At 36.7% G+C, this 57,671-nt stretch carries 52 protein-coding genes and 1 riboswitch (1 of these 53 only partly in view); of the genes, 40 read left to right on the forward strand and 12 right to left on the reverse strand.

Annotation, left to right across the window (positions count from 1 at the left end; translation table 11 throughout):
* Nucleotides 1-351 precede the first annotated feature (351 nt).
* Nucleotides 352-480: a hypothetical protein gene (locus J7604_RS07235; protein WP_293893335.1), complete on the reverse strand. Its 129-nt coding sequence runs from the start codon at nt 478-480 to the stop codon at nt 352-354.
* A 133-nt stretch (nt 481-613) separates the two neighbouring features.
* On the opposite strand from J7604_RS07235, the gene J7604_RS07240 reads away from it, so the two are divergent.
* The 4 genes from J7604_RS07240 to J7604_RS07255 all read left to right on the forward strand — a co-directional run bounded on the left by J7604_RS07240 (nt 614) and on the right by J7604_RS07255 (nt 4,583).
* Nucleotides 614-1,474, forward strand: a complete 861-nt coding sequence (locus tag J7604_RS07240; protein ID WP_293893338.1) for a hypothetical protein — start codon at nt 614-616, stop codon at nt 1,472-1,474.
* Between the two features lie 200 nt (nt 1,475-1,674).
* Nucleotides 1,675-2,967 carry a T9SS type A sorting domain-containing protein gene (locus J7604_RS07245; RefSeq protein ID WP_293893341.1) on the forward strand — a complete coding sequence of 431 codons (1,293 nt, stop codon included), beginning with the start codon at nt 1,675-1,677 and terminating at the stop codon, nt 2,965-2,967.
* Between the two features lie 150 nt (nt 2,968-3,117).
* The gene (locus J7604_RS07250) at nt 3,118-3,348 is read left to right on the forward strand and encodes a hypothetical protein (protein ID WP_293893344.1); all 231 of its coding nucleotides are present in this window, start codon (nt 3,118-3,120) and stop codon (nt 3,346-3,348) included.
* Nucleotides 3,349-3,686: 338 nt separating this feature from the next.
* Nucleotides 3,687-4,583 (forward strand): slipin family protein, encoded by an 897-nt coding sequence (locus J7604_RS07255; protein ID WP_293893347.1) that lies wholly within the window; start codon nt 3,687-3,689, stop codon nt 4,581-4,583.
* A gap of 191 nt (nt 4,584-4,774) precedes the next feature.
* Here J7604_RS07255 and J7604_RS07260 read toward each other — a convergent pair whose 3' ends face one another.
* From J7604_RS07260 to J7604_RS07275, 4 genes are all read right to left on the reverse strand, one after another.
* Nucleotides 4,775-5,986 (reverse strand): M57 family metalloprotease, encoded by a 1,212-nt coding sequence (locus J7604_RS07260; protein ID WP_293893350.1) that lies wholly within the window; start codon nt 5,984-5,986, stop codon nt 4,775-4,777.
* Nucleotides 5,987-6,641: 655 nt separating this feature from the next.
* Nucleotides 6,642-7,130 (reverse strand): hypothetical protein, encoded by a 489-nt coding sequence (locus tag J7604_RS07265; protein ID WP_293893353.1) that lies wholly within the window; start codon nt 7,128-7,130, stop codon nt 6,642-6,644.
* 33 nt (nt 7,131-7,163) lie between these two features.
* Nucleotides 7,164-7,790: a hypothetical protein gene (locus tag J7604_RS07270; protein ID WP_293893356.1), complete on the reverse strand. Its 627-nt coding sequence runs from the start codon at nt 7,788-7,790 to the stop codon at nt 7,164-7,166.
* A gap of 71 nt (nt 7,791-7,861) precedes the next feature.
* On the reverse strand, nt 7,862-8,833 hold the full coding sequence (locus J7604_RS07275) for a hypothetical protein (RefSeq protein ID WP_293893359.1): 972 nt from the start codon (nt 8,831-8,833) through the stop codon (nt 7,862-7,864).
* Nucleotides 8,834-9,115: 282 nt separating this feature from the next.
* Here J7604_RS07275 and prmC point away from each other — a divergent pair, with 282 nt between their 5' ends.
* From prmC to J7604_RS07365, 18 genes are all read left to right on the forward strand, one after another.
* Complete coding sequence (prmC, locus tag J7604_RS07280) at nt 9,116-9,967, forward strand: peptide chain release factor N(5)-glutamine methyltransferase (RefSeq protein WP_293893362.1); 852 nt, start codon at nt 9,116-9,118, stop codon at nt 9,965-9,967.
* Between the two features lie 88 nt (nt 9,968-10,055).
* Nucleotides 10,056-10,147: riboswitch (TPP riboswitch) on the forward strand.
* Nucleotides 10,148-10,198: 51 nt separating this feature from the next.
* Nucleotides 10,199-10,399 (forward strand): sulfur carrier protein ThiS, encoded by a 201-nt coding sequence (gene thiS / locus J7604_RS07285; RefSeq protein WP_293893365.1) that lies wholly within the window; start codon nt 10,199-10,201, stop codon nt 10,397-10,399.
* Between the two features lie 25 nt (nt 10,400-10,424).
* Nucleotides 10,425-12,284, forward strand: a complete 1,860-nt coding sequence (gene thiC / locus J7604_RS07290) for a phosphomethylpyrimidine synthase ThiC (protein ID WP_293893368.1) — start codon at nt 10,425-10,427, stop codon at nt 12,282-12,284.
* A 14-nt stretch (nt 12,285-12,298) separates the two neighbouring features.
* On the forward strand, nt 12,299-12,937 hold the full coding sequence (locus tag J7604_RS07295; protein WP_293893371.1) for a thiamine phosphate synthase: 639 nt from the start codon (nt 12,299-12,301) through the stop codon (nt 12,935-12,937).
* Between the two features lie 2 nt (nt 12,938-12,939).
* On the forward strand, nt 12,940-13,695 hold the full coding sequence (locus tag J7604_RS07300) for a hydroxymethylpyrimidine/phosphomethylpyrimidine kinase (protein ID WP_293893374.1): 756 nt from the start codon (nt 12,940-12,942) through the stop codon (nt 13,693-13,695).
* Between the two features lie 5 nt (nt 13,696-13,700).
* Nucleotides 13,701-14,342, forward strand: a complete 642-nt coding sequence (locus J7604_RS07305; RefSeq protein WP_293893377.1) for a thiamine phosphate synthase — start codon at nt 13,701-13,703, stop codon at nt 14,340-14,342.
* Between the two features lie 8 nt (nt 14,343-14,350).
* Nucleotides 14,351-15,124 (forward strand): thiazole synthase, encoded by a 774-nt coding sequence (locus J7604_RS07310; protein WP_293893380.1) that lies wholly within the window; start codon nt 14,351-14,353, stop codon nt 15,122-15,124.
* A gap of 2 nt (nt 15,125-15,126) precedes the next feature.
* Nucleotides 15,127-16,251 carry a 2-iminoacetate synthase ThiH gene (gene thiH, locus J7604_RS07315; RefSeq protein ID WP_293893383.1) on the forward strand — a complete coding sequence of 375 codons (1,125 nt, stop codon included), beginning with the start codon at nt 15,127-15,129 and terminating at the stop codon, nt 16,249-16,251.
* A 188-nt stretch (nt 16,252-16,439) separates the two neighbouring features.
* Entirely contained in the window at nt 16,440-16,775 is a 336-nt protein-coding gene (locus J7604_RS07320) for a hypothetical protein (RefSeq protein WP_293893386.1), read from the forward strand.
* 52 nt (nt 16,776-16,827) lie between these two features.
* Nucleotides 16,828-17,943: a molybdopterin-synthase adenylyltransferase MoeB gene (gene moeB / locus J7604_RS07325; protein WP_293893389.1), complete on the forward strand. Its 1,116-nt coding sequence runs from the start codon at nt 16,828-16,830 to the stop codon at nt 17,941-17,943.
* 157 nt (nt 17,944-18,100) lie between these two features.
* Nucleotides 18,101-19,573 (forward strand): IMP dehydrogenase, encoded by a 1,473-nt coding sequence (gene guaB, locus J7604_RS07330; RefSeq protein WP_293893393.1) that lies wholly within the window; start codon nt 18,101-18,103, stop codon nt 19,571-19,573.
* A gap of 134 nt (nt 19,574-19,707) precedes the next feature.
* Nucleotides 19,708-21,759 carry a GAF domain-containing SpoIIE family protein phosphatase gene (locus tag J7604_RS07335; protein ID WP_293893396.1) on the forward strand — a complete coding sequence of 684 codons (2,052 nt, stop codon included), beginning with the start codon at nt 19,708-19,710 and terminating at the stop codon, nt 21,757-21,759.
* 37 nt (nt 21,760-21,796) lie between these two features.
* On the forward strand, nt 21,797-22,138 hold the full coding sequence (locus J7604_RS07340) for an STAS domain-containing protein (protein ID WP_028979816.1): 342 nt from the start codon (nt 21,797-21,799) through the stop codon (nt 22,136-22,138).
* Nucleotides 22,128-22,544: an ATP-binding protein gene (locus J7604_RS07345; RefSeq protein WP_293893403.1), complete on the forward strand. Its 417-nt coding sequence runs from the start codon at nt 22,128-22,130 to the stop codon at nt 22,542-22,544. Before J7604_RS07340 ends, J7604_RS07345 begins: the two co-directional genes overlap by 11 nt.
* Before the next feature lie 220 nt (nt 22,545-22,764).
* Nucleotides 22,765-25,065, forward strand: coding sequence for a peptidylprolyl isomerase (locus J7604_RS07350; protein ID WP_293893406.1), 2,301 nt, complete (start codon nt 22,765-22,767; stop codon nt 25,063-25,065).
* A complete protein-coding gene (locus J7604_RS07355; protein WP_293893409.1) occupies nt 25,062-25,931 on the forward strand; it encodes a peptidylprolyl isomerase in 870 nt (289 codons plus the stop codon). Before J7604_RS07350 ends, J7604_RS07355 begins: the two co-directional genes overlap by 4 nt.
* A complete protein-coding gene (locus J7604_RS07360) occupies nt 25,912-27,270 on the forward strand; it encodes a peptidylprolyl isomerase (RefSeq protein ID WP_293893412.1) in 1,359 nt (452 codons plus the stop codon). Before J7604_RS07355 ends, J7604_RS07360 begins: the two co-directional genes overlap by 20 nt.
* Before the next feature lie 10 nt (nt 27,271-27,280).
* Nucleotides 27,281-28,246, forward strand: coding sequence for a MoxR family ATPase (locus J7604_RS07365; RefSeq protein ID WP_293893415.1), 966 nt, complete (start codon nt 27,281-27,283; stop codon nt 28,244-28,246).
* A 68-nt stretch (nt 28,247-28,314) separates the two neighbouring features.
* Here J7604_RS07365 and J7604_RS07370 read toward each other — a convergent pair whose 3' ends face one another.
* The 3 genes from J7604_RS07370 to ribD are packed head-to-tail and all read right to left on the reverse strand — an operon-like array spanning nt 28,315 to nt 34,179.
* A complete protein-coding gene (locus tag J7604_RS07370) occupies nt 28,315-29,202 on the reverse strand; it encodes a hypothetical protein (protein WP_293893418.1) in 888 nt (295 codons plus the stop codon).
* A complete protein-coding gene (locus J7604_RS07375) occupies nt 29,195-33,163 on the reverse strand; it encodes an ATP-binding protein (RefSeq protein ID WP_293893421.1) in 3,969 nt (1,322 codons plus the stop codon). Before J7604_RS07375 ends, J7604_RS07370 begins: the two co-directional genes overlap by 8 nt.
* Before the next feature lie 11 nt (nt 33,164-33,174).
* A complete protein-coding gene (ribD, locus tag J7604_RS07380; RefSeq protein ID WP_293893424.1) occupies nt 33,175-34,179 on the reverse strand; it encodes a bifunctional diaminohydroxyphosphoribosylaminopyrimidine deaminase/5-amino-6-(5-phosphoribosylamino)uracil reductase RibD in 1,005 nt (334 codons plus the stop codon).
* A 320-nt stretch (nt 34,180-34,499) separates the two neighbouring features.
* On the opposite strand from ribD, the gene J7604_RS07385 reads away from it, so the two are divergent.
* The 4 genes from J7604_RS07385 (at nt 34,500) to J7604_RS07400 (ending at nt 40,015) form a co-directional block, all read left to right on the forward strand.
* Nucleotides 34,500-35,630, forward strand: a complete 1,131-nt coding sequence (locus J7604_RS07385; RefSeq protein ID WP_293893427.1) for an SPFH domain-containing protein — start codon at nt 34,500-34,502, stop codon at nt 35,628-35,630.
* 82 nt (nt 35,631-35,712) lie between these two features.
* Nucleotides 35,713-36,876, forward strand: a complete 1,164-nt coding sequence (locus tag J7604_RS07390; protein WP_293893430.1) for a hypothetical protein — start codon at nt 35,713-35,715, stop codon at nt 36,874-36,876.
* Between the two features lie 270 nt (nt 36,877-37,146).
* Nucleotides 37,147-38,790, forward strand: a complete 1,644-nt coding sequence (locus tag J7604_RS07395) for an ABC-F family ATP-binding cassette domain-containing protein (RefSeq protein WP_293893433.1) — start codon at nt 37,147-37,149, stop codon at nt 38,788-38,790.
* A gap of 199 nt (nt 38,791-38,989) precedes the next feature.
* Nucleotides 38,990-40,015, forward strand: coding sequence for a phenylalanine--tRNA ligase subunit alpha (locus tag J7604_RS07400; RefSeq protein ID WP_293893436.1), 1,026 nt, complete (start codon nt 38,990-38,992; stop codon nt 40,013-40,015).
* 541 nt (nt 40,016-40,556) lie between these two features.
* On the opposite strand, the gene J7604_RS07405 is transcribed toward J7604_RS07400, so the two are convergent.
* Entirely contained in the window at nt 40,557-40,886 is a 330-nt protein-coding gene (locus tag J7604_RS07405; protein WP_293893439.1) for a multidrug efflux SMR transporter, read from the reverse strand.
* 532 nt (nt 40,887-41,418) lie between these two features.
* On the opposite strand from J7604_RS07405, the gene J7604_RS07410 reads away from it, so the two are divergent.
* On the forward strand, nt 41,419-41,889 hold the full coding sequence (locus J7604_RS07410; RefSeq protein ID WP_293893442.1) for a hypothetical protein: 471 nt from the start codon (nt 41,419-41,421) through the stop codon (nt 41,887-41,889).
* Between the two features lie 83 nt (nt 41,890-41,972).
* On the opposite strand, the gene J7604_RS07415 is transcribed toward J7604_RS07410, so the two are convergent.
* Both J7604_RS07415 and J7604_RS07420 read right to left on the reverse strand, forming a co-directional pair.
* On the reverse strand, nt 41,973-42,707 hold the full coding sequence (locus J7604_RS07415) for a ZIP family metal transporter (RefSeq protein WP_293893445.1): 735 nt from the start codon (nt 42,705-42,707) through the stop codon (nt 41,973-41,975).
* Nucleotides 42,708-42,716: 9 nt separating this feature from the next.
* Nucleotides 42,717-43,457: a bifunctional 2-polyprenyl-6-hydroxyphenol methylase/3-demethylubiquinol 3-O-methyltransferase UbiG gene (locus J7604_RS07420; protein ID WP_293893448.1), complete on the reverse strand. Its 741-nt coding sequence runs from the start codon at nt 43,455-43,457 to the stop codon at nt 42,717-42,719.
* Between the two features lie 240 nt (nt 43,458-43,697).
* Here J7604_RS07420 and ruvB point away from each other — a divergent pair, with 240 nt between their 5' ends.
* The 6 genes from ruvB (at nt 43,698) to J7604_RS07450 (ending at nt 50,553) form a co-directional block, all read left to right on the forward strand.
* Nucleotides 43,698-44,735, forward strand: coding sequence for a Holliday junction branch migration DNA helicase RuvB (ruvB, locus tag J7604_RS07425; protein WP_293893450.1), 1,038 nt, complete (start codon nt 43,698-43,700; stop codon nt 44,733-44,735).
* A 5-nt stretch (nt 44,736-44,740) separates the two neighbouring features.
* Nucleotides 44,741-45,655 carry a tRNA epoxyqueuosine(34) reductase QueG gene (gene queG, locus J7604_RS07430; RefSeq protein ID WP_293893453.1) on the forward strand — a complete coding sequence of 305 codons (915 nt, stop codon included), beginning with the start codon at nt 44,741-44,743 and terminating at the stop codon, nt 45,653-45,655.
* A gap of 430 nt (nt 45,656-46,085) precedes the next feature.
* Nucleotides 46,086-47,468, forward strand: coding sequence for a BatD family protein (locus tag J7604_RS07435; protein ID WP_293893456.1), 1,383 nt, complete (start codon nt 46,086-46,088; stop codon nt 47,466-47,468).
* Nucleotides 47,465-48,541 carry a chorismate synthase gene (gene aroC / locus J7604_RS07440; protein WP_293893459.1) on the forward strand — a complete coding sequence of 359 codons (1,077 nt, stop codon included), beginning with the start codon at nt 47,465-47,467 and terminating at the stop codon, nt 48,539-48,541. Before J7604_RS07435 ends, aroC begins: the two co-directional genes overlap by 4 nt.
* On the forward strand, nt 48,541-49,839 hold the full coding sequence (locus tag J7604_RS07445; protein WP_293893462.1) for a dicarboxylate/amino acid:cation symporter: 1,299 nt from the start codon (nt 48,541-48,543) through the stop codon (nt 49,837-49,839). Before aroC ends, J7604_RS07445 begins: the two co-directional genes overlap by 1 nt.
* A gap of 135 nt (nt 49,840-49,974) precedes the next feature.
* A complete protein-coding gene (locus J7604_RS07450) occupies nt 49,975-50,553 on the forward strand; it encodes a NifU family protein (protein ID WP_293893465.1) in 579 nt (192 codons plus the stop codon).
* Nucleotides 50,554-50,748: 195 nt separating this feature from the next.
* Here J7604_RS07450 and dusB read toward each other — a convergent pair whose 3' ends face one another.
* Entirely contained in the window at nt 50,749-51,747 is a 999-nt protein-coding gene (gene dusB / locus J7604_RS07455) for a tRNA dihydrouridine synthase DusB (protein WP_293893468.1), read from the reverse strand.
* A 95-nt stretch (nt 51,748-51,842) separates the two neighbouring features.
* Here dusB and J7604_RS07460 point away from each other — a divergent pair, with 95 nt between their 5' ends.
* The 7 genes from J7604_RS07460 to J7604_RS07490 all read left to right on the forward strand — a co-directional run.
* Nucleotides 51,843-52,778: a CPBP family intramembrane glutamic endopeptidase gene (locus J7604_RS07460; RefSeq protein WP_293893471.1), complete on the forward strand. Its 936-nt coding sequence runs from the start codon at nt 51,843-51,845 to the stop codon at nt 52,776-52,778.
* Nucleotides 52,779-52,855: 77 nt separating this feature from the next.
* Entirely contained in the window at nt 52,856-53,692 is an 837-nt protein-coding gene (locus tag J7604_RS07465) for a phosphatidate cytidylyltransferase (protein ID WP_293893474.1), read from the forward strand.
* Between the two features lie 54 nt (nt 53,693-53,746).
* Nucleotides 53,747-55,024: a Glu/Leu/Phe/Val dehydrogenase gene (locus tag J7604_RS07470; RefSeq protein ID WP_293893477.1), complete on the forward strand. Its 1,278-nt coding sequence runs from the start codon at nt 53,747-53,749 to the stop codon at nt 55,022-55,024.
* A gap of 37 nt (nt 55,025-55,061) precedes the next feature.
* Nucleotides 55,062-55,721 (forward strand): phosphatidylserine decarboxylase family protein, encoded by a 660-nt coding sequence (locus tag J7604_RS07475; RefSeq protein WP_293893480.1) that lies wholly within the window; start codon nt 55,062-55,064, stop codon nt 55,719-55,721.
* Nucleotides 55,722-55,830: 109 nt separating this feature from the next.
* Complete coding sequence (locus J7604_RS07480) at nt 55,831-56,163, forward strand: hypothetical protein (RefSeq protein ID WP_293893483.1); 333 nt, start codon at nt 55,831-55,833, stop codon at nt 56,161-56,163.
* Nucleotides 56,164-56,265: 102 nt separating this feature from the next.
* Nucleotides 56,266-56,844 carry a D-sedoheptulose 7-phosphate isomerase gene (lpcA, locus tag J7604_RS07485; protein ID WP_293893486.1) on the forward strand — a complete coding sequence of 193 codons (579 nt, stop codon included), beginning with the start codon at nt 56,266-56,268 and terminating at the stop codon, nt 56,842-56,844.
* Between the two features lie 33 nt (nt 56,845-56,877).
* Nucleotides 56,878-57,671, forward strand: the 5' portion of a protein-coding gene (locus tag J7604_RS07490) for a YifB family Mg chelatase-like AAA ATPase (RefSeq protein WP_293893489.1). Its footprint extends 757 nt past the window's final position; the window shows 794 of its 1,551 coding nt (coding positions 1-794); it begins with the start codon at nt 56,878-56,880; its stop codon lies beyond the right edge, outside the window.

Here is a 57,671-nt window from a genome sequence, read left to right on the forward strand (position 1 = left end):
CAGGATTTCAAAGTGGTACTATACTTTGTTATTCTTTCTAGTTTCTTTTGCTATCCAATATTTTTTGGTGGTTAAATTTCTTCCTGATTTTTTAACATATTCATCAGGATTTAAGAACCCAGATCAGTTGTTCTGGTACTCGCATGAATATTTGTGTCGCTTGTATTCTGTTCTAGGTAATGAAGGACGTGCGATGTATTTTAAGATGTTATCTTTAGACTTTTTTTATATGCTGTTCACTAGTCTTGCTCTGATGAGTTTAATGTATAATTTAACGATAAATAGCAAATGGAAAAGGTTATGTTTCTTGCCAATGATAGCTGCATTTTTTGATTTCACTGAGAATATATGTCAGATGTTTCTATTAAGATCTTTTCCTGTCAGTAATAGCATGCTTGTACTAATTTCTTCCTCATCATCTTTGATGAAGATGATGCTGATGATGCTATGTTTGTTCTTGATAATGATTTTGTCAATCAAATTCTTTTATTTAAGAATTATAGGACGTCTCTATAAGAATATGAATGGATTGAGGTAATCGATAAACATATATTTGCAATCATTGTTTAAGTGTTGTAGAATACACGCCTTTCTTGCAAATAGGTTTAAGTAAATGAAATGGATCTTTCTATTTATTTCAGTGATTGCCCTTTCAAGATTAGGTATTGCGCAAACTAATACCTATTCGAGTCCGGAATCTATTCAAAGTACAATACCATCAAAAATTAATGCTGAAGCACCAAATCCTTTTAAAGGATTTGGTAGTCCTTGGAAACACTCTTGTGCATTAAACATCGATAATTATTATTCTCCCAAAATTCAAGGAGCCACCGAAGTGGGAAATATATTGTTGCTCCGTGGTGTTTTTGCAACTAAGAGGCATATGGTTCGTGCTACTTTGCCATTTGTTTCCATCGCAACCCCTAATGGCTATAGATCCGGAATTGGAAATTTTAATATTTTCGATATTATTCATTTAACCAATGATAGTTCAAATATACATTTTGGATTGGGACCTTTAGATAGTGCACCGAGTGCGACGAGTTCAGTGCTTGGAGTTGATCAGTGGCAATTTGGTGGAAGTGCTCTCATTGCTCATGTTAATCAGTCTGGCATTATTACAGGTGGACTAGCTACTTATCGAACTGCCTTATTTGGTATTGATCATGGACTGAATGGTGGTGGGTATCTGACGCTCCAGCCTGCATTGCTATTGAATATGGGAAATGGATTATATGGAAGGAGTATGGGAGCTACCTGTATCTTTGATTTTAACAATAAGAAAACATTAATTCCAATTGGAATTGGAATCGGACAGTTTTTTAAAGCTGGAAATGCAATAGTTAATATTTTTATTGAGCCAGGATTTACTGTGTATAGCGAAGGCGAAAATTTACCTGCTTACCAAGTTCTTATTGGCATGTATTTTTTCTGGTTAAAGGATAAAAAGCAAAGCAATGCAATGCCTGATTAAAAATACTTTTCCTCCAATGCTGATTAATTTTATTTGTACCTTCTTTTAAAGTTTTAATAATACTTATCTTAAGATACTGTACTACATTTTAGAAGTATAGCTTAAAGATTTATGCTTAAAGTTTTTGGTTAGTACTTCTTTAAAATTTATAAAATAATGTATTTTGCCTTTTTATAAGTGGATATACTAAGACCTGAAAAATGAAATTTTTCTTTACTATTGGTATCTTTAGCATAGTTACCTTTCAAAATTTTTTATATGGACAAACTTTTAGGCCATTCCCTAATAATCCCGTGATATCCTTTAAGCAGCCTAATCCCGGAGTCTGGAATGATCCTTGTGTATTGAAAGTGAATAATGAGTACTGGATGTACCTTACCTCTCCCAATGGAAAGACAGGACCTTTTGATGGTAATGTTTTACCTTATCTGATGGAGTCCCCAGATGGAGTAATCTGGACGCTTAATGATTCGGTTCCTTTACTTTTAAATAATACAGATCAGGAAGCATGGGATAGTAAAGGTGTTGAGACGCCTTCTGTGATTTATTTCAATTCTTTATATCACATGTATTATACAGCAGTCCCTGAGAATGGTCAAACGGGGCAAGCAGCTATCGGTCATGCTACCTCTGGTGACGGAAGGTTATGGACAAAAGATAAAATAATTCTGGAACCTTCAGGAGTTGCAGCCGATTGGAAAAGTTATTCTGTAGCGGAGCCAGGAGCAGTTGTTTATAATGGTATGATTTATCTTTATTTTACAGGTGTAGGGGCTAGGCAGGACACGACTTATCCTGCAGGGCAATCGGTCATTGGCCTTTGTATTTCAGAGGATGGGTTCTTATTTGGTCCAGCTAAGAAGGTGCTTACTCAGGGTGGTTTGTTTCCTGCCTCAGAGTCCTATTATGGATATTCAACTCCTGCAGCGCTTATAATTGATGAGGCTGTACATCTATATTATGACGTTGTACTTGAAAATCCGCAGTGGCACCAGACAGCGCTGCATCATGCTTATTCAACTAATGGAATAGATTCCTTCATTGAAGATCCTTTAGATATTTTTGAGAAATCGGATTTTACGTGGACTTCAAGAGAAATAAGATCTCCATCAGTTTTATTAGATAGCTCTGTCATAAAGATGTGGTTTGCAGGAGATGATATTTTTAATAGTGGAAAATTCGGTATTGGTTATGCTTCCTCAAATGTTCCTGTCACCGGTATAGGAATGCTTCATGGTTTGAAGAAAGCCAGTCATACCATTTGCCCAAATCCAACTGTCAATTTGGCCATTATAGTAGCGTCAGTGAATTTTAATCTAGCCTCCTTTCAATTGTATGATAATTTTGGAAGACTTGTAAGAGAAGAAAAGAATATTTCTGGTCAGTTATTTGTTCTGCAACGAGACCACCTCCCAAGTGGTATCTATTTGATCCGAGTAGTGGAGGAAGGAAACGCAATAATTCAAGACAGAATAATATTCAGAGATGAATGATATTCTCCTGTAGAGACACCATGCATGGCGTCTCAAATTTTTAATCGCCAACAAAAGAAATTCCGAATTTGATTTATATCAAATGAAATGTGATCTTTTTAAACCACCATTGTAATAAGATCAGATTATGAGAAAAATAAGTATTCCAATTTGATAGCAAATGTCCTCACCGGTTTAGCCTTTATAGCTCATACATTTGTCGGAGATATGGAAATAAGCAGCATTCAGCCTGCTGTTACTATAACAAACTGGAATGAAAAACAAGAGATATGGACAATGGCCAGATGTGGATGGCATTGGATTTCTTTTGACTTGCTATGTGCTACAGTTACACTTGCCCTGGTTAACTTCACAAACTTTTTTAAAAATAAGAAAAACTAATTTACAACTATTGCCTTTCTATTTTTGGGGATATGCCATAGTATGATTGTTTGTTATTATAATCTCAAATTATTTTCCTAATAATTTTCTCAAGCTAGGACAATGGATGTTATTATCAGTAATAAGCGGACTTATTTACTATGGACAAAAAGCAAAATAGTTAGATAGAGAAGATCAAATAAAACATAGGAATCATTGCTTTTAAGATTCAAGGCATCATTCTTCAAAGGGTATATTTATTTTTAATTGAATAGTCTTGGTAAACGGAACATTTTAAATTACTTACAGTTTCCCTATAGATAAATTCGTCTGAAGATTTGATTTAAAATGAAACTGAAATGAGCTCATCAAACGCTGTCCCTACGCTAATTTTCTTTGTCATGCTTATCATTGGCATTTTATTGGGATATATTTCTTTCGGAATGTCTCCTTCATTTATTTCGGTGAGCTTATTTTCATTTATACTTGCTTTAGTTATTTCGTCCTCTATAAAAATTGCCAATCCCTGGGAAAAGGCTCTTGTGCTGCATCTTGGTAAATTTCGCAGATTAAAAGGTCCAGGGATGTTCTTTATTGTACCCATTATTGAAACCATCCCTTATTGGATCGATACCAGAGTAATTGCAACTTCCTTTAAGGCGGAGAAAACACTCACAAAAGATTCTGTTCCTGTTAGTGTAGACGCAGTTTTATTCTGGAAAGTTTTAGATCCTGTCAAGGCTTCTTTAGAGGTTTCAGATTATCATAGTGCTATCAATTGGGCATCACAAACAGCCCTGCGTGATGTTATCGGTAAAACATTGCTTTCGGAGATGCTCGAAGGGAGGGACAAGATCAGTAATGTTTTACAGAATATCATAGATGAACGCACAGAACCCTGGGGTGTCAGAGTGAATTCAGTAGAAGTGAAGGATGTATTGATTCCGCCGGGATTAGAAGATGCCATGTCAATGCAGGCACAGGCTGAAAGAGAAAGACAGGCCAGAGTTATTCTTGGAGATTCGGAAAGACAAGTGGCAGAAAAGTTTGGAGAAGCAGCAAAAACTTATGCAAACGATCCTGTTGCATTGCATTTAAGAGCGATGAATATGCTTTATGAAGGATTAAAAAAGAATTCCACTTTTGTTATTGTGCCAAGTTCTGCAATAGATTCTATGCAGTTAGGGGCAAAGGAAGGAATAACAGGATTTTCAAATGGAATAAATAACAAGAATCCCAAAGTACAGGCACAATGAGGTTGAACTAAGGCGGCTTCGCATAAAAGTCTTATTGTTCCCTGGGATAGAAAAAGAAGAAAAAAATGATGCCATCCTTAAATGGATGGCATCATTAGTACCTTATATACTAGGAAAAATATCAAATTTCCCCATAAAAGTCTGTCTAATAATTAAGGACAGGCTTTTGTATTAATATACTATAGTTCAAATTATCTTGGGAAAGCATAAAATGCGATTCCTTCGTAATTCCAGTAACTTTGTCCATCAAGCCCTCTCGTCGTCATCAAATAGTGGTCAGCTCCTTGTAGACTATAATAACCGTAGACAGGTATAGTGCCCGGAGCCTGGTAATTATATGCATAAAAAGCCACGCCCTGATTTTCCCAGTAATTAGCGAGATTCATATTTCCATTAGTTGTGTAATAATGGTCTGCTCCCTGATTGCTGTAGTAAACGTAAATGGGTACAGTTCCAGGAAGCTGGGAATTGTGGGCATAGAATGTAATACCTTCAAAATTCCAATAACTGTTTGTGGTCATACCTCCCATGCCGAAATAGTGATCAGCACCCTGATTGCTGTAATACACTAACACTGGACGTCTGTCTGAGTTTTTCGGATAAAGAGCATTAAGGCCAAAGACATCGTAAGAGTTGAATGTCCTGTTTCCGCCAGGTGTGCAAGATAACATGAAAGAATTCGGGTCTGCAACCGCCGGAGTGTTTGGAACTTTAATTGCACCCTCAATAGAAGGTCCTTCGTTGTAGTATGCACCACCACAGCTATAGCTTCTGTCCATATAATCTGTATGTCTCATTCCGATAGTATGACCAAGTTCATGCTGGATAACGGTAGCTACATAGTCTATGTTGGACCCTGTTCCAAACTGATAAGTATTCAGATTTATTAAGTTATATGGATTACCTGATGCTGTAGGAAAACCCGCATATCCCAATATTCCGGATACATCATAGAATCCATTAATTGTAATTTCTGCTCCGCTTGTTACCCTCTCAAACCTAAGGCCCAAAAAAATTCCATTATACCTTGAAATTGCTTTATCTGTTGCCTGAACGAAATTAGATCCTAAAGAAGAAGAAACAGCTATTGTAATTACTCTTGGTAATCCTGTAATGATATTTGTTGTGCGGTATTGATCTGTTTTGCTTGTTCTGAGAGCTGAAGAATTAGCAATGTCAGCTTCTGTAAGAAAAATATCTCCTTCCACGATGTAGCCATTGTCTCGTTTTATAACAGAGCTGGTATTGTAGCCTGCAGATTTTAAAGATGCAATTATTTCATCCGGTACTTGAGATTTTTTCTGATCAGCTTTAGAAAGATCTCCTTCATTTTTTTTGCAAGAGAACAAACCTGTTGTTAAGCATAGCATTAACGCTATATAGGTGATTCGTTTTTTTATCATAAAAATTTAGTTTGAAAATGTTTATATTAAAATAGAATGAGTGCTTTAAATCCTCTGATAGGTAATGATAGCTAGTATGGTTTCTATTCTATCATATTTTTCATGATGATTCGAAATCCGATTTTTTCAATTTTACTATTGTGTCTTAACAGAGGTTATTGTCGATAGGTAACTCAAACTTAAAATCTCACGTCGCAGTCCATTTGCGATATGACAAATAAAATTTTAATCCTTCTTTAGATTGATAATTGAATGCAAAAGTGAGTAAGTCCTTTGTAGAAAAAAATAGCCAATTTTAGTCATTTTTGGGTAAATGGCTAAGTATTAGAGTATCGCAGGGGAGATGATGGTTTAGGTGATAGAAACATTTATACATCGTAAATATACCTTCAAGGTTCTAAACCTTGAAGGTGGTGGGAATTTCTTATGCTACTTTCAGCTCTTCAGTTACGTTTCAAGAAACTGTATAAGGAAGAAAAGATCCCTTGTCTTTTTCTCAAATAGCCCTATTAGGATGAAGTAAGGGCTTGAGTGAGTTGTCTGCGGGATTAGTTGAAGGGGTGAAGTGAAGATTTCATAGAGACAACCATGCATGGCGTCTTCAAGGTATATTGAAATGTGTATTATAATTACCAAATTACATTGGTATAATGATTTAGGAAAATGAAAGGTAATCTTTAATGATTTTTTCAAACTTAATAAACTCTTCGAAAGGGAAATCATTTCGTCTGATTGTAATGTAATTTTTATCTTTCATTAATAAGAATGACTTTTTTAATTGTAGATAAGCGATGGTTAAAAAACTGTTTAGTGGTATCTCAAATTCTACAGTTGGGGTGAACTCTTTTATCTTTTCTCCTAGTGTCTCTTTAAACCCTAATACTTCAACCTGCAGGGTGTGCTGCCGGTCTTTTATTTTTCTTAGTTCAAATTTTTCCCCTCCTGGTTCATCATACCAAAAGAATGAAGCACTTTCCTGACCTTGTATTAGCTTGGATAATGCTTTAATAAAATCATAATAAGGGTTTCCAAATACATGAGTGATAGTTATTTGATATGAATCGTGTCCAATGAAAATTCTGCAAATACTCCATCCATGAGGATTCATTGTTAAGATAAAATCAATATCGTCAGTTTTTTGCATTTTATTAGAACTTATCTTTCTGTTATCAATTTTTTATTTCAACCGCTCTTTAATCTTTTTCTTTGCTTTAATATATCTATCCCGATTTCGCCATGGTGAATATACGGTAGGTGCTTTTCTTGCAATCAAAAAATCAATTATTTCTTCTCTTCCTAACTCATCGAAGCTTTTTCTCTCAAAACAATAACCTAACTTCAAATCTTTAAACTCTTTGTACTCTTGTCGAATATAATGATTCAAGCATTCTTCATTGGTTAGATACTTTTCTAATCCAAAACCTATCTTTATATTCAAGAATCTATCACTTGATCTTTTATCTCTTCTTGATTTTATTAAATAGATCATATCATAATAAACTGCATCATCACAAGCACACTTCCTTTTAGCCCCTCCTTCGTTTTTATAGAAAAGGCCATATATCAATCTTTCTGCCAATTCAGTGGTCAATGACGCATCTTTTTGCTTTGGATATAATTTAAAGTATAGTTCTTTAAATTCCTTGGGTAGGGGCGATTCTCGTTTAATTTCTGAAGTATAAATTACTAATTCATCTTCTGTCAGATATTTTTTCCACCCATTGATCAGCCAATAATAGCCACCAGCGATCATGAGTATAAAAACAAATAATATACTCAGTAAAATTTTATAGAGTTTTTTCATTTTAAAAGATGTGAATCTTTTGCTAGAGGGATATATATGGTCTTAGATTTTTAGCTTGTGAAGTAAAGTAATTAATCAAATGAATATATTTTATTTTCACGTTGAAGTTCTTTCAAAAAGTCTTGCCTCTCTTCACTATCCTTCATTCCAGATTGCTTTATCATTTCGTATTGTTTCCTAATGACTTTTATACACTCCGTCTCAACCGGATAATTATCGGCCAGTTCGTAGAGATTTTTAAAATATTCAACTAGCTTTCCTTCATCCATAAATGGATATGTATTATCCATACCATTTAATAAAAAATACAAATAATATCTTTCGTTGTTCTTTCCCTCTTTTGAGAACAAAAATTCAGGGTTGGTATTATTGAATTTTTCCCACCAAAGTAATCTTTCTAAAAAATCTTTTTCCGTAAGCAAGATTGAAGCATCATTCTCAAACCAATTTTTGTTTTCATAATTTACTTGGTCTAGATATTCAATCATTCTGTGAGAAAGAATATGATAAAACTCTCTTTTTATAAAATCTCGATCTTGTTCAATTTCTATGATTCCCTCTGGATAGTTAAAGTTAAATCCATTTCGTCTTAGTTCATTATAGTATGTTTTTGCCCTTTTTTCAGGAGCCTTTTGTCGGGAAATTGTTACAAAAGGTGTATAATCAGTTGTATCATGTTCTAATACACTATTTAACGAATCGGTAACTAAATCATAATATTTATTAAAAATAAAAAATAGTGAATCAGCTTTGATAGTATCACACTTAGTAATAATCAGGCTTAATTCTTTTTTAGCTAATCCAATACTCATAGGCTTATGACAGTCCAATCCATTTAGATAGTTTGCATAATTTATGAACAGGCTGTCAGAGTTAAATCCTTTTAAATCAATTTTGCCACATTCTTTTGGAATAATATAAGCAACCATCGCAGTTATTTTTTCTTTGTTTAGTTTTTGATGATTATCCTTTTCCTCATTGGTAGAAGAGCAAGCCCCCAGAACAAGTAATGTGAAAATGATTTGTAGGTGAATTTTATTCATATTTTTAAAGCGGTTCTATTATTTTCCAGATCTTGTTAATCACTTCTGTAGGCTTTTGTATCTGAAGATAATTCTTCTACTAATTTACCAAATTTGGGAGGTTAATGAAAATTTCAAATTGAGTCAAATAGCACTTTTTAATTGTTAAATCGCGAAATGAAATTAAAAATATAGCGTTAGAGATAATGAATTGGACAAGAGAAATGCCATGCATGTCGTCTCTACGAGTAATTTACATAATCAGATTTTTCCCCTAACTTGCCTCCTCAAACCAAAATACCCGTGCAACTACTTCCGTCCGACCTCCATAAAAAAATCTCTGCTGCAATCAACGTCTATGATAAAAGCGAAGCCGAAAGTATAGCCTACATTCTTATGGAGCACTTCTGGACTATCAATAAAACAGATGTACTGCTCAATCAAAAAACAACTGAAGTTAACGAAGAAGAACTCTCGTCATTAATCAAAAGAATAAACACAGCAGAGCCAGTCCAATACATCACAGGCGAGACCTGGTTTTACGACAGAAAATTTAAGGTCAATAAACATGTATTGATCCCAAGGTTTGAAACAGAAGAACTTGTTCATCTTATTATCAACGAACATAAAAAGAAACAACAGCTCAGAATACTTGATGCTTGCACTGGAAGTGGATGCATAGCCATCAGTCTTAATGCTGAACTAAATTCAGAACAAACATTTGCAGTTGATATCAGTACCGAAGCTTTGCAAACAGCTAAGTCAAATGCTGAATTAAATAATACTCCAGTCACCTTTATTCAGGACAATCTTCTAAATCCTGATTTAGGTATGCTTCCTGATAATCTGGATATTTTTGTCAGCAATCCACCTTATGTAAAAGAAAGCGAAAAAGCACTCATGCATTCCAATGTACTTGATTATGAACCTCACCTTGCGCTCTTCGTCGAAGATGATAATCCTCTGATATTTTATAAAGCTCTTACCAAGCTTGCTAATAACCTTTTAAAACCAGGCGGTAAAATCTATTTTGAAATCAATGAACAACTTGGAAAAGAAACAGCAGAAGTGCTAAGATCTTTTGATTTTCAGAATATTCGGGTTGTTAAAGACCTGAATGGAAAAGATCGGATCGTTGCTGGAGATAAAAAATAAATAATTAAACAAAATACAGTGTCAAGGACTTATGCATTAGAATAAGTTTAATTTGGATAGGAATTAAAATTAACTTATTTTTACTTTCAAGCGACTTTAGGGGTGCCGGAAAAGGCTGAGATTATACCCTTGGAACCTGATTCAGTTAGTACTGACGAAGGGAAAAGTTAAAGACCTCTCTCTTTATCTCCAATCTCCTGAAATCGTTGCATACAACTAAATTCCAAATAAATGGAAGTGATTGTCAACAACGAAAGAACACCAATATCATCAGACAAGCTTAGTTCCTTACTGGACCAGCTCAATATCAAAGAGTCCAAAGGCGTAGCTGTAGCCATCAATGACAGGGTCTTACCTAAGAAACACTGGGCAAGCCAAACTCTCAAAGATCAAGACAAAGTAACAATCATCAGAGCCACGCAAGGAGGCTGATTCTTTATATTTTAACCATTTTAATATGAGAAAAGACAAAATTCCATCAGCAGAAAGCATCACAAGAGATCCATATACCGGATCACGTAAAATCTATGTGAAAGGTACTTTCCATGATATAAAGGTGGCAATGAGAGAGATCTCTCTGACTGATACTGTTTTCAAATTCAATAATAATAAAACAGAGAAAAACCCTGCGGTTACAGTCTACGACACCAGTGGTCCTTATACAGACCCTGAAGTTGAGATCAATGTAAAAAAAGGACTTCCAAGACTTCGTGAAGAATGGATTCTTAAAAGAGGAGATGTGGAAGAACTTTCGGAAATCTCTTCTGAATATGGAAAACAAAGATTCTATAATACTGACCTTGATCATCTTCGTTTTGAACATATTAAGAAGCCACTAAAAGCTAAGAAAGGACAGAATGTAAGCCAACTGCACTATGCTAAAAAAGGTATAGTTACACCAGAAATGGAATACATTGCTATCCGTGAGAATCAAAGAATACAGGAAATTCAGAACCCTGGTTGTCAGCATGCAGGTCACAGCTTCGGAGCAAATACTCCTAAAGGTTTTATCACACCGGAGTTTGTGAGAGACGAGATCGCTGCGGGAAGAGCTATTATCCCAAATAATATCAATCACCCAGAAAGTGAGCCGATGATCATCGGAAGAAATTTCCTGGTGAAAATTAATGCAAACATTGGTAACTCTGCCGTTACTTCAAGTATAGAAGAGGAAGTTGAAAAGGCTGTATGGGCTTGCAGATGGGGCGCAGATACTATCATGGACCTTTCTACTGGAAAGAACATTCATGAAACAAGAGAGTGGATCATCAGAAACTCTCCTGTACCTATCGGAACTGTACCAATCTATCAGGCACTTGAAAAAGTAAATGGTAAAGCTGAAGACCTAACCTGGGAAATCTTCAGAGATACTTTGATCGAACAAGCTGAACAGGGAGTGGATTATTTCACTATTCATGCCGGTGTACTTTTAAGATATGTTCCGCTTACTGCGAAAAGGGTAACAGGTATTGTATCAAGAGGTGGTTCTATCATGGCTAAATGGTGCCTTGCTCATCACAAAGAAAACTTCTTATATACACACTTCGAAGAGATCTGCGAAATCATGAAAGCTTATGATGTTGCATTTTCTCTTGGTGATGGTCTTCGTCCTGGTTCTATTGCTGATGCTAACGACGCTGCTCAGTTCGGAGAGCTTGAAACTCTTGGTGAACTGACTAAGATCGCATGGAAGCATGATGTACAGGTAATGATCGAAGGTCCTGGTCACGTACCAATGCACCTTATCAAAGAAAATATGGACAAGCAGTTGAAAGAGTGTCATGAAGCTCCTTTTTATACGCTTGGTCCATTAACTACTGACATTGCACCAGGTTATGACCACATCACTTCAGCCATCGGTGCTGCAATGATAGGATGGTTTGGCTGCGCAATGCTTTGTTATGTAACTCCTAAAGAACACCTTGGTCTTCCAAACAAGAAAGACGTTAAAGATGGTGTTATTACCTATAAAATTGCGGCCCACGCTGCCGACCTTGCCAAAGGACATCCGGGAGCTCAATACCGCGACAATGCTTTGAGCAAAGCGAGATTTGAATTCAGATGGGAAGATCAGTTCAACCTTTCTCTGGATCCGGATACTGCTAGAGAATATCACGACGAGACATTGCCTGCTGAAGGAGCTAAAGTGGCACACTTCTGCTCTATGTGCGGACCGAACTTCTGCTCTATGAAAATTACTCAGGATGTTCGTGATTTTGCTGAGAAACAAGGGCTGTCAGAACAAGAAGCTCTTGAAGTAGGAATGAAAGAGAAATCTTCTGAGTTCACGAAAACAGGAGGCGAAATCTATATATAGATTTCCCTGAATGCATGCAACTCATTGTCATAACGAATGAACAACTTTTAAAAAGAGAGCATGATTTACTTCATGCACTCTTTGAAGAAGGTCTGGAAGTATTGCATATCAGAAAGCCTTATTATACTCTTCATGAACTGGAGTCTTATGTAGAAGGTATAAATCCTTCTTATTACAATAGAATCTCCGTCCATCGTATGCCTGAAATTATAGAAAGATTTCCTTTGCGAGGTTATCATTTCAGTTACGATGCATTCAAAAAAGACAATAGGGATTTAAAACTGATTAATAAATTCAGACAAAGCAATCGTTTGGTAAGTTGTTCGTGTCATTCTGTAGAAGATCTTAAAGCAGCTAAGGAGATAACCGATTATCAGTTTATCAGTCCGCTGTTTGATAGTATTTCAAAGTCAGGATACAAAGCAGGTATTAACCTCAATGAGTTAAGTAAATTTCTTTCAGAAAATAATACCACTATATATGGATTGGGAGGAATTGATGAACATACCATTCCAAACTTGCAAAATACAGGCTTGAAAGGAGTAGTTGTATTAGGAATGATCTGGAAGCAGTTTGCAGAAGATTCAGATATAAAGAAAGCAGTTCAAAGATTTACATTGCTTAGAGAAACGTTGGCCATAAGGGCTCAGTAAGAATGAACAGAATAAGAACAAAAGTTCTTTCCATTGCAGGATTTGATCCAAGTGCAGGTGCAGGGGTCCTTGCTGATATCAAAACTTTTGAAACACATAAAGTTTATGGTCTGGGCGTAGTATCATCATTGACTGTTCAGAATGACAAAGAATTTCTTGCCAACCAATGGATTCCTATTGATAATTTACTCCAACAAATAGAAGTGTTGTTGAAAGAATACAAAGTGGAGTTTGTTAAGATCGGATTGATAGAAAGTTATGATATTCTTTTGCAACTTGTTGAAGTATTAAAAGGCTATAATCCAAAAGTCAAAATCGTGTGGGATCCCGTGATAAAAGCAAGTGCGGGTTTTACATTCCATGCTGATCAGAATCAGGAGAAAATTAGTAAAGTGTGTTCTGCTCTATATATGATCACACCTAACTGGAATGAAATTCAGTTTCTTGTTCCTGATAAAGATCCGATAGAGGCAGGTAAATATCTAAGTAGTTTTTGCAATGTTTACCTCAAGGGAGGTCATAATAGTAAAAATGAAGCAAGGGATTATCTGTTTTCAATGGATGGAAAAGTTTATCCTTTTAAACCGAAAACGATAGTTCCATATCCCAAGCATGGTTCCGGTTGTGTCCTTTCATCGGCTATCACAGCTAATCTGGCCAAAGGATATCCTTTGCTCAAAGCAAGTCTCAGAGCCAAAGACTATGTTACAAAATTTCTGGCAAGTAATCAGACTTTGCTGGGAAATCATAAAGGTTAAAGAAAATGCAGATTTCAAGAATACATTATATAACACAAGATAATATCCCTGGCTTCACTCATGCACAGCTTGCCGAAGAGGCTTGCAAAGGCGGTGCAGACTGGATTCAGTTAAGGGTGAAAGGCAAGGGTACAGCAGAGTGGAGAAAGATTGCAGAAGAGACTCTAGCTGTTTGTCAGCAATACAATGCAAAACTTATCATCAACGACAATGTGAGGATTGCAAAAGAAATAGGTGCAGACGGTGTTCATTTGGGTAATGATGATATGCATCCTGAAGAAGCAAGAGAAAAGCTGGGAGAGGAGTTTATCATAGGAGGTACAGCTAATACATTCTTTCATCTTGAATCCAAATGCCAGTTCGTGGATTACATTGGTCTTGGTCCTTTCCGTTTCACAAGTACAAAGGAAAAGCTTAGTCCTGTGCTTGGAGCTGAAGGATATAAGCAAATCCTGAGTTCCTGCAAAAATGCAGGGATAGACGTTCCCATCATTGCTATCGGCGGAATTAAGGAAGATGATCTTGATGGAATATTTCAAACAGGAATTTATGGCGTTGCCATAGCTTCTATAGTCAATGCTGCAGAAAACAAAGCTGCAGCAATGAGAAATTTTATTCAGCATTTAGAAAAAGTGTCGCTTCAATAACTAATCATATGAAACCACTGGTAATTGCAGGCAAAACATTCAATTCAAGACTTTTTACCGGTACTGGCAAGTTCTCTTCCGGTCAGTTAATGCAAGATGCCTTACTGGCATCGGGTTCTGAACTTGTAACAGTTGCATTAAAGCGTATTGATCTGAAAAATCAGGAAGATGAAATTCTTCCATACTTGAACCATAGTCAGTTTAATTTATTACCCAATACTTCAGGCGTAAGAAATGCTAAGGAAGCCATCTTTGCGGCACAACTTGCAAGAGAAGCTTTGGAAACCAACTGGCTCAAATTGGAAATTCATCCCGATCCTAAATACCTTCTCCCTGATCCTATAGAAACTTTAAAGGCTGCAGAAGAGCTGGTAAAGCAAGGATTTATCGTGTTACCTTATATAAATGCGGATCCAGTGCTTTGTAAGAGACTGGAAGAAGTTGGTACTGCAGCTGTAATGCCATTAGGTTCTCCAATTGGCTCTAACAGTGGTTTGCAGACAAAAGCCATGCTTGAAATAATCATTGAGCAAAGCAAAGTTCCGGTGGTAATAGATGCTGGTATAGGTGCTCCGAGTCACGCGGCTGAAGCTCTTGAGATGGGAGCGGATGCGGTTCTTATCAATACAGCGATGGCGGTTTCAGCTGATCCTGTGAAAATTTCGATTGCTTTTAAAATGGCAGTTGAAGCAGGACGAATGGCTTTTGAAGCTAAGATGGGCAAATCAGGTAAAGAAGCAGTGGCAAGCAGCCCGCTTACAGCATTTCTTGACGAACTATAATTATGAACAGCTTCCTCAACGTTTTCGAAAAACATTCATGGGAAGAAGTGAAGGCAAGCATCTATTCTAAAACAGAAGCAGATGTACGCATTGCTTTGAATAAAAAGAAACGTGATCTTGAAGATTTTAAAGCACTAATATCTCCGTCTGCAGCTCCTTTCCTTGAAGAGATGGCAAAGCTCAGCAGAGAATTGACACTAAAAAGATTTGGGAATACGATCCAGATGTTCGTGCCAATGTATCTTTCAAACGAATGTCAGAATATCTGCACCTATTGTGGCTTCAGCCTTGATAACCCAATGAGGAGGACGACGCTGTCAGAGAAGCAGATAGATAAAGAAATAGAAGTCATCAAGTCATATGGTTATGATCATATTCTGCTTGTAACAGGCGAAGCAAATAAAACTGTTGGTGTTGATTATTTCGAAAAAGCAATCAAACAGATCAGGCCTCATTTTGCAAACATCTCTATGGAGGTGCAGCCTCTGGATCAGGACGAATATGAGAAGCTTCTTCCTCTTGGTATTCATGGAGTACTGGTTTATCAGGAAACTTATCATGAGGAGAATTATAAATTCCATCATCCTAAAGGAAAAAAATCCAACTTCGAATACAGACTTGATACTCCCGATCGATTAGGAAGAGCGGGAGTCCATAAAATTGGGCTTGGTGTGCTTATTGGTCTTGAAGACTGGAGGACGGATTCATTCTTCAATGCCCTTCATCTCGACTATCTTGAAAAGACTTACTGGAAAACCAAATACAGTGTTTCTTTCCCTCGTCTTCGTCCATATGCAGGCAAAGAGCCGAAGGTAGATATGTCGGATAGAGAGCTTGTTCAATTGATTTGCGCTTATCGAATTTTTAATGAAGAATTGGAGTTGACTATATCAACCAGAGAAAGCGAGAAGTTTAGAAATAACATTATCAAGCTTGGTATCACCACCGTGAGTGCAGGCTCTAAAACAGATCCGGGTGGATATGCTTCTAATACTGATGCTTTGGAACAATTCGAAATTTCAGATGAAAGAACACCGCAGGAAGTTGCTTCTATGATTAAAAATCTTGGCTATGAGGTGGTCTGGAAGGATTGGGATCAGGCTTATGAAGTTGTAAGTGATAAGTAGTAAGTTTTAAGAAAGCTGAAAGCGTAAAGCACAAAGCTTAAAGTACTTCCCTTGAAATTTACAACACACTCAAGTCCTTTTCTTTCAGGCGATGGATTTGGTATGAGGTTTTAAGTTATAAGACAGGTTGAAACCTTGAGGCCTAAGATTGAAATCAGATCTTTTCTGTTTTTTTTAAACCATCTAAAATGAAAAGGATAGCACCAATAATAATTTTCATATTATTAATCTCATGCCAGCAAAGGCAAGATTTAGTATTTTCTGCATCTGATGAATTACATATTTTGGATTTATATAAATCCGGAAGTGAATTTGAAATGCTCTATAACGGGGTTAACTGGGCTGAGGGAACTTTTAAATTAAGGAATGATACAATTTTTGTAAAATATAATTCAAAAGATGATAATAAAGTCTTAGCCAGAAGGATTGTGATTGACCGAAAAGCAAATAGAGTGAAATCAATTGATGGTGTCAATTTTTGTGCGCGTATCGGTATTGATAAATTAAAAAAACCAGATTATTAATTATGTTATGTCCGTCTTACGGGCTAAACAACAATAAATAAATTTAACATCTATGTTCAGCAGCGAAGAACTAAGAAGATATAACAGGCACATAATACTGCCTGAGTTTGGAATGGAAGGCCAGCAAAAGCTGAAAGCTGCAAAAGTAGCCGTCATCGGCGCTGGAGGACTGGGCTGTCCTGTACTGATGTACCTCGCGGCTGCTGGTGTTGGAACTTTGGGTATTATTGATGGCGATATCATTGAAGAAAGTAATCTCCAACGTCAGGTCTTATATAGCCAGGAAGATGTTGGAAAGTCAAAAGCCGCAACTGCAGCCTCCAAATTAAAGAAATCAAATCCATTTATTAATGTCATTGAGATTCAGGAAAGGCTCACATCTGATAATGCACTGACAATTCTTAAAGATTACGATATCATTGTTGACGGAACAGATAATTTTTCAACAAGGTATCTTTCCAATGATGTCTCTGTCATTTTGAACAAACCGCTTGTATCTGCTTCAATTTTTAAATTTGAAGGACAACTCTCGGTGTATAATTATAAAGGCGGGCCATCTTATCGTTGCCTGTTTTCTGAGCCTCCGGCGCCAGGAGAAATGCCATCCTGCTCAGAGGTAGGAGTAATAGGAGTATTGCCTGGAGTAATAGGTTCCTTACAAGCCAATGAAGTAATTAAAGTCATCACAGGAATAGGAGAGCCATTATCGGGTAAATTATTAATATTTGATCTGCTTAGCTTAAGGTCGTCGACTATTTCATTTCAGAGAAACGAAGAAAACTTTGCTATCACAAGTCTTGGTAATTATGATTTTAACTGTGAATTACCAGAGCTTGAATTTGAACCTGGTTATAAAGAGTTGACCGTGCAGGAGTTGAAAACAAAACTGGATAAAAAAGAGCAAGTCTTTTTGCTTGACGTCAGGGAAGAATATGAATATGAAATCTGTAATCTTGGTGGTAAGCTTATTCCTGTGAGCAGAATTCAGCAGCAGGTGGATCAAATCCCTGAGAATATACCTGTAGTTGTATATTGTCATTTGGGAATGAGAAGTGCTATGGTTGTTAAGTTTTTAACAGAGGAGTTCGGATTTAAAAATTTATATAACCTGGAAGGAGGAATTCACGCATGGTCCAAACAAATTGATTCAAATGTGCCGGTGTATTGAACTATTCTTAAAAAGATAGAATTGATACTTACATATTTCCGGCTTAAATGAACTTCTAAAGAGAAAAAGTCCAATTTATTTATTATTAAATAGCTTTTTATATTGAAAAAATTAAATTAATTTTGGCCGGCAAATAGATACTTTAAATTTATTTGCGATGTCTCTAGATTCTTCTAAATTCCTTTTTGAGGCCTTAACATACGACGACGTATTGTTATTACCTGCGTTCTCGGAAATCCTTCCACGCGAAACAAGTACTGCATCTCAACTTACCAAGAATATACAAATCAATATTCCGTTGGTGTCTTCTGCAATGGATACAGTAACGGAATATGAAATGGCCATTGCCATGGCTCACCTGGGAGGTATCGGATTTATTCATAAAAATATGTCCATAGAAAAACAGGCCGATCAAGTAAAAAGAGTAAAGCGTTCAGAAAGCGGTATGATCCTGGATCCTATCACTTTGAGTGAAGATGCTACTCTTGGAGAGGCACTTCAGATCATGGAAGAGTTTAAAATCGGAGGTATTCCGGTTATAAAGGGAGATGGAGTTCTTGCAGGGATTTTAACCAACAGAGATTTAAGATTCGAGAAGACAAGAACTAAAAAGGTCAGTGAGATCATGACCAAAGAAAATCTGATCACTGCAACTGAAGGAACAGATCTTATAAAAGCAGAAGAGATTCTTCAGGAATTCAAGATCGAAAAACTTCCGGTTGTAGATAAAAACTATAAGCTGATCGGACTTATTACGTATAAAGATATACTTAAGAAAAAAGGAAGACCAGAGGCTTGCAAGGATCAATTGGGAAGATTAAGATGCGGTGCTGCGGTTGGTGTTACTCCTGATCTTATAGACAGAATAAGAGCTCTTGTAAAAGCAGGAGTAGATCTTATAAGTCTTGATACTGCACACGGTCACTCAATATATGTGATACAAGCGGTAGAAAAAATAAAAACAGAGTTCCCTGGTCTTGAAGTAGTTGCAGGTAACGTAGCGACAGGGGAAGCAGCCCTTCGTCTGGCACAGGCAGGAGCAGACGCGGTTAAAGTTGGTATAGGTCCGGGTAGTATTTGTACTACACGTATCATTGCAGGTGTTGGGATGCCTCAGCTTTCTGCGGTTTATGAATCTGCAAAAGCAGTTGAAAAGTTGAATGTTCCAATCATTGCTGATGGCGGAGTGAGATTCTCCGGAGATATTGCAAAAGCGATTGCAGGTGGTGCAAGCAGTGTGATGGTTGGTTCTTTACTGGCAGGAACTGAAGAAGCTCCGGGTGAAGTAATCATTTACGAAGGAAGAAAATTCAAATCGTACAGAGGTATGGGATCTCTTGAAGCTATGGAAGATGGCTCAAAAGACAGATATTTTCAGGATGCTGAAGATTCAGTGAAGAAGCTTGTTCCTGAAGGCATCGTCGGAAGGGTTCCATATAAAGGTCTGGTGTCGGAAGTGATTTACCAAATGATTGGTGGTCTTAAAGCTGGTATGGGATATTGCGGAGCAAAAGATATTGATGCACTTAAGAAAGCTAAATTCGTAAAAATTACAGCTGCTGGCGTTAAAGAAAGCCATCCGCATGATGTTCACATTACTAGAGAAGCTCCGAACTATAGTTCCAGATAAAAAAATAAAAGATTATAAACCTTTTAGCTAATTTCACCTTTTGAGTCGGTGTTTAACGACTCAAAAGGTGATTTGCCTTAAAAGAAATTGAATTAAAAGAAATTTTTTTAAACTCAAAGGATCGCTGATTTCGAATGTCTGTTAAAGGATATTTTCAACTTTATCTGATAATTTCAATTGTCAGTTGGTTAGCCTTGGTAGTCGGGGATCTACTGACGTTATATTCACTGAGTCATGTCTTTGATTTTTATCTGACAGACTTTTGGAGAAATGCACTTCTTACGTCTTTTTTTCTATTTACTTTCCTTCTGTTTAAAATTAATATCGGTCAGAAAAAGAGCTCTAATTTTATAGAGATGCTCTGGCAGGTATTCATATTCGGAGCAACAACCATTCTTATAAGTCTTTTGGTCAAGTTTATGTTGTTTTTGTTCGGCACTCCTGTCTTTAAAAAGAATCTGCTGTTCAATAACCTCATATACCATTTTAATATAGCCCTGGTAACTGTTTTTCTTGCCAATGGATTTTATGTTTGGAAAAAAATGATTCTGTATCAGAAGAGTAAGCAGCTTAATATGATTTGGCTTCTTTTCGAGCTGCTGGCACTTTTGAGCATGCTGTCCAATTTCGCCTATTTCGATATTTTCAATTTTAAGATTTATCTGTATGCAATTCCGCTCTTCCTTTTCGGAATGATACTTTCTTTTAATCTTAAATGGGTGGCATTCCTGAATTACAAGCAAAAGTGGCAGAGTATTTTGCTGATTGTTTTAATTATTGTAATCGGTTTTACCTTTTTGCAACAGATTTATGAACAGCATTTTGGGACGATCCTTATTATAGATCTTGCTCAGAATCTGTTTATTGGTGGGGTTTCTTCCTTTATCCTTTTGAACTGTTTTTCAGCACTTCTTGTATTATTATTCAATCTTCCGACATCCTCTGTTTTTGAGCAGAAGTTTGGGGAGGTCATGATCTTTCAAAAGCTGAGCCAGTCAATTCAGCTTGGAAATAAGGAAGATGAAGTGCACGAAATATTAATTGACAGCAGCTTAAGTACAATTTTTGCCAATGCGGGCTGGCTGGAGATTGTGGATGAAAAAGGCAATTTCAAAGCATTCATCAACAAGGGGATAAGTGAAATCGATGTTTTCGAAATAAAAAAAGTACTAAGAAAGAATCACTTCAATATTGATAATCAGCCTCAGTATATAAAGGATGCGAAAAGCCTGGAGCATTCGGAAAGAATCCAAAAACTTCCTTTCAAATCCTTGTTGATTATCCCTTTATATAGTCATAAACAGAAGCTGGGAACACTTGTTTTGCTTAAAAACGAAACGGATGCTTTTGATAAAGAGATGGTTGATATCATCTGCAGTTTTGTGAGTCAGGCGAGTATAGCTATCAAAAACTTCAGGTTGATCGATGAAGCAGTGGCTACAGAAAGATATCAGGAAGAACTTAAAATTGCCAAAGAAGTCCAGAAAAGTCTTTTACCTCAAAGTTTGATTTTTAATATCAATTTGCAAATCACCGCTTTTACAAAGGCGGCAGATGAAGTAGGAGGTGATTATTATGATTTTTATGAATATTCTGATAAGAAAATAGCGATGGTAATCGGAGACGTTTCCGGAAATGGAACCTCAGCTGCTTTTACCATGGCCCAGATGAAAGGAGTATTCCAAAGTCTGGTACAGACAGAAATTCCACCTGACGAATTCATGGTTCAGGCAAATAAAGCCTTGGGCCGGGGATTGGAAAAGTCCTCTTTTATAACGCTTACATTCCTGAGTATCGATACTGAAAATCAGACTATCGAAATTGCTAGAGCAGGACATTGTCCGGCCTTATTCTTCAATAGTCAAACTGGTGAAATAAGTTATCTGAAAAGCAAAGGTTTAGGGTTGGGGATCATTAGAAATAAGGACTATTCGAAACACATAGAAAAGAAAAAAATCAGCTATAATAAAGGAGATATTCTGATTTTATATACGGATGGAATTATTGAAGCGATGAACGAGTCGGGCGAGGAGTTCGGTTTTGATAAATTAAAAAATCTTTTATATATTCACCACGGCTTAAATACCAAGGAAATCAGCAACTTAATACTCGAAAAGTTCTACGAATTCACAGGAACTCAAGCACTTCACGACGATTATACATTCTTAATAATCAAATTTGTATAAGCTGAAAACCAACTTTATTGAATAACCGTAAAAAGCAATGAATATTTCAATTGGGAAAGAAGAGGAAATTTACCTTATAGGAATTGAAGGAGATCTAGATGCCAGTTCGTGCATCAATTTGGATAAAGCAATTTCTGAGGCAGTTTCTGCAGGAGAAAAGAAAATTCTTATCGATTGTACCAATCTAAATTACATATCTTCAGCTGGTCTGGGAGTCTTTATGTCTTACATACAAGACTTTGAAAATAACAAAATCTCAATGGTTCTGTTTAATCTAAGTAAGAAGGTAAAAAATGTATTTCAGATTCTGGGCCTCGATGAACTGATACAGATTGTAGATTCGAAAGAAGCAGCGAAGACACTAATAAATGAATCATAAATTGCGCATAGCTTGTACAAAAGAAAGTCTTAAAGAAATCAGAAGGTTTGTCACTCAAACCCTCACTGATCTTCATTTGCCTGAGATTGAGGTGAATATGCTTGTACTTGCTGTTGATGAAATTTGTGCAAACCGTATTATCCATTCTAATAACTGCGACGAAAACCTTCACCTTAATCTCCTAATCTCAGAAACCTGTGATGGTCTCACTTTTGAAATTTCTGACCTTGGAGCCCCTTTTGACCATACTCAATACAGTGAGCCGGATATCAATCAGCTTGTAAAAGAAAAGAGAAAAGGCGGTTTAGGCCTGATGCTGGTCAACCGCATCATGGATTCTATAGAAGTATTTAAAGAAAAAGACCACACTGTATATCGCTTATTTAAAAAATTAACAATTTGTTAATTGTTTTTCAGCCGGTTTACGGTTATCTAATTTACTTTATCCTGCTCCGGACTAATTTTTTTTAAAAAAAATCACTAAAATTGCGCCTGTAAAAAGAGTTAATTGAAATTTTTTACCTGATTCAAGCGTTGTTTAAGCTAAAATTCAGCAGAAAATTTCAGTTTCTTATGTTATTTTTTACTTACTGGAACCAGTATTCTTATAAAAGACGCAAAAATTTATGAAAAAAAGTTTTGTAGCATTTCTTTCAGCTGCCCTGATTGTATCAGGTTGTAAAACTTCCGAAAAAACTTCAAAAACTGCCACAGATCCATCTGTAGCTGTTATCGGTGGCCAGCCGGTAAATGAAAATGAATTTGTTTATGTCTATAACAAAAACAATTCAAGTTCTCCTGATGCCTACACTGAAAAAAGCATCAAAGAGTATTTGGACCTTTATATCAATTTTAAATTGAAGGTCAAAGAGGCGGAATCTCTAGGTATAGACACAACTACTTCTTTCAAGAAGGAACTGGAAGGCTACAGAAAACAGCTCGCTCAGCCTTATCTTACTGAAAAAGGTGTAACAGAGCAGCTAATTAAAGAGGCTTATGAAAGAATGAAGGAGGAGGTAAGAGCTTCTCACATTCTGATTAATGTTAATCCTGATGCTGATCCTAAAGATACTTTGGCTGCATTTAATAGGATTAATGAAATCAGACAAAAGGCTCTTGGTGGAGAAAGCTTTGAAAAACTTGCAAAACAATATTCTCAAGATCCTTCTGCTAAAACTAACGGTGGAGATCTTGGATATTTCACTGCGCTTCAAATGGTTTATCCTTTTGAAGATGCTGCCTATAAAACTGCTGTAGGACAAATTTCTCAGCCTGTAAAAACAAGATTCGGATACCATATCATTCAGGTTAAAGACAAGAGAAAGTCTCAAGGACAAGTTAGAGTTGCCCACATCATGGTGAGAGCTACTACCGGAACTGCTGAAGCTGACTCATTGGCTGCAAAACAAAAAATTGACGAGATCTACGCTAGGGTTCAAAAGGGTGAAGACTGGAACCAATTGGCAAATCAGTTCTCTGATGATGTTAACTCTAAATCAAAAGGTGGTGAACTTCAATGGTTTTCTACAGGTCGTATGATTCCTTCTTTTGAAGATGCGGCTTTCAAACTAGCTGAAGTTAATCAGGTAAGTAAGCCTGTTCAGACTCCTTATGGATGGCATGTTATCAAACTTCTTGAGAAAAAAGGTCTTGAGCCTTTTGAAGAACTTGAACCTACATTAAAAGCTAAAGTATCTAAAGATTCAAGATCAGAGCTTAATAAAACCAGACTGATTGAAAGACTGAAAAAAGAAAACAATTTCACTGAAAATGCTAAATCTCTTGAACTTGCTATTAGCAAAACAGATTCTACTCTGCTAGACGGTAAATGGAATTTTACTCCAGATGCTAAAAACAATCCTGTGCTTTTCAATGTCGGTAAACAAAACTATACTGTTAACGACTTCCTTACTTTTGTAAAAGAAAGACAAAGACCAAGAAAAAATACTTCTGCCGCTCAGTATGTTAAAGTGCTTTACAAAGAGTATGCAGATCAGCAATTGCTAGGTTATGAAGAATCTCACCTTGCTGACAAATATGTGGATTACAAAATGCTTGTTAAAGAATACAGAGATGGGATTCTATTATTCCAGTTAATGGATGAAAAAGTATGGTCAAAAGCAATTGAAGATACTACCGGATTAAAAGGTTATTTCAATCAGAATAGAGATAAATTCAAATGGGACAGAAGAGCAGATGCTGTTATCTTTAATGTGAAAGATAAGGCTACTTTAGATAAATTGAAGGCTGAGCTTTCTAAAGGTAAATTTGAAGTTAAAGATCAGAAGTTATCAGCAATTAACTATAAAGCTAATACTTCAGATATTGAAGAATCATATAAAAAAGATCTTGATAAAATTGTAAGTCAGTTACTGAAGGATAAGCATTTGGTGCTTGAGCTTTCTGCATCGGCAGAAGCAAAGGAACCAGCTACACTTTCTCTAATGAGAGGTGCAGGTGTTTATAACTATCTAAAGAATAAAGGTGTAGATTCAACACGTATCATATTAAAAGATCTAGGAAAAGGTACTCCTAAGAAAACTGAAGCTGAAAAGAATGCTGATAGAAAAGTAGGCTTGGTTGTTTATTCTACATCAAAGAAATCTCTCGAAAATACTTTCAATCAAAATGCTCCGTTAACTCTTCAGGTAACTGAAGGTAAATTCCAGAAAGGCGATAACGAAGTTCTTAATTCTATAGAGTGGAAAGAAGGAACTTCACAGATTGAAAAAGACGGTAGAATCTACTTAATCAAAATCAATAAAGTAGAAGAGCCAAGAGCAAAAACTTTTGAAGAATCTAGAGGTCTTGCAATCTCTGACTATCAGACTTACCTTGAGCAAGAGTGGATCAAAGATATGAAGAAGAAATATCCTGTATCCATTAATGAACCTGAGATTCAGAAACTAGTAAAAACAAAGAATTGAGAATAATTTTCAAAATCTTTTTAGTTGTAATATTATTTGTCACTCAAAGTTGTCAGCTCTTCGTTACGAAAAACCAGGATGCTGACAACTTTGAAGACAAACCTCTTGCACGCGTTTATAATTACGCGCTTTACCCTTCAGAACTGGAATCCGTTATATCCGGCCTACACGGGCCCGACAGCGCTGCCCTCGCAGATGCTTATATCCAAAAATGGACAACTCAGAAAATACTTTTAAGCCATGCTGAGTCTATTATAGACGAAAGCAATGAAGATATCAATCAAAAATTACAGGACTACAAAGAGTCTTTACTTATCCATACTTTCAAAGAACACTATGTTAGTGAAAAGTTGGATACTTTAATTTCTGAAAAAGAAATACAGGATTTTTATGAAAAGAATATCAAATCGTTCGAACTGAGGGAGAATATTTTTAAAGGTACTTTTATAAAAATACCTAAGGATGCTCCCAAAATTGATAAAATCAAATCTTTACTGGCATCCAATAGCGAAAAAGATAAAACAGAGCTCCGATTGCTTTGCCTTCGTCTGGCTTCTTTTTATATTGTGGAAGATTCTCTTTGGCATAATTTTGACGAGATTATAAAAAATACTCCATTTGATGAGATCTCCGGAAAAAGACAATTTCTGGAAAAAACAGTTTTAGGGGAGCGGGCTGATAATAGCAATTTGTATCTCATTAAAATCAAGGATTATAAAAGCAGCGAGCAGATTTCTCCATATGAATTTGCTCGTAATCAAATAAGAGAAACATTGCTGAATCAAAGAAAAATTAATCTTATTAAATCGCTTGAAGAAAATTTATATAAGCAGGCAAAGGAAAACAATGAAATCAAAATCAAGTAACACTATAAAACTTTTAGTATTTTTTGCTTTTATACTTTTATCTCTGAGATCTGAATACAGCGCCGCTCAGGTGCTGGATAAAATAATAGTAAAAGTTGATAATGAAATTATCATGAAATCGGAGCTTGAGATGAACTATCTTCAGGTTCTGGCTAATCAGGAGAATGTCAGCGATGCTAATAAGCTCAAGTGTCAAGTACTAGAAACTCTCATTATCAATAAACTTCTGATTGCAAAAGCTGAAATAGATTCTGTTACTGTTGAAAAAGCTCAGGTTGATGAACAACTTGATAGAAGAATGGCATACTTTATCAGTCAGATCGGATCTGAGGAAAAGCTTGTTGCAATGTATAACAAAAGCATTGATGACCTGAAAAAGGAACTGCGGGCTCAGGTAAAAGAACAACTGATTATTCAGAAGATGCAGGATAACATCACCAAAGATTTAAAAGTTACTCCTGGTGAAGTGAAGAAGTTCTTTAATGAAATACCAAAAGATAGTCTACCTTATTTTTCAACTGAAGCGGAAGTTGGACAGATTGTAGTGATCCCCAAAATAAGTAAAGAGAAAAAGAATGAGACCAAAGAGCAATTAGAGCGGATCAAAGCCAAACTTCAAGAAGGTGGAGACTTCTGTAAGATGGCAGAAATTTTCTCTGAGGATCCAGGATCTGCAAAAAACTGCGGAGAGTTAGGTTTCTTTAAAAGAGGGGAGCTGGTTCCAGAGTACGAAGGAGCTGCTCTGAAACTTAAAGCCGGAGAGCTTTCCGGAATTGTTGAGTCAGAATATGGATTTCACCTTATTCAAATGATTGCAAGAAGGGGAAATGAATTTAATTCAAGACATATTCTTATAAAGCCAACATCCTCTTCTCAGGACATGAATACGTCAATAAATTTTCTGGATAGTTTAAGGACTGCAATCTTAAACGATAGTATCAGCTTTGAGAAAGCAGCAAAGAAATTTTCCGAAGATAAAGGAACCAACTCTTCAGGTGGCCTTTTTATTGATCAGGAAACAGGAAGCTCTCATATTCCAATGGAAAAACTAGATCCTGTGGTTTTCTTCCTTATTGATACTATGAAAGTTGGGACAATTACCCATCCTATTCCATTTAAAATGGAAGATGGAACAGAAGCTGTGAAAATAGTTTATTATAAGAGTAAAACACCTCCTCATCAGGCAAACCTTACTGATGATTACCAGAAAATTCAAAAAGCAACCCTTGCTGAGAAAAAAAATAATGCTGTCAATAAATGGTTTGATAAAAATAAAGGAGAAGTATTTATTGATATAGATGAAGAATTTAAGGACTGTGAATTGATGATAACCCAGTAAAAAGATAAACATGGAAGCGCAAAAATCTGAAGTGGCTCTGGCAGATGAATTTTTTGACACGAGTAAAAAGCTTAAAGCTGAAATCTCTAAAGTAATTATAGGTCAGGAGGATGTTGTAAATCTTGTTCTCACAGCAATTTTTTGTCAGGGACACTGTCTGTTGGTTGGTGTGCCAGGACTCGCAAAGACATTGCTTATTAATACTATCGCATCAGTGCTGGATCTGAATTTCAAACGTATTCAGTTTACACCCGATTTGATGCCTTCTGATATTGTAGGCTCTGAAACCCTTGACAATAACAGAAATTTTAAATTTGTAAAAGGACCTATTTTTGCCAATATCATTCTGGCAGATGAAATAAACCGTACCCCCCCTAAAACTCAGTCTGCATTGCTTGAGTCTATGCAGGAGTTTTCAGTAACTGTTTCCGGTAACATTTATAATCTGGAGAAGCCATTTTTCGTACTTGCTACGCAAAACCCGATAGAGCAAGAGGGTACCTATCCTCTTCCGGAAGCGCAGCTGGACAGATTTATGTTTAACCTGTTTCTGGATTACCCTTCTTATCAGTCAGAGCTTTCAATAGTTAAGAATACAACAACAGCCCATCGTCCTATTGCTAATAAAGTTCTTGATAAAAATCAGATTCTGGCTTACCAGGATCTTGTAAGAAAAGTACCTGTACCTGATAATGTAATAGAATACGCTGTAAAGCTGGTTCACAAGACAAGATCAAAAAGCGAACATGCGCCTGAGATAAGCAAAAAATATCTTGAGTGGGGAGCGGGACCAAGAGCATCTCAATACCTTGTTATTGCTGCAAAATGTAATGCTTTGATGAATAAAAAATATTCTCCGGACATAGAAGATGTTAAAGCTATTGCACCTTCTGTATTGAGACATAGAATAGTCAGAAACTTTAAAGCAGAAGCTGACGGAGTTTCGGTTGACGATATTATCTCTAAATTGCTATAAGTTATTTTGCCGTAAAAGGGCTAAAAATATTAAGGGTTAATGAAGGACTTTCCTTCATTAACCCTTTTTTATTTCTTTTGACTTCCTGTCTTTGACTTCCCTGTATCCTTAGGTTTATTTGTCCCTGCCTCAAAAATATCTCCCTGCTCATTAGAAATGATCAGTTTATTGCCGTCTAAATATTCTAACCCTTCTGACTGAATACCGATTGCAAATGGAGTGCAGTATAAGGGAGTAAGACTTAGCTGATCCTTTTGATTATCTGATTTGAAGATATAAATTCTTCCATAGGATAATAATGCAAGCTGATTGTTGTCTTTGTTAATCGCAGCGCTTGTAATCATTCCTTCGAGCGGTATTTCAGCGATTTTCTTTGCAATCTGTTCTCCTGGCTTGTCCGGAATAATATAAACCTTTACTGGATTGGTACTTCTGTTTTTGGAGAATAAATAAAAGTTGTTTTTATACCAAATGAAAGCCTCACAGTCAAAGTCCTTTTCGCTTTTTAGAGGAGGGAAGCTTTCCTGATCTTCATAAGCAAAAAAGACGATATCTGTGGATTTTGAAACCGGATTGTATTTGTATATTCTTAAATTCTTACGCTTATTGTTATTGTTACCGAAATCTCCTATACAAAGATTACCTGCTCCATCCCGTGTCAGATCTTCCCAGTCTATATTATTGGCATCAGGGATTACTATAGAATCTTTAAGTGTACCCTTTTTATCTATTTCATATACTATAGGTCTTCCTCCTGAATCATTGTTGGTATAAAATAAGTCTTTAGCAGATCCATAGGTTAGGCTGGAGCTTTCATTTACCTGTGGAGGCATAGTACCTGTTTGTTTGAAGGTGTAAACAACTTCCTGAAATCCAAAACCTGTGCAGTCTTTTTCCACCGGACTAAGCAAGCTAGTCACCGTTGCCAGAGAAGCAATAATACTTATTTTAAGCATGTTTGATGTACGTTACTATTTTTTCTTTGAATTGATTTCTGTCAGACCAATACTGACGACTGTTAAGCTTAATGTAACTCCAGTTTTTATTTTTCAAGGTCATTGGCAGATAGGCATGAAAATCTTTTATGGAAACAGATTGAAAATATATATTATCGTCTGTTAATACCAATGAACGATATTGATTGTTTTCAGCAATTGAAAGATCAGAGAATGTAAATTCATTTGTGATTGTCTTACCCTTAAGATCATTCTCTGTCAGGTTCTTGACTATGGCAGAAAGATGCGCGTCTGAAGTCTTATTAAGTATTGAAATATTCTGTTTTGCTTTACTTTCCGAGATGGTATGGGCATATTGCAGGTATGCTTTCAATAACTTCGGTCCTTCATGTTTTGCACTGCTTACATCCATTTCTGAAGGAAGTATACTTGAAACAATGTATATCTTCTCCTTTGCCCTGGTAATAGCTACATTTAGTCTGTTAGAGCCACCATCCAGATTCAATGCTCCAAACTGCATAGCCAACTTTCCCTTCTGATCCTTGGCATAACCAATTGAAAAGATAATTATATCCCTTTCATCTCCCTGCACATTTTCTATGTTCTTAACAAAGAAATCATCAGGCAATGTCATTGCACCAGAAGCTGTTTGCTCATCAAACAAGTCCTGAATTAAAGAGGCTTGTGTGTAATTGAACGTAACGATACCGATGCTTTTCTTTTCTTTAAGCAACTTTTGGACAAGCATTACAATATGAGATGCTTCTTCGTAATTAGCACGTTTCTCCCACATTCCATCAAGCTTAATGAATTTTATTGCAGTATCATTATTATTAAGATCATTTTTATCGGGAATCATTTTTAGCCTTCCCTTATAAAAATGATTGTTGGAGAATTCAATCAATGCATTGTTTCTACTTCTATAGTGTCCTTGGAGATATACCTGTATCAGATAGTTCTGGCCAAGGTGCAAGAGAGATTCTGCTTCTGTATCAGGATGGTCTTCCGTTTCATCATCAAAGCGGACCTGATAAAGATCTGCAGGTTTAAGTTGCTTTTCATCTCCTGCAATTACAATCTGTTTACCTCTGTACATAGCAGGCAGACCACGCTCAGCAAAGCATTGAGAAGCTTCATCGAAGATGACTACATCAAACAGCGGGTCAAGTGGAAATATGCTTGAGACTGATTCAGGAGAGGCCATCCAGCATGGGATCAACTCAAACAGCTCTTCATGGAATTCCTGGATCAGTTTTCGTAATGGCCAAATTTTCTTCTTCTTGCTAACCTGGTGTTTAAGTTCTCTATAAGTTACCCTGTTGCTTAGCCTGTTGTACTGAACCGCATTGTAGGTTCTTTCTTTGGCTCTTAAAAGCAATATGTCCTTGCTGATTTTTAACTTGGCCTCAATGGAGCTTATAAGTTCTACTTCTAATTGTTCCAGCTTAAAAGTACCAGCAGTCCTTAATACCGGATATTTATTTTCTATATGATCAATCCATTGCAGATAGAGGCTATTCTTAAATAAATCAAGAGCTTTATCTGCATTCTCAGGTTCTTGCAACAAAAGCTTTTGGAGGACAGACCTTTCATGAGAAGCAAGAGTGCTTTCAAGCTCATCCATTTCTTTAAGATAATCAAAGTCCTTCCTTAAGCTTGATTGCAAGGCCTCAGCAAAAGCCTGGTCTCGTATAATTTTTTCTGTTTGAGCCAATGTCAGGTAATTCAGCCATAACTTCCGTTCTTCCTGATATGCATTGGCTAAAGCTATCAGTTTTTCCCAATTATTGATAAAGTCGCCATGAGAGTAATTTACAGAGATGTATTTTTTTAATTCTGATTTATTATGGATTTCCTTGGCCTCGATAGCTTGGTGCAAATTGTTGAACCAATTTTTAAAAGCTGTAATGTTGATAGATTCGGGCATATTTGCAAGCCATGAACATTCTTTAAGCTCGCTGGTGATTTTTTTAAATAGGATTCTATCATCTATTCTTTTGGATAGTTCTTCCAATCCAATACTATCAAGCTTTAATCTGTTGCTTGTAAGAATTCTTACAACCTCTGTTTTGTCTTTAGAAAAGACAGACCAGATTATTTTTGTAAAGAAGTTCTTTTGTGCCTTTCTGGCTTTGTCTATCACTGGAAGAATAGAATGAAGCCTTTGATCAGGAATACTTGTTTCTATTTCACCTTGAGATAAACAATTTTCAATCTCCTGTTCTTTTTGTCTCAGCCAGCTTTTATCCGGTTTTTTGTTTTGAAGAAAAATAAAAGACTCAAAAATGTCATCGTTTTTTAATAATTCAAGGAGTATGGCAATATCCTTCTGATTATCTGAAACTACATTTATATCGGAAGGTGTTAACGACTGTCCTGTCAGTGTTAAAGCTTCTTTAAGCAAGTCTGTGACATAGACAGGAATATTATCAATAAGTTTTTTTATCTCCCTCTGATCTGCATTTGATAAATTGGCAAAGGATATTCGATCCTTCCAAGCATAATCGTTCTGCCTGAAAGAATTGTACTGATAATAAAATTTTAATGTTGTAGCAAATGGAGAAAGGGACTGCTGTGAAAAGTATTTGTATTCATCCTTTAAATCTATGATCTCTTTTTCTGGATCACTTGTGAGGTACAGCTGCTTAGCAGAAATACCAAACTCCTTTTCATCAAACAGAGCTTGTTTATAGTTCTCCAGTTCTTCGGTAAGCTGATCTATCCTTCTGCTAATTTGCAGAAAGCTGCGTTCAAGTGACATTGCATCAAGACTGCTGTTTTCTGTTTTATATTCATCAAGCCTGTCTATCTGAGATTCTATCTTAGAATAAATCTCTTTCCTGTCATTTTTGAAATCATGAACAAGGCAGAGGAAGGCATCAGCCCCTGTTTGACGGAGCCTTTCATATACTACATCAAGAGCTGCACGCTTCTGAGAGACGAGCAATACTCTTTTTCGCCTTGCTATAAAGTCGCAGATGAGGTTACAGATAAATTGTGACTTGCCTGTTCCCGGAGGTCCTTGCACTACAACAGATCTGCCAGACTTTACAGCCTTGATAGCATTCTCCTGTGAACCATCAAGAGGAAAAGGAGTGAAGGTTTGTTCTTCTTTTATTTTAGCGCTGGTGGAAACTGGAATCTCATCTAATGCATTGGTTCTTGTATCAAAGAATGTGCTGACATCTTTAAATTCATCTCTTTCTATGATGCATTCGTAGTCAGGAACAAGGTAAGATCCTGCTTGAGGGAACATCCCTAAGACCGCTTCAGGAAATAGCTTTAACTCACCGTTGAAATGATTTTCTTCAAAATCTTCTCTGGTGTATTCTTTGAATGAAGAAAGTTTCTCAGCCATTAGATCCTGATTGAAGTTTAAAGAGAGCGGACTATCTTTAATCAACTCATATAAAGCCGTTCTAAAGGCTAGCGGATCTTTGCTGAAATCATCAAAATCTTCTTCAATCAACTCATCACTAAGTGCTATTTTATTGAAGTGGATGTATGCAAGCAGAAGACTTTTATTAAAGGATATGTTTAGATCTTTTCTGAATTCAAGTTTCCAGGTAAATCCATTATGAAAGGTGTTAACAGGAAAAAAAAGCAATGGACATCTGATCAATGTGCCATCCAGTAGTTTGCCTTTTACAAAAGGATAACCAATGTACAGATCTTTCGCACCACGCTCTTCAAATACAAGGGCATCCTGTCTCTGTATCTTTTTAAGTCTGGAGCTGGCCTCGTTTATTTTTTCATTGCGGCTGTCTGCTATTTCACAAAGATTTATTTCTGTCTTACCTGCGATAAGTTGGCTTATAATATCAAAGGAAGGTTTTTGATATGCAAAATCAAGATCATGCAAATCCAGGTCAGATGCTGTAAGTCTGAGCATCAGCAACGACTTATTCTGACCAGTAAGGTTCGTTAACTTTTTAAGATATGATTTTAAAACTTGCTGCATACTTCAGGCGGTTATTTTTTGTAATAAACCCAAAGTTCATCTTCTTCGACCTCGATTACTTCTTCGGGTTTGCCTCTCATACCTGGAGCAGGTATACCATTCTTAAACGTATGCGGAGCTTTAAATATTCTCACTTCATCATAAAGTCCTTCCGAAAGGAACAGGTTTAAAAGAACAGACCCGCCTTCAATAATAACTGATTGTACTTTGTGCTTGTATAGATCATCAAGCAGAGCTTGTATGAAATTTTCTTCAGGAAGTTTTACATAGATGATATTATTACTTTCTTCATCCTTTAAAAGGTTATAGCAGAGAGTTTTCTGGGAGCCATCAAATAAATTAAGAGTGGCAGGCAGCTCCAGGTTACGGTCAATAAAAACTCTTATGGGATTTTTGCCCGGCCAATCACGAGTGTTCAATTGAGGATTGTCATATAAGGCTGTATTTTTCCCAACTGCAATGGCATCTTCTTCTGTTCTCCATTTGTGTACAAGTTTTCTTGAAACCTTTCCACTGATCCATTTGGAGGAATAATCGCTACGTGCCACGAAACCATCGGAAGTTTCCGCCCATTTCAGGATTACATAAGGTCTCTTTTTCTGAATAAATGTAAAAAAACGAGCATTGAGTCTATCTCCGTATTCGCTTAAAATTCCCGTAATCACTTTCAAACCATAATCCTTCAGCAATTGAATTCCCTTGCCGGCAACTAACGGATTTGGATCTGTATTAGCAATAATGACTTTTCTAAAAGGGTATTTTATCAGCAACTCTGCACAAGGAGGGGTTTTCCCATAATGTGCACAAGGCTCGAGGGTTACATAAATGTCAGCTCCGTCTAACAAATTTTTATCAGCAACTGAAGCAATGGCATTCACTTCAGCATGAGGTCCTCCATAAGCCATATGCCAGCCTTCTCCGATCACAATTCCATCTTTTACAATAACACATCCAACCATCGGATTAGGGCTAACCTTTCCTCGACCATTTGCTGCAAGGTCAAAAGCACGTCGCATAAAAATCTCTTCCATTTTCTAATTCAGGCTATCCATTTTACAAGTTAAACTATGATTCTGAGAATGGCAATTTTCATAGCAGTTCCGCAGATTCAGGATGAATAAATAGAAAGAATCGAATTTACTTCAGATTTAGCTGTAACAGAAGAGAATATAACTAGAAGTTTATTGGATGAAATTTGATAAATTCAGTATATTAGGAATAATATTTGTAAACAAGCTATGAGATTTTTGGAGATTATTTACGTACTAAATACAAACTAATTCAGGAGTCTTATTTAAAAGTCTAAATTTCACATTTTTCTATCCGACAAAATTTAATGGGATTATTTGACAAATTAAAAGGAGAGTTTATCGATGTCGTTGAGTGGCTTGATAATACTCAGGATACTATGGTTTACCGCTTTGAGCGGTATAACAACGAGCTTAAACATGGAGCACAGCTTACTGTAAGGCCAGGTCAGGTAGCAGTTTTGGTAAATGAGGGGAATCTTGTGGCTGACCTCTTTAACCCAGGAAGGCATGAACTGACTACCAGTAATATGCCTATCATGACAACGCTAAATAGTTGGAAGTATGGTTTTAGTAGCCCTTTCAAAGCAGAAGTATATTTCTTCAATATGAAGGAATTTGTCGATATGAAATGGGGAGTTAAAGAACCTGTGTATTACACTGATCCTCGCTTTGGTATTGATATAGAGGCAAGAGCATTTGGTACATATACATTTAAGTTCAAAGATCCGAAACTGTTTCTTGAAAGATTTTCTGCAACAAATGGTGTTTATACAACTGACTATATTACCGGACAGTTAAGAAGTATTCTGGTAATGGAGTTTACAGACAAGCTGAATGAGTCGGGTATCCCAGCAAATAAACTGGCTGGAAATCTCAAAGAGTTGTCCGATATTCTACATCCAATGATCAATGCAAGTATTGAGGCAAAATATGGTCTTACACTTCCTACATTCCTGGTTGAAAGCATTTCTTTGACGGAAGAAGATAAGCGAAGACTAAAGATGATAAGTGAGAAAATGGCATTGGGAGACAGCAGTACTTTTGTGCAGCAGGATCTGTTGGATTCAATGAAAATATCTGCAAAGCAGGGTGGGGGAAATCCTGGTGTAGATATGCTTGGAATGATGATGGGAATGAACATGATGAATCAGAATAACATGATGAACATTAATAATAATCCTCAGCAGTCGAACAAAGGCAATATGCCTCCTCCTTTGCCCATAGCAGCCTATTTTGTTGCAGTGAACGGTCAACAGACAGGACCTTTTGATGTTAATCAATTATCTCAGTTTGCTGCTCAAGGACAGTTTACTTCAAAGTCTATGGTCTGGAAGAGCGGCATGCCAGCCTGGGCATTGGCAGAACAAATTCCGGAATTATCAGCAATCTTTAATAATACGCCACCCCCGATTCCACCTCCAATTCCTCAATCATAATTATTACTTCTGGTCCTGAAATTTTTATGGACCAGAAGTATCTCTTTTATTTTTTTACATGTTAAAGTTGATCTTTTGATAAATGGAGCAAAATCCAATTATAAGTGATCTGGGGAATACCACCGGATGCAAGAGTTGCGGAGCCATATTAAAGTATGCTCCTGGTACAAATTCACTTCAATGTGAGTATTGTGGTACAGTAAATGAAATTGTTACATCCAATGATGCAGAAGAAGTCGCAGAACTGGATTTTAATGCTCATACTGATCTTGATCAGGATAATGATGAAGAAAATCACGAGGTTTCAAACGTAAAGTGCACAGGCTGCGGAGCTGAATCAACACTTAAGCCTAACGTTACTGCAGATGAATGCGCCTTTTGCGGTACTGCCCTCGTTCTGAAAAACGCTCATATCAAAACTGTCATTAAACCAAAATCCGTATTGCCTTTTAAAATCGATAAGAAAGAAGCTTATACATCATTTGGCAAATGGCTGGGATCTTTATGGTTTGCACCAAATGATCTGAAAAAATATGCAGTATCTGAAAAACTGAATGGAATTTATCTGCCTTACTGGACATTTGATACCAATACTCAGACTGACTATACTGGGGAACAAGGGATAGATAGGCATGAAACAGAATATTATACTACAGTTGAAAACGGGCAGACAGTAACAAAAACCAGAACCCGCATAGTGACCGACTGGTATTATGCTGCAGGAAGCGTTGGAAATTCTTTCGACGATGTGCTTGTAAATGCATCACATTCTCTTCCCAGAGATTATGTGGATGTTCTCGAACCATGGGACCTTGACGGACTTGTTCCATTCAATGAAAATTATCTTGCAGGCTTTAAAAGCGAAAGTTATCAGGTAGGTTTAAAGGATAGTTTTGAAATAGCCAAAAATAAGATCAAAGGAACGATAGATGAGACAATTCGAAATGATATTGGAGGAGATCATCAGCGAATCCACTCTTCTGATACGGCTTACAGCAATACGACTTTTAAGCATACACTTTTACCTCTATGGATCAGTTCATTTAGATACAGAGGAAAATCCTTCAGGTTTTTGATCAATGCCCGAACGGGAGAAACGAAAGGAGACAGACCATATAGCTGGATGAAAATTGCAGGCACTGTGATCTCTGGAATTATTACATTATGCTGTTTTGGGCTTGATATTACAACCGGAATTGTGGCTTTAGCGATCTTTTTGTTATTGCTGTTTAAGGTATTTAAATAAACCTGAATTAAGGTTTATTATTAAACTATTAGAAAATTTATGCGGAATTAATAGAAAATATACTTTGTCAGAAACAGGTAAATTGTGCATTAATTCCGCATTTACTTTTTTTAAAGATCTATTTTTCAGGGTGAAAACTTTTAGATAGCTCTTTCAATTGGGAATAATCTGCTTAAAATCTTCCCTATTAGGCTAATTTCGGAATTTTTCATTCCCGGGTATCGTTGAAAAATACGTATCTTTACACCCTTAATTTTATTTTAAATCTCCATGATTTCAGTTGACGGACTTACTGTAGCTTTTGGCGGCAGAACACTTTTCAGCGATGTTACTTTCAATATCAATGAGAATGACAGAATAGCCCTTATGGGTAAAAATGGTGCCGGTAAATCTACCATGTTAAAAATTATTGCTGGCGTTGATAAACCCACTAAAGGAAAAATTACTGCGCCCAATGGAGCTGTCATTGCTTATCTACCTCAGCACTTGCTATTGGATGATGATAGTACTGTTTTTGAAGAAACTTCAAAGGCATTTGCTTCTATCCTTAATATGAAAAAGGAAATCGATGCATTGAACAAGGAGCTTGAAACAAGAACAGACTACGAATCTGAAGAATATTATAAAATTATTGAACGTGTCTCTGAAGTCAGTGAACAGTATTATTCTATAGAAGAAATCAATTTCGACGCTGAAGTTGAAAAGACTTTGCTCGGATTAGGGTTTGTGAGAGAAAACTTCACAAGACCTACAAGCGAATTCAGCGGTGGATGGCGTATGCGTATCGAGCTTGCAAAAATATTATTGCAAACTCCTGATCTTATTTTGCTCGATGAGCCTACCAACCACTTGGATATAGAATCTATCCAATGGCTGGAGGATTTTCTCGTAAACAGCGCAAAAGCTGTAATTGTAATTTCTCACGATAGAGCTTTCGTTGATAATATTACTAACCGCACCATTGAAGTAACAATGGGGCGAATTTATGATTACAAAACAAACTATTCTCATTACCTGCAATTGCGAGAAGAGCGTCGTCAGCATCAGCAGAAGGCATTTGACGAGCAACAAAGGTTTATTGCAGAAACTACCGAATTCATAGATCGTTTTAAAGGCACATATTCAAAAACGCTTCAAGTGCAGTCTCGAGTCAAAATGCTTGAAAAGCTGGAGCCTATTGAGGTGGATGAAGTTGATACTTCAGCTTTGAATCTTAAATTTCCTCCGGCACCTCGTTCAGGTAACTATCCTGTAATAGCTAGTGAGTTGGGGAAAACTTATGGCGATCATGTTGTTTTCAAAGATGCTTCCTTTACTATTGAAAGAGGTCAGAAGCTTGCCTTTGTTGGGAAAAACGGAGAGGGTAAATCAACCATGATAAAGGCTATCATGGGAGAAATTGATTTTGATGGAAAACTGGAAGTTGGCCATAATGCAATGATAGGTTACTTTGCCCAGAATCAGGCATCTTTACTTGACGAAGAACTGACAGTGTTCCAGACTATCGACAATATTGCTGTTGGTGATATCAGGACTAAAATCAGAGATATTCTAGGCGCTTTCATGTTTGGTGGAGATGCTTCTGCAAAGAAGGTTAAGGTATTGTCAGGAGGAGAAAAGACAAGGCTTGCAATGATTAAATTGCTTTTAGAGCCAGTTAATCTTCTGATCCTCGATGAGCCTACCAACCACCTGGATATGAAAACCAAAGATATCCTTAAAGAAGCGCTATTGGCATTCGATGGCACCATCATACTTGTTTCTCACGACAGAGATTTCCTGAGTGGTTTGGCTACAAAGGTTTTTGAATTCGGAAACAAAAGAGTGAAAGAACATTTCGAAGATATCAACGGGTTCCTGAGAAATAAGAAGATGGAGAACCTGCGAGAGATTGAAAGAAAGCAAAAAGCTTAAAGCTTAAAGTTGAAAGCTTAAAGTTCAAAGTGAGAAAGGAAGTTAATAGCTTTGTACTTTATACTTTCAGCTTTCTTTGTATAGAAAATGCAAATAAGTATAAAATATTAAGTATAAAATATTAAGTATAAAGTTTAAAGTGGGAAAAGCAGGTTATAAACTTTCAGCTTTCAGCTTTTAGCTTTTAACTCAACAAAGTATGTTAGATAAGATAAAAGGCGTTTCGGAAGAAATAGAGCAATTTCAGATAGATACTAAAGATAGTCTTGAGAAATTCAGACTAACGTTTGTAAGTAAAAAAGGTAAGGTTACAGAATTATTTGACCTCCTGAAACAAGTGCCCAATGAAGAAAAGAGAGCAATGGGTGCAGAGCTGAATGTTCTAAAAAATGCGGCACAGGCTAAGCTTATGCACTTTACAGAAGTGTTTGAACAGGCAGCTTCACAAAACGCTTCTTCTGGAAAAGATCTTACTCTGCCTGGAATTCCTGATCAGAATGGAACCCGTCACCCACTTTCTATGGTGCGTGAAGAAATTATCCAGATATTTGAGCGTATGGGTTTCAACCTTTCTGAAGGTCCTGAAATTGAAGATGACTGGCATAACTTTACTGCCCTGAATTTCCCTCTGAACCACCCAGCCAGAGAAATGCAGGATACTTTCTTCATTGAAAAAAATCCTGACATCGCTTTAAGAACACATACTTCTTCTGTGCAAGTGAGGGTAATGGAAAATCAGAAACCTCCAATCAGAACTTTATCTCCGGGAAGGGTATATAGAAACGAAGCCATATCTGCCAGAGCACATTGCGTGTTTCATCAGGTAGAAGGTTTATATATAGATGAAAATGTAAGCTTTGCTGATCTTAAGCAAACACTTTATCACTTTGTGAAAGAGATGTTCGGAAAAGATACTAAACTAAGATTCAGACCTTCATTCTTCCCTTTCACTGAGCCAAGCGCAGAGATTGATATCAGCTGTTTAATCTGCAAGGGTGAAGGCTGCAATATCTGTAAGCATTCAGGCTGGGTAGAAATCGGTGGTTCAGGAATGGTAGACCCCAACGTACTTGAAAACTCAAAGATAGATTCTAAAAAATATTCAGGTTATGCTTTCGGTATGGGTATTGAAAGAATTACCATGCTTAAATACCAGATCAAAGATCTTCGTTTGTTCACTGAGAATGATGTGAGGTTTTTGAAGCAGTTTACCTTTTTAGGTTAATTAGGGAAAACCTCCATTAGAGAAAATAAAAAAGAGGCTGTCTCAGAAAGGCAGCCTCTTTTTTTTCTGTGGAGTCAGGTCGAAAGCCCCGACACTACAGGAATTCCATGTTTTAAGTTTAAAATTCATTTCTTTAGCTAAAATACCAAGTCTATTGCCTTCAATTTTTATTCTATTAGCCTGAAAATTGATTCTAAAAGTGTCAAAATTCAGGCTTCGGCCTTGAATTTTCGAGTGAAAAGAGTCAATATTCGGTGATGGAAACTAAATTTTAGGGCAAAAGGACTGAGATTTCAGTAAGAAAGAGTCAAGTTAAAGGTTAAAAGAGCCAAAATTTGAGCAAAGAGAACCAATATTTGGGTAAAAAGACTCAATTTTTGAGCAAAAAGAGGAAATATTGAGCGAATTTGACTCAAATTTAAATTTCTGATTGAGAAACCTTCATTTAGAGGAATATTAAATGAAATTTTGTTTCAATTAAGAAAAAAAAGAGAGGCTGCATCTTTAGGACAACCTCTCTTTATTTATATGTCTTCATTTTTTATGCTTGTGAAGATGATCCCGATAAGTTGAGTATTAATACTCCAATAAGAATAAGTGCGATGGCTATTACTCTGCTAAGAGAAATACTTTCATTAAAAACGAGCATCCCAACTGCCGTAAGTAATGCAGTGCCAACGCCTGACCACACCGCATAGGCAGTACCAAGCTCAATTTTTTTGATGGACAGGTTAAAGAAATAATAACTAATGATATAGAAAGCTATCATTAAGATAGTAGGTATGATCTTCGAAAAACTGTTCGAAAATCGGATCATCACTGTGCCTACAACTTCTGTCACAATTGCGAGAGAAAGATATATCCAGTTCATAACAATATATATTTAGAGGTGGAAGCCGCCTCAAAACAATTGTCAGATGAGTAAGTGAAAGGAGAAAAGAAGGAGATCAAGTTTCACTTACTCATCAGGCAATAGAATTACCTCGAGACAAGCTCATAATTGATTTTATTATCATTGATTTTAATGTTCGGGAGTTTTGTAAAGGAGGAAAATGCAATTTCCTGGTCCCGTCTTATCGTGGGACTTTAGTGGTCTAATAGCTCTATGAAAAATTTATGGAATTGCATATAGTACTTAAACCGGTTTTTGCTGTGGAGAGTTCCATGTGGGGAATTGACTGATATTTAGAATGAAATATTTTTGGGAGCTCAACTTTTATAGATATTTAACAGACCGTCAGGTATTTGAAAATGAAGCTGAATTGGTTTCAAAATAAAAAAAAAATTTATTTTGGGGGTATTTAATTTATAATCAATTGGTTGTGTTGACTTGGTATCAAAAAAACTTTTGTATCTACTCAATTATTTTTTCGTATTAATCTCCCAAACAAAATATATACCACATGATCCGATTCAGACAACTATATCTTAGCTTAGTTTTATCATTGTTGACACTGGCTTCTGTTCTTGCAAATCCTACTGCAGATAAAGTGAAGGTTAAAAACTTTCTTCTTAAGTCCAACCGCACCATTGGTTTTGCACATATGGTTGTAAAAAAGACCAAAATGTTTAATGGCAAATTGAGCAAATCAGTTTCTCATGAACGACTGGCTAAGAAATACTATAATGAAGGTCAACTAGAGAAATCATTGTATCATTCTGCAAGAGCACGTGTGTTGGCGAATGAAGTAATTGCAGAAAACAAAGCAAAGGCTCCGATGGATGCTTCCTTTACTCCGGAAGAGCAACAAATGACAAGTGCAAAACCATCTGATCAGGAATTGGATGACGAACTTTCAAAAGAAGTGCCTGCTAGTGTAAACGGAAAAGATGAAGATCTGATGAGCGGAAATCTGGATATTGATATTCAGTAAAAAGAGCAACAGTTCGAGCAAGAGCAAGAAATCATATTTTTAACATGTAGTTTAGTTTTCTTGCTCTTGCTCGATTCTCTTGCTTACAAAAGGTATTCTGCAATGATTGCTGATACCGCCCCAAGCACAGAAACAATAAGCCTGTTAGCTTTGAATTTGTGATTAGGACTTGTCTCAAAGAAGATTGTAGTGGAAATATAAAGGAAGTTTCCAGCGATAACTCCAAATAAAAAGATAAACCAATTTACTTCAAAGAATTCATGATCAAAGGCCCAATGACTGAGCAATAATCCCATTGGAGATGCCAGTGCAAAAAGGACTAATAATAAAACTGCGATTACTCTGCTTCTCATAGAAAACACAAGCACAGACATCAATGCAAATGCCTCGGGGATTTTATGCAATATCAATCCATACAACAAGGTTTGTGATTCTCCATGACTATGGCTATGTGAAGGATGAGCAACAAGCGTCCCCTCCAGAAAGGCATGGATGCATATTGAAATTAAAAGGGAATAGGGAATTTGTGAATGTTCATGTTCATGTATGTGAATATGTCCATGTTCTACACCTGAAGAAAAGTATTCAAGTACCATTTGGAAAAAGAATCCTGTAAGAACCGCAATTCCTGCAAAACGTATATCTCCGGATTCCAGAAAAAGTTCCGGAAGTATATGCATCACTGTTATACTGAACAGATAGGCGCCGCTAAAAGACAGTACAACTTTGAATCTTTGAATATTAAGATTTGGAATGAAAAACACAGCTAAGCCTGCCAGCAAAGCCGAACTGAATAAGAGCAGGAGTGATATTACCATTCTTTAATTTTAATTTTCTTTCTCCAGTATAAAGATCATCCGGTCACTTTCTGTCTCAAAAGGCTGAAGTTGATAGTCCCCATATAAATTCAGAATTTTGAGGCCCGCAAATTTAAAATAGTTTTCGAATTCTTCGCGCTTTACCCCCTTTACTCTTTCCTGAAAATGTAATTCGGAAGAACCATCTTGTATTTTTATGTCTTTAATAATCCAGCCAGCATCTACCACTCTGCTGATCTCGAAGTGAATACCATCAATAGTAGTTTCATTTTTTTGCTGAAGATTGCGAATTACTTTTTCTGTATTGAAAAAATCAAGCACCATCCGCCCCTTTTTGCGAAGTGCTGTCGAGGCTGCTTTTATAGCCTGGATATTATCTTTCTCTTCATCAAAATATCCAAAGCTGGTAAATAGATTGAAGATATAGTCAAACTGATTTTCAGCAAATACATTACGCATATCATGTACAAAGAAATGCAATGTTTCATCCTCTGATTTTGATGCGAAAGCTATGTTCTCTTCTGATAAATCTATCCCGGTAACGTTCAGTCCTTTTTTATGCATGTAAAATGCATGTCTTCCTCTTCCACAACCAAGGTCCAAAGCAGTCTGACCTTCAACGAAATTAAATGCTTCCTGCAGATTATCTATAAAATTTTCCGCCTCTTCGAAATCTCTGTGCTTATATAAAATATGGTAGTAAGGAGAGTTAAACCATTCACTAAACCACTCTTTTTTTGCTAGTGTCATAAAATTGAATCTGCAAATTTACATTAAAATTCAGTAGTGAGCCCTAGCTTTTTTATATGGTTGGAAAATAATGACATTTGCTTAATGTCAATGTATTATATATTAGTACAGTTAAAGGTAATTGATAATCAATATATCTCGTTTTGCTAAAAATATTCGCAAAATTCATTTTTTGTCTGATGTTGGTCAGTTAAAATATCGTAAATTAGAAGAAAATTGTGTTAAAGTATTCTATTTGAAATGCGCGAAGATTATTTAAAAGGTGATAACCAGAATTTTAGTTCTGGGGAAAGGGAATTCGAAAAGGCCTTGCGTCCGCTAAGCTTTGAGGATTTTACTGGTCAGGATAAAATTGTTGAAAATCTTCGAATATTTGTTGAAGCTGCAAAGCAAAGAGAAGAGGCATTGGATCACGTGCTTTTACACGGCCCTCCGGGGTTGGGGAAAACCACGCTTTCAAATATTATAGCGAATGAATTAGGTTCCGGAATTAAGATTACCTCCGGACCAGTTCTCGAAAAGCCTGGTGATCTCGCTGGACTTTTAACCAACCTGGAAGCCAATGATGTTCTGTTTATTGATGAAATACATCGCCTCAATCCGGTAGTGGAGGAATATCTTTATTCTGCCATGGAAGATTACAGAATAGATATTATGCTTGATTCAGGGCCGAATGCTCGTACGGTCCAGATTGGGTTAAATCCATTTACACTTATCGGAGCTACAACAAGGGCAGGTCTGCTTACCTCGCCATTAAGAGCCAGGTTTGGTATTAATGCACGTCTGGAGTACTATGATGCAAAATTACTTACAAGCATTGTAGAGCGTTCTGCAGGAATTATAGATACCCCTATAGATGAGGTGGCGGCTTATGAAATTGCCAGAAGAAGTCGCGGAACACCTCGTATATCCAACAATTTATTAAGAAGAACACGTGATTTTGCGCAGATAAAAGGGAAGGGAAGGGTCACTATTGAAATTGCCCGAATGGCCCTTACTGCTCTGAATGTAGATCAGAATGGTCTGGATGAAATGGATAACAGAATATTAATGACCATCATAGAAAAATTTAAGGGTGGTCCTGTTGGTATTTCTACTATTGCCACAGCATGCGGAGAAGAGGCTGAAACTATTGAAGAAGTTTATGAGCCTTTCCTGATTCAGGAGGGATATATTAAAAGAACTTCCAGAGGCCGTGAAGCTACGGAGTTAGCTTATAAGCACTTGAAAATAAAACCAAACAACCGCACAGGAACGCTGTTTGATCTGGATTCGTAAGTTTTATGTTTTCATCAAAATCCAAACATACCCTGCTGATTAAGAATAAGGCAAAAGAACTGGGCTTTGACTACTGTGGCATATCCAGGGCTGATTTTTTAGAAGAGGAAGCTCCAAGGCTTGAAAACTGGCTGATGAATAACAATCACGGAGAAATGAAGTGGATGGAAAACCATTTCGATAAGCGCCTCGATCCTCGTAAACTTGTAGAAGGCTCAAAGTCGGTAATCTCTTTCCTATTGAATTATTTTCCTGAAGAGTCTATTGATCATCAATTAAAGATTTCCAAATACGCTTATGGGAAGGATTACCATACTGTTATTAAGGATAAGCTCAAAGAATTGATGCTTCACTTGAAGCAGGAAATCGGAGATTTTAATGGCAGAGCCTTCGTGGATTCAGCTCCTGTAATGGATAAAGCCTGGGCTGAAAAAGGAGGTTTGGGATGGAGAGGGAAAAACAGTAACCTCATCAATCCAAAAGCCGGAAGTTTCTTCTTTATTGCAGAACTCATTACAGACCTTGATCTGGAATATGATGGCCCAATGAAAGATTATTGCGGTACTTGCACTAAATGCATTGATGCCTGTCCCACGGATGCTATTTCTCAAGCATATGTAGTGGATGGAAGCAAATGTATTTCCTACCTCACAATCGAGTTGAAAAATAATATTCCATCAGATTTTAAAGGGAAAATGGATAACTGGATATTCGGGTGCGATGTCTGTCAGGATGTATGTCCCTGGAATCGGTTCTCCAAAGCACATAATGAACCTCAGTTTTTACCAACCGATGAATTTAAAAACCTTAAAGAATGGACGGAGCTGACGTCAGAGTTATTTGATGAAGTATTTAAAAAAACAGCAATAAAGCGAACAAAATTTGAGGGACTTCAACGGAATATAAAATTTTTAGCCTGATTCCCAATAATTTTGATTATTGAAAATCAGGCTGTAAATAGGTTAAACAAAGCATCTGTTAAGAATTTCGTGCTCCTTAGAAAAATTTTCGTAGCACCACTTTTTCAGATCAATTAACTCTTCTTCAATTAAATCTCTGATACTTTTTTTTAATTCTTTTTCAAAAAGTTGTTGATCAAAACTTACTTTCTCTAGAATTAATTTTACGTATTCAAGCATTTGATTTAAATAGTTTTTGGTTGTTAGGTTTTTAAGGTTATTATTTTGAAACCAAATCTTACATTAGATTTGACTTACTTTACTAACCTTATTAACGCCTTAATGTTGTAAAATGTTTTAAGTTTTTTCACATTTCTCTAATTTTATCCCTTGGAAGGTATTAATTAGGAAATGTATTGGGGAGGAGATTCATCTGAAATGTGTTTTAAAAATGGTTGAAAAATTACTTTTATGTATTTGCTGCAGTTTGGTTTTTCTAACATATAGCCTTTCAGCCCAGGATTTAAAAATTAAATTTTCTGATCGCTCTATCCGGGAGGGAGAAATTTTTACCATTACCCTGACAGTCCCTACCAAAAAAGTAAAAGAAATCAGTCCTTTTCCTGAAATTGAGGATTTTTCTAAAAAGAGAACGACGTTTAATAGGGAAAGAAAAGAAGATATTTTTATCGCAGAACAAGAATATCTTCCTTCTAAGCCCGGTGTTTTTACACTTCCCTCTTTTACAATTTCAGTAAATGGTCAGACCTATCGTTTTAACGGCACTAAAATTACAGTAGCTCCCGGGAAAAAATCTCATGAACAAAAAAATGAGGACAAAGCTGGAAAAAAGGAAGAATTTTCTCCTTCAGAATTGGATGCAATGTTTTTGGTAGAGAGTAGTGAAAAGTCGGTTTTCGCCAATGAAGGCTTTGTGCTTTCTGCCAGTTTTCTGGTAGCAAAAGATAATCCTTCCGAATACAATTTTGTCGATCTGAATAAGCAGGTAACTTCCATCATTCAGGACCTCAAACCTGCTGACTGTTGGATAGAGGAAATTACATCCCCAGGAGAGTTAAAAAAGGATAGTGTTAAATTTCACAATAAAATTTACAACAGATTTCGCTTATACAAGGTGTGTTTGTTTCCTCTGGGAGCTGGAACGATAACCATTCCTTCAACGAATTTTAAGGTTTTAACCTATCAGACTTTAAGGACGAAAAATAGCATTGATCGTAGAGATGAATTTAAAACATTTAAGTCAAATGAAATTGATGTACATGTTTCGCCACTTCCTGATCATCCTTTGCAAGATTCAGTTGCTGTTGGAACGGCTGAATTACAGACTAATATTTGGAAAAAAGTCCTTGAAGTGAATGAGCCGCTGAAAGTATCATTGAAACTTACAGGTATGTTTAATCCTTCAATAGCGGAAATGAATATTAAAGAAACTCCTGATTTTGAGATCTATCCTGAGAAAGAAGAAGTTAAAAAGGAAGAAAAGGGTGGGGGCGTTCAGTTTACTAAAGTTTTTAATTATGAATTTCTTCCTAAAAACCCGGGGAATGTTAAGCTGGCAGATTGTTTCTCTCTCATTTATTTTAATACATTGAGCAAAACTTATGATACACTGACTCCAAAATTTACAATTTATGTAAAAGGAGAAAGAAAAAGTGAGTATATTTCAAGTCACGAAGAAGGGTTTTACCAGCTCATCGACAAGTCAAGCAACAAGCTCAGGCAAGGAGAAAGGGATGATCTTACAAAGATATTAACCAATATCATCATCCTGTTTATGCTGGTAACCACCATTATTTTAATTATCAAACGATGAGTAATAGTTACGGAAAATTATTTAAAATTAGTACATTCGGTGAGTCTCATGGCCGTGCAGTTGGTGTAGTGCTTGATGGATGTCCTGCAGGTCTTGATCTGGACCTTGAATTCATTCAAAATGAATTAGACAGAAGAAAGCCAGGGCAATCCAAAATTACCACGCAAAGAAAAGAAGAAGATAAAATAGAAATCGTTTCCGGAATATTCGAAGGAAAATCTACCGGAACGCCTATCGCTATGCTTGTCTGGAATGCTGATGCAAGAAGTAAGGACTATTCGCATATTGCTGATAGATACAGACCTTCTCATGCTGATTTTACTTATCAGGAAAAGTATGGAGTGCGTGATTACAGAGGAGGAGGAAGAAGTTCAGCAAGAGAAACCCTTGCAAGAGTTGCTGCTGGTGCAATAGCAAAATTGTTTCTAGCAAAGTATGGCATTAAAATCAATGCCTATGTATCTCAGGTTGGCAGTCTTGCACTTCAAAAAAGTTATAAAGAACTTAATCTTGAGGAAACTGAAAATAATATAGTTCGTTGCCCAGACCCTGCAATGGCAGAGGAGATGATTAGTCTCATCGATAACGTCCGAAAAGACTGTGATACAATAGGTGGTGTCGTGTCATGCGTTGTGCAAGGGACCCCTGTGGGGCTTGGTGAACCGGTTTTTGATAAGTTACATGCAGAGCTTGGAAAAGCTATGCTTGGAATCAACGCTGTAAAAGGGTTTGAATATGGTAGTGGCTTTGAAGGTGTAAAAATGCTGGGTTCACAGCATAACGATGCGTTCTATTTGGAAGGAGACAGAGTAAGAACAAAGACCAACCATTCAGGTGGTATTCAAGGTGGAATTTCTAACGGAGAGGATATTTATTTCAGGGTAGCATTTAAACCAGTTGCTACATTAATGAAGGATCAGGAGAGTATTAATCAGGAAGGAGAGCCTGTTACTGTTTCTGGTAAAGGACGGCATGATCCATGTGTAGTGCCAAGGGCTGTGCCTATTGTAGAAGCGATGGCAGCATTAGTTCTTGCAGATTTACTTTTAAGAAATAAAGTTATAAAACTATAATGGAAGAAAAGAAGAAGAAAAGCTTTCCTCTTTATCTTCAGATCCTTCTGGGAATGATTGCTGGAATCCTTTGGGGATTTTATGCACCTAAGTTTCCCGAAGGAACAAAGTTTACAGTAGATTATATAAAGCCATTCGGAACTATTTTCCTTAGGCTTCTACAAATGGTTGCAATTCCTTTAATTCTCACATCTTTGATTTCTGGAATTGCAAACTTAAAAGATTTTGCTAAAGTCGGAAGGATCGGAGGAAAAACGATCCTTTTGTTTTTTTGTACAGCAATTTGTGCTACGTTTCTTGGAGTTACACTTGCCAGTTTTATCAAACCTGGAAAAGTAATTTCCGAAGAAACCAGAAATCAGATGATTTCTAAATATCAGGATGCTACTGCGAAAAGTATTTCTGCATATGCGCAAGTTGAGGAAAGCCCTCTTACTCCTTTAGTGGAAATGGTTCCTTCTAACTTCTTTGGGGCTGCATCAGACAATACACGCATGCTTCAGGTGGTATTTTTCGGATTACTTTTTGGAATAGCACTTACCCGAATATCCTCTGAAAAAGCAGCTACTGTAGTTGGTTTTCTTGAAGCTGTCAATGAAGCTCTCCTTAAAATGGTTATGATGATCATGGCTGCAGCACCTGTAGGCGTATTTGCATTAATGGCTTCTGTGCTTGTAGAACTGGCAGGAAATGGGAGTCAGATGGTCCAGCTTTTGTATTCTCTTCTCTGGTATGCCATCTCTGTATTGATAGGATTGACTGTTATTCTATTGATACTTTATCCTGCCATATTTACCTTTTTTTCCAATATAAAATATGGTCAGTTTTTCAAAGGAATGAGGCCGGCATTTTTGCTTGCGTTTACTTCAAGTTCAAGCAATGCTACACTTCCGGTCACAATGGAAAGGGTAGAACATCATCTGAAAGTGCCGGCAGAGATTACAGGTTTTGTTTTGCCATTCGGTACGACTGTGAATATGGATGGTACAGCTCTTTATCAAAGTATTGCTGCGGTATTTATAGCTCAGGCATTTGGTCTGGAGCTTACTTTTTTTCAGCAAATCACTATAGTTTTTACGGCTACATTGGCAGCTGTCGGTGCTGCAGGAATTCCTGGTGCGGGTATGATTACTTTGATTGCAGTTCTGAAGAGTACCGATATACCTGTAGAAGGTATTGCTTTGATTCTTGCCCCGGATAGAATCCTGGATATGTGTCGCACAGTTGTAAATGTAGCAGGAGATGCCATGGCTGCAGTGGTTGTTGCCGGATCCGAAAAATCAGGGGGAAATTCTTAATATAATTTCGTAAATTTGATTCGTTGTAACAAACATTTTATGCCATTGGATTAAATGCAATTGGAAATGAGTTTGTTTTAGCAAAATGAATTAAGTTAAGTCTAAAATTGTTCTTCCATTTTATCAATCAAAATCATGGAGTCTACAGAAAAAAGAGTTATAAATATTTATACAGAATCGAATCCAAATCCGAATTCTTTGAAATTCGTTACGGATTTTCTTTTAGTATCGGAAAGCGTTGATTTCCCTAGTCCAGTAAGTACAGCAAATTGTCCCCTGGCTCAGGATCTTTTCCGTTTTAGCTTTGTGAAGAGAGTATTTTTCTCATCTAATTTTATCACTATCACAAAATCAGATGATATCGACTGGATTGAAGTTACTCCAATGATCAAATCTCTGATTAAGGGTTATCTGGAGGAAGGAAAACCTCTTTTCAATGAAAAATTTGTACCTGAAAATTTATCTCCAACTGCCGGAGATTCTGAAATCGTAGGGAAAATAAAGGTTATTCTTGATGAATACATCAGACCAGCGGTAGAGCAGGACGGTGGTGCCATTACTTTTAGCTCATTTAATGACGGTGTGGTTAAAGTAATTTTACAAGGTTCTTGTAGTGGTTGTCCTTCTTCTACAATCACATTGAAGGCTGGTATTGAAAACCTTCTTAAAAAGATGATTCCTGAAGTGCAGGAAGTTGTTGCTGAAAATGCTTAAGAAAAAAATAATGGTTAATGAGAAGAGCTCTGATGGGCTCTTTTTTTTACCGTGACAAGAAAAAATAAGCTCTGGTGTTAACGTCCAGAGCTTATAAAATTTCCCTAATTGATTAACTTTTTCCCGATAATTAATCAAACGTAAGACTTTGCGATATTTGAAAACGTTGTATCGTTTTCTATTTTTTTTTGTAAATTAATTTAGTACGTCAACTCCTGCACTATAAGTTTTTTCAACTTCATCCAGAATCTCAGATACTTCTTCGACACTTCCTGCTGTTACTATTCTTTGTCTGAAAGGCTTAAAGTTAGGGAAGCCTCTGAAATAATTTGTATAATGAGGACGCATCTCAAAAATTCCTGTTTTAGGCCCTTTCCATTCTACAGATCTGATCAGATGTTGTTTGCAAACTCTTATTCTTTCTGCAATATCTGGTTCGGCTAATTTTTCTCCTGTTTTGAAATAATGTTTGATCTGGTTAAATACCCAAGGATTGCCAATTGCTGCTCTTCCGATCATAATTCCGTCAGGACCAAATCTGTTTTTATAATCCAGGGCTTTTTCCGGTGAATCGATATCTCCATTTCCAAAAATAGGGATATGAATGCTTTGCATTTCTTTGACTTTGGCTATCCAGCTCCAATCTGCTTCGCCTTTATACATTTGATATCTCGTGCGGGCGTGAATAGTTAAAGCCTGAACACCAACATCCTGAAGTCTTTGTGCTACTTCAAGAATTTTAATGTTTTTCTCATCCCATCCGAGCCTTGTTTTGACGGTAACTGGTACTTTACATCTCTTGACAATTTCCTCAGACATCTTCTGCATTTTAGGAAGGTCAAGTAAAATTCCAGCTCCGGCCCCCTTGCAAGCTACTTTGTTAACGGGGCAACCGTAATTAATATCGACAAGCTCTGGGCCTGCCCCCTCAGCAATAGCAGCAGCCTCTCGCATGGCCTCAATTTTATCGCCGAAAATCTGAATACCGATAGGTCGTTCATAGTCGTAGATGTCTAGTTTCTGCAGACTTTTTTCAGCATCACGGATCAATCCGTCTGCTGCTATGAACTCAGTGTACATCATATCCGCACCATTTTCCTTGCATACAGCCCTAAAAGGTGGATCACTAACGTCCTCCATGGGAGCAAGTAAAAGGGGGAATTCCCCAAGTTCTATCTGACCTATTTTAACCAAAGTTGTATTATTTTAATTATTAGGAGCAACTATATCTTTTTTTTGAAACTGTCCCAGAAATATGTCGGGGCAATAAAGTAAATTTACCAACTTTTATGGAAAATATTAATAGTTCAGGAAGCGGAATACTTGAAAAAACACTCGGTGTACTTATTGTATTCTTAGTACTTATTGGAAGTATGCTAATTGGCAGTGGATTAGGTCATATTCTTCTTAAGGAGGTTTGGGGAATTAGTTTTAATTCAGAAACTGAATTGCTAAATCTTATAAAAAGTTCCCCTGATCCAAAGTCATTGATTTTAAAAAGTCAGGCTGTAAATGCGATTATTACTTTTTTAGTGATGCCTCTTATATATATGGCCATATTCAGACAGTCATATTTTAAGAAATTTAATCCAATCACAAAAAGACTTCCTTTTTTTCTGATTTTGTCAATTATTATATTTTTTATGGGAATGCCTCTTCTTGCTTATCTGGTGGATTGGAACAAGGAAATGAAATTACCCTCAAGCCTCAAGCCACTTCAAGATTGGATGGAGAATAGCGAAAACCTGGCGAAAGTACTTACTGAAACTATTATTTATTATAAAGACAACACATCATTTGTAGTTACACTTTTGGTTGTTGCCCTGATTCCGGGTATTGGTGAAGAATTGGTTTTTAGAGGCGTTGTGCAGAACGAGTTAAAAGATATTCTCAAATCGCCCACATTAGCTATTTGGATTACCGGATTTTTGTTCAGTTTTATTCATTTTCAGTTCTTTGGTTTTTTTCCAAGGATGTTTCTTGGTGTCCTATTTGGATACTTATATTATTGGTCAGGGAATATATATGTGTCCATGTTTGTACATTTTATGAACAATGCACTTACACTTATTTTGGCTAATATGTATAAGCAAAAAGATATTAGCTTTAATCCGGATTCGTCAGAGTCTATACCCTTCTATTCTGTGGTGGTATCGCTCATTGCCTTTTCTTTTTTTATTTATTTATATCAAAGGAATTCGAAAGAGGCAGGAATCACAAAATAATTTCAGATTTATACCCTTTTTTTTGCTAAACTTGAATTGAAAACCGCCAGGTTTTTAATAATCATAAATTAAGGGAAATGAAATTAGTTACTAAAATCCGTAACATGGGTAACCTCACTCAGCGGATTATTGCCGGTCTGGCCGGTGCGTTTATTATGATCTCAGCAATTTGTTTTAATGAATGGAGCTATTTTGCTTTGTTGTTTACAATTTGCCTGCTGTCGTTAATTGAATTTTACAACCTTATTGAGGTTGCAGAAATTAAACCCAATAAGATATTCGGAGTGGTTTCCGGAATGATGATTTTTACTCTTTTTTTTCTGATAGAAAAGCAAGTTCTCACCTTTGATTGTTATTTTCTATTGTTTCCGTTTCTGTTTCTCCTCTTTTTGATGGAACTCTTCAGGAAAAACGATAAACCATTTTTTAACATAGCCTTTACATTCTTAGGAAATATCTACATTGCTCTTCCTTTTGGATTGCTCCATGTTTGTGCTTTTTACCTTCAGGAATATAATTTTCATATTATTCTGGGTATTCTTCTCATTCTTTGGGCTAATGATATTGGAGGCTACGTTGCAGGGATGGCATTAGGTAAAACCAAGTTGTTTTTTAGGATTTCCCCAAAAAAAACCTGGGAAGGAAGTATCGGTGGAGGGTTATTCGCATTGGCCATCGGATTCACACTGTCATTATTCTGGAAAGAACTTGACACACTTCATTGGTTGATTATGGCAGCTATTATAGTTGTTGTTGGTAGCTATGGAGATCTTGTCGAATCACTGTTGAAAAGAAGCCTTGCTATTAAAGATTCTGCCCAAACAATTCCCGGTCATGGAGGTTTTTTGGATCGGTTTGACGGGCTATTGCTCTCATCACCTTTTATAGCAGCCTTTTTAAAGATTTTTTCATAAACAATAAGGCTTCTTCTCCGTAAACATTTCGACAAAACAAAGAAAAAAGCGGATATGTCATATATAGAACCAGCACCAATTAAGGATAAAGACAACCCTTTAGAATCCATGATGTCCAGATTCGATCTGGCAGCACAGAAGTTAGGACTTGACAATGAAACTTATAACGTTTTAAAAAATCCTGACAAACAGGTGATTGTCTCTTTACCGATTACTATGGATGACGGAAGGATCAAAGTATTTTCTGGTTACAGGGTAATTCATAATACTATACTTGGTCCTTCAAAAGGAGGGATCAGGTATGATATGGGAGTTACTTTGGATGAGGTGAAAGCTCTTGCAGCTTGGATGACATGGAAATGTGCTGTGGTTGATATTCCTTACGGAGGAGCAAAGGGGGGGATTATGTGTAATCCAAGAGCTATGTCCAAAGGGGAAATCGAACGACTTACCCGGGCATATACTTTATCAATGATGGATGTTTTTGGGCCTGATAAAGATATTCCGGCTCCTGACATGGGGACAAGTCAGCAAGAAATGGCCTGGCTGATGGACGAATATTCCAAAGCAAAAGGGATGACAGTAAATGCTGTTGTTACCGGAAAACCGTTGGTTCTCGGAGGTTCATTGGGCCGAGTGGAAGCGACAGGCAGAGGGGTAATGGTAAGTGCACTTTCTGCTATGCAGAGGTTGAAGATGAATCCAAGTCAGACAAGTTGCGCTATTCAAGGATTTGGCAATGTGGGCTCAAATACCGCCAGACTTCTGGAGGAAAGAGGAGTTAAAATTAAAGCATTAAGTGATATAAGTGGAGCCTTTTGGAATGATAAAGGGATTGATATTCAGGATGCCCTTAAATACAGAGATAAAAACAATGGTATGCTGGAAGGTTATCCAAATGCAGAAAAAATGGATGATTCGGAAGGAATCATTACCTGTCAGGTTGACCTTTTGGTGCCTGCAGCCAAAGAGGATGTAATCAATATTTACAACGCCCCTAATATAAAAGCGAGGCTTATTGTTGAAGGGGCCAATGGACCAACCAGTGCCAATGCGGATGATATAATCAATGAAAAGGGCATAATGGTGGTTCCGGATATTCTTGCAAATGCCGGTGGAGTTACCGTTTCCTATTTCGAATGGGTGCAAAATCGTTTGGGACTTAGATGGCCTTTGGAAAGAGTTAACAGAAGGTGTGACAGGATCATGAAAGAAGCTTTTGAAAAAGTCTACAGCACATCTCTCGAATTTAATGTTCCTATGAGAATTGCCGCCTATATTGTTGCCATAGATAAAGTAGCAAAAACATACAAATTCAGAGGAGGATTTTAATCTTTTATTATATTTGCTGCTTCATTTAATTTAAAATATGGTAATTCATAAAGAAGGATATAAAATCCTTACGTATCTTTTTGTTGTTCTTTTGATTGTTAACCTAGCAGTATATTATTTATTGCCAGAAAGCGTGACTATCCGCTGGACAGTTTGGGGAATATCTGCATTTATTTATATAATGATTCTGCAATTTTTCAGAAGTCCCCGCAGATTAATTATGACAAATGACAATCACGTGATAGCTCCTGCAGATGGAAAAGTGGTTGTAATAGAAGAGGTTGAAGAGACTGAGTTTTTTAATGAGAAAAGAAAACAGGTATCAATTTTTATGTCACCTGTCAACGTACATATTAATAGAAATCCCATTTCTGGAATGGTAACATATTTTAAATACCATCCCGGTAAGTATCTTGTTGCGTGGCATCCTAAGTCCAGTACAGAAAATGAAAGAACTACAATTGTTGTAACCGCTAAAAACGGAACAAGCATATTGCTAAGACAGATTGCAGGAGCTCTTGCTAAAAGAATTGTATGGTATTTACAGGCAGGAGAAGAAGTGAAGCAAGGGGAGGAATTGGGCTTTATAAAGTTCGGATCTAGAGTGGATGTTTTTCTTCCATTGGATGCTAAAGTTAAAGTAACCATGGGCGAAAAAGTGAAGGGCGGATCGACCGTAATTGCCGAGTTTAACTAGTTTAAAAGCTAAAGAAAATTTTTTTATTAAAATTCTTGGAGCAACAAACTATTCATATTTAACTTCGTTATTAGAATCTAAAATTTTAAAAAGGAATTAATTTGAGCTTATGAAAAACAATAACCTTGACGACCTAAGCGACGATGAGCTTTATGCAAGTTTTGAAGCTTATAAAGCATTACTGGATGCCGGACTTTCAAAGGATCAAGCCCTTTCCAGAACAGGTCTGACAGCACAGATTGTTAAAGACCTGGAGGATGAAGAGAAGACAATGGAAGAGGAAGATGAATATGATTTCAAAGATGAGTGGGAAGATGGAGGAGATGATGATGATGCTGATTTTGATGATGATTCTAACTGGAAAGAAGAAAACTTTGATGAAGAAGGTAGCTGGGATGATGACGATGCTAGCAGCAGTGGAGGCTGGGATGACAGATATTAATTAGAAAATATTTTTATAAGAATAAAAGCCCCGACCTTCGGGGCTTTTTTATTTATTGACTTTTTATTTCCTTTACATTTTTCTAAAACAAAGGAAGTTAAAATGAATAGCAATACAATCCTTGCAGAGTTAAAAAGCGCAGCAGAAGTTTTGAATAATTTTATCAATTCAGAGCAAAATATACAAGCTATTGAAACTGCTGCGGAGTTAATGATAAGCTCGCTGAAGAATGGAGGCAAAATCATAAGCTGTGGTAATGGAGGTTCATCCTGCGATGCCATGCATTTTGCAGAAGAACTGACCGGCAGATATAGAGAGAACAGGGAGCCTATTGCTGCAATATCAATTTCTGATCCTAGTCATATTACATGCACTGCAAATGATTATGGCTATGCATTTGTTTTTTCAAGATATGTTGGTGCTTTAGGCAGGCCAGGGGATGTGCTGCTTGCCATCAGTACCAGTGGAAATTCCGAAAACGTATTAAAAGCTGCAGAAGAAGCGAAAGGTAAAGGAATGAAGGTGGTTGGGCTGACTGGAAAAAACGGGGGAAAACTAGCTGGACTGGCAGATGTGGCTATAAATGTCAGTCATCAGGGGTTTGCAGACAGAATTCAGGAAGTACACATAAAAATTATTCATATTTTAATATTACTAATCGAAAAAGGGCTAGCTAAATAAGCTCTTTTTTTAACTCTTTCAACTTGCTAAGCTATGGTTGCCAAAACTTTTGGGAGCGCCGTCTATGGCGTGAATGCCTATACTGTTACTATTGAAGTAAATATAGGTCAGGGTACTAAATTTTTTATCGTTGGCCTTCCTGACAGTGCCGTCAAGGAAAGTGAACATCGAGTGGAATCCGCAATTAAGAATCTTGGTTATGCAATGCCAAGGCAAAAAGTTGTCGTAAACCTTGCTCCTGCTGATATCAAAAAGGAAGGTTCTGCTTATGATCTGCCAATTGCACTAGGAACGCTTTTTGCATCGGACCAGATTAATGCCGAAGATTTTGACCAATATGTAATCATGGGAGAGTTGGCTTTAGATGGAAAGTTGAGACCAATTAAAGGTGTCCTCCCCATTGCAATAGAAGCCAGAAAGCAAGGTTTTAAGGGATTTTTATTGCCTAAAGAAAATGAGGCTGAGGCTGCAATAGTTAATAATCTTGATATTTATGGAATTTCTCATCTTCAGGAAGCTATTGACTTTTTTGAAGGAAAGGTCCAGTTGAGACCATTAAGGGTGGATACAAGGTCAATTTTCTTTAATCAGATTAATAACTATGATGCTGATTTTGCTCATGTACAAGGGCAGGAAAATATTAAAAGAGCACTGGAAATTGCAGCAGCGGGCGGTCACAATGTAATTATGATAGGCCCTCCAGGTGCGGGAAAAACAATGCTAGCCAAAAGGCTTCCCACAATTTTGCCTCCGCTTACTTTAAATGAGGCTCTTGAAACAACCAAGATACATTCAGTTGCCGGTAAATTAAAAGGTGCCGGAGCATT

The sequence above is a fragment of the Sporocytophaga sp. genome (assembly GCF_017745095.1).
GTDB lineage: Bacteria > Bacteroidota > Bacteroidia > Cytophagales > Cytophagaceae > Sporocytophaga.

Coding starts and splice junctions, on each gene's coding strand:
- J7604_RS07295 (WP_293893371.1), top strand. CDS start 12,299: ATGCAACTCATTGTCATAACGAATGAACAACTTTTAAAAAGAGAGCAT.
- J7604_RS07405 (WP_293893439.1), bottom strand. CDS start 40,886: ATGAACTGGATATATCTTTCTCTCGCAATTGTGACAGAAGTTGTAGGC.
- J7604_RS07350 (WP_293893406.1), top strand. CDS start 22,765: ATGAAAAAAAGTTTTGTAGCATTTCTTTCAGCTGCCCTGATTGTATCA.
- J7604_RS07305 (WP_293893377.1), top strand. CDS start 13,701: ATGCAGATTTCAAGAATACATTATATAACACAAGATAATATCCCTGGC.
- queG (WP_293893453.1), top strand. CDS start 44,741: ATGTTTTCATCAAAATCCAAACATACCCTGCTGATTAAGAATAAGGCA.
- J7604_RS07345 (WP_293893403.1), top strand. CDS start 22,128: ATGAATCATAAATTGCGCATAGCTTGTACAAAAGAAAGTCTTAAAGAA.
- J7604_RS07270 (WP_293893356.1), bottom strand. CDS start 7,790: ATGAAAAAACTCTATAAAATTTTACTGAGTATATTATTTGTTTTTATA.
- J7604_RS07275 (WP_293893359.1), bottom strand. CDS start 8,833: ATGAATAAAATTCACCTACAAATCATTTTCACATTACTTGTTCTGGGG.
- lpcA (WP_293893486.1), top strand. CDS start 56,266: ATGAATAGCAATACAATCCTTGCAGAGTTAAAAAGCGCAGCAGAAGTT.
- J7604_RS07415 (WP_293893445.1), bottom strand. CDS start 42,707: ATGGTAATATCACTCCTGCTCTTATTCAGTTCGGCTTTGCTGGCAGGC.
- J7604_RS07475 (WP_293893480.1), top strand. CDS start 55,062: ATGGTAATTCATAAAGAAGGATATAAAATCCTTACGTATCTTTTTGTT.
- J7604_RS07320 (WP_293893386.1), top strand. CDS start 16,440: ATGAAAAGGATAGCACCAATAATAATTTTCATATTATTAATCTCATGC.
- J7604_RS07445 (WP_293893462.1), top strand. CDS start 48,541: ATGGAAGAAAAGAAGAAGAAAAGCTTTCCTCTTTATCTTCAGATCCTT.
- J7604_RS07375 (WP_293893421.1), bottom strand. CDS start 33,163: ATGCAGCAAGTTTTAAAATCATATCTTAAAAAGTTAACGAACCTTACT.
- J7604_RS07390 (WP_293893430.1), top strand. CDS start 35,713: ATGGAGCAAAATCCAATTATAAGTGATCTGGGGAATACCACCGGATGC.
- thiC (WP_293893368.1), top strand. CDS start 10,425: ATGAGAAAAGACAAAATTCCATCAGCAGAAAGCATCACAAGAGATCCA.
- J7604_RS07465 (WP_293893474.1), top strand. CDS start 52,856: ATGAAATTAGTTACTAAAATCCGTAACATGGGTAACCTCACTCAGCGG.
- J7604_RS07340 (WP_028979816.1), top strand. CDS start 21,797: ATGAATATTTCAATTGGGAAAGAAGAGGAAATTTACCTTATAGGAATT.
- J7604_RS07460 (WP_293893471.1), top strand. CDS start 51,843: ATGGAAAATATTAATAGTTCAGGAAGCGGAATACTTGAAAAAACACTC.
- J7604_RS07385 (WP_293893427.1), top strand. CDS start 34,500: ATGGGATTATTTGACAAATTAAAAGGAGAGTTTATCGATGTCGTTGAG.
- J7604_RS07470 (WP_293893477.1), top strand. CDS start 53,747: ATGTCATATATAGAACCAGCACCAATTAAGGATAAAGACAACCCTTTA.
- J7604_RS07255 (WP_293893347.1), top strand. CDS start 3,687: ATGAGCTCATCAAACGCTGTCCCTACGCTAATTTTCTTTGTCATGCTT.
- J7604_RS07240 (WP_293893338.1), top strand. CDS start 614: ATGAAATGGATCTTTCTATTTATTTCAGTGATTGCCCTTTCAAGATTA.
- J7604_RS07435 (WP_293893456.1), top strand. CDS start 46,086: ATGGTTGAAAAATTACTTTTATGTATTTGCTGCAGTTTGGTTTTTCTA.
- J7604_RS07410 (WP_293893442.1), top strand. CDS start 41,419: ATGATCCGATTCAGACAACTATATCTTAGCTTAGTTTTATCATTGTTG.
- J7604_RS07370 (WP_293893418.1), bottom strand. CDS start 29,202: ATGCTTAAAATAAGTATTATTGCTTCTCTGGCAACGGTGACTAGCTTG.
- J7604_RS07400 (WP_293893436.1), top strand. CDS start 38,990: ATGTTAGATAAGATAAAAGGCGTTTCGGAAGAAATAGAGCAATTTCAG.
- thiH (WP_293893383.1), top strand. CDS start 15,127: ATGAACAGCTTCCTCAACGTTTTCGAAAAACATTCATGGGAAGAAGTG.
- aroC (WP_293893459.1), top strand. CDS start 47,465: ATGAGTAATAGTTACGGAAAATTATTTAAAATTAGTACATTCGGTGAG.
- J7604_RS07265 (WP_293893353.1), bottom strand. CDS start 7,130: ATGCAAAAAACTGACGATATTGATTTTATCTTAACAATGAATCCTCAT.
- ribD (WP_293893424.1), bottom strand. CDS start 34,179: ATGCGACGTGCTTTTGACCTTGCAGCAAATGGTCGAGGAAAGGTTAGC.
- thiS (WP_293893365.1), top strand. CDS start 10,199: ATGGAAGTGATTGTCAACAACGAAAGAACACCAATATCATCAGACAAG.
- moeB (WP_293893389.1), top strand. CDS start 16,828: ATGTTCAGCAGCGAAGAACTAAGAAGATATAACAGGCACATAATACTG.
- J7604_RS07300 (WP_293893374.1), top strand. CDS start 12,940: ATGAACAGAATAAGAACAAAAGTTCTTTCCATTGCAGGATTTGATCCA.
- J7604_RS07245 (WP_293893341.1), top strand. CDS start 1,675: ATGAAATTTTTCTTTACTATTGGTATCTTTAGCATAGTTACCTTTCAA.
- J7604_RS07360 (WP_293893412.1), top strand. CDS start 25,912: ATGAAATCAAAATCAAGTAACACTATAAAACTTTTAGTATTTTTTGCT.
- J7604_RS07335 (WP_293893396.1), top strand. CDS start 19,708: ATGTCTGTTAAAGGATATTTTCAACTTTATCTGATAATTTCAATTGTC.
- J7604_RS07395 (WP_293893433.1), top strand. CDS start 37,147: ATGATTTCAGTTGACGGACTTACTGTAGCTTTTGGCGGCAGAACACTT.
- J7604_RS07420 (WP_293893448.1), bottom strand. CDS start 43,457: ATGACACTAGCAAAAAAAGAGTGGTTTAGTGAATGGTTTAACTCTCCT.
- J7604_RS07365 (WP_293893415.1), top strand. CDS start 27,281: ATGGAAGCGCAAAAATCTGAAGTGGCTCTGGCAGATGAATTTTTTGAC.
- J7604_RS07480 (WP_293893483.1), top strand. CDS start 55,831: ATGAAAAACAATAACCTTGACGACCTAAGCGACGATGAGCTTTATGCA.
- guaB (WP_293893393.1), top strand. CDS start 18,101: ATGTCTCTAGATTCTTCTAAATTCCTTTTTGAGGCCTTAACATACGAC.
- J7604_RS07450 (WP_293893465.1), top strand. CDS start 49,975: ATGGAGTCTACAGAAAAAAGAGTTATAAATATTTATACAGAATCGAAT.
- ruvB (WP_293893450.1), top strand. CDS start 43,698: ATGCGCGAAGATTATTTAAAAGGTGATAACCAGAATTTTAGTTCTGGG.
- J7604_RS07310 (WP_293893380.1), top strand. CDS start 14,351: ATGAAACCACTGGTAATTGCAGGCAAAACATTCAATTCAAGACTTTTT.
- J7604_RS07260 (WP_293893350.1), bottom strand. CDS start 5,986: ATGATAAAAAAACGAATCACCTATATAGCGTTAATGCTATGCTTAACA.